The organism is Mycobacterium sp. E2479 (assembly GCF_001667925.1).
Lineage (GTDB): Bacteria > Actinomycetota > Actinomycetes > Mycobacteriales > Mycobacteriaceae > Mycobacterium.
The window spans coordinates 1-57671 of the sequence record NZ_LZJR01000086.1; the positions used below are offsets into that span (position 1 = coordinate 1).

At 65.9% G+C, this 57671-nt stretch carries 51 protein-coding genes, 1 tRNA gene and 1 pseudogene (1 of these 53 running past the window's edge); 20 read left to right on the top strand and 33 right to left on the bottom strand.

Translation table 11 applies throughout. From position 1 onward, the window contains the following. Positions 1 to 151: 151 nt before the first annotated feature. Together A5686_RS12270 and A5686_RS12275 are read left to right on the top strand one after the other, a co-directional pair. On the top strand, positions 152 to 1945 hold the full coding sequence (locus A5686_RS12270) for an ABC transporter ATP-binding protein (protein WP_067934703.1): 1794 nt from the start codon (positions 152 to 154) through the stop codon (positions 1943 to 1945). A 100-nt stretch (positions 1946 to 2045) separates the two neighbouring features. Next, positions 2046 to 3998, top strand: a complete 1953-nt coding sequence (locus A5686_RS12275; RefSeq protein ID WP_067934432.1) for an acyl-CoA dehydrogenase — start codon at positions 2046 to 2048, stop codon at positions 3996 to 3998. 54 nt (positions 3999 to 4052) lie between these two features. Here A5686_RS12275 and A5686_RS12280 read toward each other — a convergent pair whose 3' ends face one another. Continuing rightward, the gene (locus A5686_RS12280) at positions 4053 to 4520 is read right to left on the bottom strand and encodes an LppP/LprE family lipoprotein (RefSeq protein ID WP_067934704.1); all 468 of its coding nucleotides are present in this window, start codon (positions 4518 to 4520) and stop codon (positions 4053 to 4055) included. A gap of 329 nt (positions 4521 to 4849) precedes the next feature. Here A5686_RS12280 and A5686_RS12285 point away from each other — a divergent pair, with 329 nt between their 5' ends. The 4 genes from A5686_RS12285 (at position 4850) to A5686_RS12300 (ending at position 11793) form a co-directional block, all read left to right on the top strand. After that, positions 4850 to 9088: a bifunctional nitrate reductase/sulfite reductase flavoprotein subunit alpha gene (locus A5686_RS12285; protein WP_067934433.1), complete on the top strand. Its 4239-nt coding sequence runs from the start codon at positions 4850 to 4852 to the stop codon at positions 9086 to 9088. 155 nt (positions 9089 to 9243) lie between these two features. Then, positions 9244 to 9492 carry a hypothetical protein gene (locus tag A5686_RS12290; RefSeq protein ID WP_369829704.1) on the top strand — a complete coding sequence of 83 codons (249 nt, stop codon included), beginning with the start codon at positions 9244 to 9246 and terminating at the stop codon, positions 9490 to 9492. Between the two features lie 295 nt (positions 9493 to 9787). After that, positions 9788 to 11143 (top strand): rhodanese-like domain-containing protein, encoded by a 1356-nt coding sequence (locus A5686_RS12295; protein ID WP_067934708.1) that lies wholly within the window; start codon positions 9788 to 9790, stop codon positions 11141 to 11143. A gap of 68 nt (positions 11144 to 11211) precedes the next feature. Further along, positions 11212 to 11793: a rhodanese-like domain-containing protein gene (locus A5686_RS12300; RefSeq protein ID WP_067934436.1), complete on the top strand. Its 582-nt coding sequence runs from the start codon at positions 11212 to 11214 to the stop codon at positions 11791 to 11793. Positions 11794 to 11804: 11 nt separating this feature from the next. Here the strand turns inward: A5686_RS12300 and A5686_RS12305 are convergent, their stop codons facing one another. Genes A5686_RS12305 through A5686_RS12355 form a run of 11 tightly spaced genes read right to left on the bottom strand, consistent with a single transcriptional unit; the run spans position 11805 to position 22636 of the window. Continuing rightward, positions 11805 to 12311 carry a CAP domain-containing protein gene (locus A5686_RS12305; protein ID WP_067934438.1) on the bottom strand — a complete coding sequence of 169 codons (507 nt, stop codon included), beginning with the start codon at positions 12309 to 12311 and terminating at the stop codon, positions 11805 to 11807. A 14-nt stretch (positions 12312 to 12325) separates the two neighbouring features. Continuing rightward, entirely contained in the window at positions 12326 to 12949 is a 624-nt protein-coding gene (locus tag A5686_RS12310; RefSeq protein ID WP_231986366.1) for a hypothetical protein, read from the bottom strand. Further along, positions 12946 to 13614 carry an Mce protein gene (locus A5686_RS12315; protein WP_067934439.1) on the bottom strand — a complete coding sequence of 223 codons (669 nt, stop codon included), beginning with the start codon at positions 13612 to 13614 and terminating at the stop codon, positions 12946 to 12948. Before A5686_RS12315 ends, A5686_RS12310 begins: the two co-directional genes overlap by 4 nt. 17 nt (positions 13615 to 13631) lie before the next feature. Then, complete coding sequence (locus A5686_RS12320) at positions 13632 to 15116, bottom strand: MCE family protein (RefSeq protein WP_067934441.1); 1485 nt, start codon at positions 15114 to 15116, stop codon at positions 13632 to 13634. Next, on the bottom strand, positions 15117 to 16238 hold the full coding sequence (locus tag A5686_RS12325) for an MCE family protein (protein WP_067934443.1): 1122 nt from the start codon (positions 16236 to 16238) through the stop codon (positions 15117 to 15119). After that, on the bottom strand, positions 16235 to 17575 hold the full coding sequence (locus A5686_RS12330) for an MCE family protein (RefSeq protein ID WP_067934445.1): 1341 nt from the start codon (positions 17573 to 17575) through the stop codon (positions 16235 to 16237). Before A5686_RS12330 ends, A5686_RS12325 begins: the two co-directional genes overlap by 4 nt. Then, positions 17572 to 18756, bottom strand: a complete 1185-nt coding sequence (locus A5686_RS12335; RefSeq protein ID WP_156750050.1) for an MCE family protein — start codon at positions 18754 to 18756, stop codon at positions 17572 to 17574. Before A5686_RS12335 ends, A5686_RS12330 begins: the two co-directional genes overlap by 4 nt. Continuing rightward, the gene (locus A5686_RS12340; protein WP_067934447.1) at positions 18753 to 19781 is read right to left on the bottom strand and encodes an MCE family protein; all 1029 of its coding nucleotides are present in this window, start codon (positions 19779 to 19781) and stop codon (positions 18753 to 18755) included. The genes A5686_RS12335 and A5686_RS12340 overlap by 4 nt, the downstream gene beginning before the upstream one ends. Then, positions 19778 to 21046: an MCE family protein gene (locus tag A5686_RS12345; RefSeq protein WP_067934449.1), complete on the bottom strand. Its 1269-nt coding sequence runs from the start codon at positions 21044 to 21046 to the stop codon at positions 19778 to 19780. The genes A5686_RS12340 and A5686_RS12345 overlap by 4 nt, the downstream gene beginning before the upstream one ends. 4 nt (positions 21047 to 21050) lie before the next feature. Beyond that, positions 21051 to 21899 (bottom strand): ABC transporter permease, encoded by an 849-nt coding sequence (locus A5686_RS12350; protein ID WP_067934451.1) that lies wholly within the window; start codon positions 21897 to 21899, stop codon positions 21051 to 21053. Next, a complete protein-coding gene (locus A5686_RS12355) occupies positions 21896 to 22636 on the bottom strand; it encodes an MlaE family ABC transporter permease (protein ID WP_369829705.1) in 741 nt (246 codons plus the stop codon). The genes A5686_RS12350 and A5686_RS12355 overlap by 4 nt, the downstream gene beginning before the upstream one ends. Positions 22637 to 23286: 650 nt before the next feature. On the opposite strand from A5686_RS12355, the gene A5686_RS12360 reads away from it, so the two are divergent. The 6 genes from A5686_RS12360 to A5686_RS12385 all read left to right on the top strand — a co-directional run bounded on the left by A5686_RS12360 (position 23287) and on the right by A5686_RS12385 (position 30264). Next, on the top strand, positions 23287 to 24090 hold the full coding sequence (locus A5686_RS12360) for a Stf0 family sulfotransferase (protein ID WP_067934455.1): 804 nt from the start codon (positions 23287 to 23289) through the stop codon (positions 24088 to 24090). Between the two features lie 729 nt (positions 24091 to 24819). After that, entirely contained in the window at positions 24820 to 25752 is a 933-nt protein-coding gene (gene cysK / locus A5686_RS12365; RefSeq protein WP_067934457.1) for a cysteine synthase A, read from the top strand. 2 nt (positions 25753 to 25754) lie between these two features. Beyond that, positions 25755 to 26438, top strand: coding sequence for a serine O-acetyltransferase (gene cysE / locus A5686_RS12370; RefSeq protein ID WP_067934459.1), 684 nt, complete (start codon positions 25755 to 25757; stop codon positions 26436 to 26438). A gap of 219 nt (positions 26439 to 26657) precedes the next feature. Further along, on the top strand, positions 26658 to 27773 hold the full coding sequence (locus tag A5686_RS12375; RefSeq protein WP_067934460.1) for an LLM class flavin-dependent oxidoreductase: 1116 nt from the start codon (positions 26658 to 26660) through the stop codon (positions 27771 to 27773). After that, positions 27770 to 28891: an LLM class flavin-dependent oxidoreductase gene (locus tag A5686_RS12380; RefSeq protein ID WP_067934462.1), complete on the top strand. Its 1122-nt coding sequence runs from the start codon at positions 27770 to 27772 to the stop codon at positions 28889 to 28891. The genes A5686_RS12375 and A5686_RS12380 overlap by 4 nt, the downstream gene beginning before the upstream one ends. Continuing rightward, positions 28888 to 30264, top strand: a complete 1377-nt coding sequence (locus A5686_RS12385; RefSeq protein ID WP_067934463.1) for an NtaA/DmoA family FMN-dependent monooxygenase — start codon at positions 28888 to 28890, stop codon at positions 30262 to 30264. Before A5686_RS12380 ends, A5686_RS12385 begins: the two co-directional genes overlap by 4 nt. Positions 30265 to 30268: 4 nt before the next feature. Here A5686_RS12385 and A5686_RS12390 read toward each other — a convergent pair. Next, positions 30269 to 30341, bottom strand: a tRNA-Asn gene (locus A5686_RS12390). 140 nt (positions 30342 to 30481) lie between these two features. Here A5686_RS12390 and A5686_RS12395 point away from each other — a divergent pair. Further along, positions 30482 to 30760: a hypothetical protein gene (locus tag A5686_RS12395; protein ID WP_067934465.1), complete on the top strand. Its 279-nt coding sequence runs from the start codon at positions 30482 to 30484 to the stop codon at positions 30758 to 30760. Here the strand turns inward: A5686_RS12395 and dnaG are convergent. The 3 genes from dnaG to A5686_RS12410 all read right to left on the bottom strand — a co-directional run bounded on the left by dnaG (position 30744) and on the right by A5686_RS12410 (position 34679). After that, the gene (dnaG, locus tag A5686_RS12400) at positions 30744 to 32699 is read right to left on the bottom strand and encodes a DNA primase (protein WP_067934467.1); all 1956 of its coding nucleotides are present in this window, start codon (positions 32697 to 32699) and stop codon (positions 30744 to 30746) included. The genes A5686_RS12395 and dnaG overlap by 17 nt on opposite strands. A gap of 29 nt (positions 32700 to 32728) precedes the next feature. Then, entirely contained in the window at positions 32729 to 33346 is a 618-nt protein-coding gene (locus tag A5686_RS12405) for a superoxide dismutase family protein (protein ID WP_082947609.1), read from the bottom strand. Between the two features lie 67 nt (positions 33347 to 33413). Continuing rightward, the gene (locus A5686_RS12410) at positions 33414 to 34679 is read right to left on the bottom strand and encodes a deoxyguanosinetriphosphate triphosphohydrolase (protein WP_067934469.1); all 1266 of its coding nucleotides are present in this window, start codon (positions 34677 to 34679) and stop codon (positions 33414 to 33416) included. Positions 34680 to 34823: 144 nt separating this feature from the next. Between A5686_RS12410 and A5686_RS12415 the strand changes: the two genes are divergently transcribed. Continuing rightward, the gene (locus A5686_RS12415; protein ID WP_067934471.1) at positions 34824 to 36812 is read left to right on the top strand and encodes a TPM domain-containing protein; all 1989 of its coding nucleotides are present in this window, start codon (positions 34824 to 34826) and stop codon (positions 36810 to 36812) included. Between the two features lie 48 nt (positions 36813 to 36860). On the opposite strand, the gene A5686_RS28410 is transcribed toward A5686_RS12415, so the two are convergent. The 3 genes from A5686_RS28410 to A5686_RS12425 form a co-directional block, all read right to left on the bottom strand. Then, positions 36861 to 37082, bottom strand: coding sequence for a hypothetical protein (locus A5686_RS28410; RefSeq protein ID WP_082947610.1), 222 nt, complete (start codon positions 37080 to 37082; stop codon positions 36861 to 36863). A 575-nt stretch (positions 37083 to 37657) separates the two neighbouring features. Continuing rightward, complete coding sequence (locus A5686_RS12420) at positions 37658 to 38896, bottom strand: PPE family protein (protein ID WP_067934715.1); 1239 nt, start codon at positions 38894 to 38896, stop codon at positions 37658 to 37660. 225 nt (positions 38897 to 39121) lie between these two features. After that, positions 39122 to 40513, bottom strand: a complete 1392-nt coding sequence (locus A5686_RS12425; protein ID WP_067934716.1) for a glycine--tRNA ligase — start codon at positions 40511 to 40513, stop codon at positions 39122 to 39124. Positions 40514 to 40705: 192 nt separating this feature from the next. On the opposite strand from A5686_RS12425, the gene A5686_RS12430 reads away from it, so the two are divergent. Next, the gene (locus A5686_RS12430; protein ID WP_197520561.1) at positions 40706 to 41134 is read left to right on the top strand and encodes a helix-turn-helix transcriptional regulator; all 429 of its coding nucleotides are present in this window, start codon (positions 40706 to 40708) and stop codon (positions 41132 to 41134) included. After that, entirely contained in the window at positions 41131 to 41526 is a 396-nt protein-coding gene (locus A5686_RS12435; RefSeq protein WP_067934475.1) for a Fur family transcriptional regulator, read from the top strand. Before A5686_RS12430 ends, A5686_RS12435 begins: the two co-directional genes overlap by 4 nt. Positions 41527 to 41530: 4 nt before the next feature. On the opposite strand, the gene A5686_RS12440 is transcribed toward A5686_RS12435, so the two are convergent. Genes A5686_RS12440 through recO form a run of 3 tightly spaced genes read right to left on the bottom strand, consistent with a single transcriptional unit; the run spans position 41531 to position 43666 of the window. Further along, entirely contained in the window at positions 41531 to 41959 is a 429-nt protein-coding gene (locus tag A5686_RS12440) for a hypothetical protein (RefSeq protein ID WP_067934477.1), read from the bottom strand. Beyond that, positions 41959 to 42876, bottom strand: a complete 918-nt coding sequence (locus tag A5686_RS12445) for a decaprenyl diphosphate synthase (RefSeq protein ID WP_082947611.1) — start codon at positions 42874 to 42876, stop codon at positions 41959 to 41961. The genes A5686_RS12440 and A5686_RS12445 overlap by 1 nt, the downstream gene beginning before the upstream one ends. Next, the gene (gene recO, locus A5686_RS12450; protein ID WP_067934479.1) at positions 42869 to 43666 is read right to left on the bottom strand and encodes a DNA repair protein RecO; all 798 of its coding nucleotides are present in this window, start codon (positions 43664 to 43666) and stop codon (positions 42869 to 42871) included. The genes A5686_RS12445 and recO overlap by 8 nt, the downstream gene beginning before the upstream one ends. A 61-nt stretch (positions 43667 to 43727) precedes the next feature. Between recO and A5686_RS12455 the strand changes: the two genes are divergently transcribed. After that, entirely contained in the window at positions 43728 to 45200 is a 1473-nt protein-coding gene (locus tag A5686_RS12455; RefSeq protein ID WP_067934481.1) for an amidase, read from the top strand. Between the two features lie 464 nt (positions 45201 to 45664). Here the strand turns inward: A5686_RS12455 and era are convergent, their stop codons facing one another. The 8 genes and pseudogenes from era to hrcA form a co-directional block, all read right to left on the bottom strand. After that, the gene (gene era / locus A5686_RS12460; RefSeq protein ID WP_067934482.1) at positions 45665 to 46564 is read right to left on the bottom strand and encodes a GTPase Era; all 900 of its coding nucleotides are present in this window, start codon (positions 46562 to 46564) and stop codon (positions 45665 to 45667) included. After that, entirely contained in the window at positions 46557 to 47867 is a 1311-nt protein-coding gene (locus A5686_RS12465; RefSeq protein ID WP_067934484.1) for a hemolysin family protein, read from the bottom strand. The genes era and A5686_RS12465 overlap by 8 nt, the downstream gene beginning before the upstream one ends. Before the next feature lie 54 nt (positions 47868 to 47921). Then, the gene (locus tag A5686_RS12470) at positions 47922 to 49181 is read right to left on the bottom strand and encodes a hypothetical protein (protein ID WP_067934486.1); all 1260 of its coding nucleotides are present in this window, start codon (positions 49179 to 49181) and stop codon (positions 47922 to 47924) included. Further along, entirely contained in the window at positions 49178 to 49711 is a 534-nt protein-coding gene (ybeY, locus tag A5686_RS12475; RefSeq protein WP_067934488.1) for an rRNA maturation RNase YbeY, read from the bottom strand. The genes A5686_RS12470 and ybeY overlap by 4 nt, the downstream gene beginning before the upstream one ends. A gap of 20 nt (positions 49712 to 49731) precedes the next feature. Next, positions 49732 to 50790, bottom strand: a complete 1059-nt coding sequence (locus tag A5686_RS12480; RefSeq protein ID WP_067934489.1) for a PhoH family protein — start codon at positions 50788 to 50790, stop codon at positions 49732 to 49734. A gap of 85 nt (positions 50791 to 50875) precedes the next feature. Then, a pseudogene (locus A5686_RS12485) lies at positions 50876 to 51695 on the bottom strand (16S rRNA (uracil(1498)-N(3))-methyltransferase). 21 nt (positions 51696 to 51716) lie between these two features. Next, positions 51717 to 52865 (bottom strand): molecular chaperone DnaJ, encoded by a 1149-nt coding sequence (gene dnaJ / locus A5686_RS12490; RefSeq protein ID WP_067934493.1) that lies wholly within the window; start codon positions 52863 to 52865, stop codon positions 51717 to 51719. Positions 52866 to 52922: 57 nt separating this feature from the next. Continuing rightward, positions 52923 to 53954 carry a heat-inducible transcriptional repressor HrcA gene (gene hrcA / locus A5686_RS12495; protein ID WP_067934494.1) on the bottom strand — a complete coding sequence of 344 codons (1032 nt, stop codon included), beginning with the start codon at positions 53952 to 53954 and terminating at the stop codon, positions 52923 to 52925. Between the two features lie 246 nt (positions 53955 to 54200). On the opposite strand from hrcA, the gene A5686_RS12500 reads away from it, so the two are divergent. The 3 genes from A5686_RS12500 to A5686_RS12510 all read left to right on the top strand — a co-directional run bounded on the left by A5686_RS12500 (position 54201) and on the right by A5686_RS12510 (position 56083). Further along, a complete protein-coding gene (locus tag A5686_RS12500) occupies positions 54201 to 54515 on the top strand; it encodes a type II toxin-antitoxin system VapB family antitoxin (protein WP_067934496.1) in 315 nt (104 codons plus the stop codon). Between the two features lie 78 nt (positions 54516 to 54593). Next, on the top strand, positions 54594 to 55190 hold the full coding sequence (locus A5686_RS12505; protein ID WP_067934498.1) for a carboxymuconolactone decarboxylase family protein: 597 nt from the start codon (positions 54594 to 54596) through the stop codon (positions 55188 to 55190). After that, positions 55187 to 56083: a sigma-70 family RNA polymerase sigma factor gene (locus A5686_RS12510; protein WP_067934500.1), complete on the top strand. Its 897-nt coding sequence runs from the start codon at positions 55187 to 55189 to the stop codon at positions 56081 to 56083. Before A5686_RS12505 ends, A5686_RS12510 begins: the two co-directional genes overlap by 4 nt. On the opposite strand, the gene A5686_RS12515 is transcribed toward A5686_RS12510, so the two are convergent. The 3 genes from A5686_RS12515 to mbtG form a co-directional block, all read right to left on the bottom strand. Beyond that, entirely contained in the window at positions 56077 to 56601 is a 525-nt protein-coding gene (locus tag A5686_RS12515) for a hypothetical protein (protein ID WP_067934502.1), read from the bottom strand. The two genes, A5686_RS12510 and A5686_RS12515, sit on opposite strands and share 7 nt — an antisense overlap. Positions 56602 to 56912: 311 nt before the next feature. Beyond that, entirely contained in the window at positions 56913 to 57449 is a 537-nt protein-coding gene (locus A5686_RS12520; RefSeq protein WP_067934505.1) for a hypothetical protein, read from the bottom strand. Positions 57450 to 57670: 221 nt separating this feature from the next. Next, position 57671, bottom strand: partial view of an NADPH-dependent L-lysine N(6)-monooxygenase MbtG gene (gene mbtG / locus A5686_RS12525; protein WP_067934506.1) — a 1-nt sliver only. 1286 nt of this gene lie beyond the right edge of the window; just 1 of its 1287 coding nucleotides falls inside the window; its start codon lies beyond the right edge, outside the window; its stop codon straddles the right edge of the window (only 1 of its three bases is visible, at position 57671).

A 57671-nucleotide genomic window follows, 5' to 3' on the forward strand; every position in this document is an offset into this window, starting at 1 on the left:
GCGCCGACGGCCTCCGCGAGCTTCTGCTCCCCGACATGAACATCGTCGCTGTTCGCCGTGACGCGAAGCCCCGGCTCCGCCACCGGTTCCACCGATGGCCCCGCCCCCGGCGGCTTACGACCAGCAAAAGGGCCCGAGTCTGATCGAGCGCATGGTGACCAGCAAGCTGCGCGCGCAGCGCCCGTCGTTCCGCACCGCGCAACCCGACTCCACCCATCGCCTGCCGCTGCGGGCCGCGTCGCGCACCACGGGGATGACCGCATATCAGCTGGGCCTGAGGGCCGACGGGCACCAAATCCTGTCGGACATCTCCTTCATCGCGCGTCCCGGCGCCATGACCGCGGTAACCGGACCGTCGGCCGCACGTAATTCCGCGCTGCTCACGCTGCTGGCCGGCACCAGAGCACCCAGCTCCGGACGCGTCACCGTGGACGGACACGACGTCCACGCAGACCCGGAGTCCATGCGGGCCCACATCGGGTTGGTCCCCCGGGTCGATCGTCTGCATCCTCAGCTCACGGTCGCGCAGACCGTGAAGTATGCCGCCGAAATCCGGCTGCCCCCGGACACCTTGCCCGAGGAACGTGACCGCGAGGTCGGCCAGATTCTCGACGAACTCGAGCTGACACCGCACCAAGGCACCAGGATCCGCAAACTGGCACCCGACGTGCGCCGGTGCGTTGGCCTGGCGGTCGAGCTCGTCTCCCGGCCGAGTCTGCTCGTCGTGGACGAGCCAACCGCCGGACTCGACGGGGCTCAACAACGTCAGGTGATGGCGATCCTGCGGCACCAGGCCAACATTGGCTGTGCCGTCGTGGTCGCGATCTCGGCGCGCACGTCGCTCACCGACTTGAACGCGTGCGACCAGGTCTTGGTGCTCACCGCCGCGGGCACGATGGCCTACCTCGGAACGCCCTTGCAGATCGAATCCGCGATGGGCACCACCGACTGGTCGAGCGTGCTGTCACGGGTCGGCGCAGATCCCGACGGAGCCCACCGCGCCTTCCGCGCGAGGCAGCAGACGGCTGCCCCGACCACCCCTCCCGAAGTCGCTGCACCCGGTCCTCCGCAGCCCGGGCTGTCCAGGAACCGCCAGATCCGATGGGTGGCCCGACGCGAGGCTCACCTGCTTCTCGGCGATCGCGCCTACTTTGCGTTCCTGGCTATCCTGCCGTTCGTGTTGGCGGGGCTGGCGCTGCTGATTCCCGGTGATTCCGGCCTGATGAAGCCCGGTCCGGGCAGCACCAACGCCCATCAGGCCATCGAGATCCTGGCCGCCCTCAACGTCGCGGCGGTGATCATCGGCACGGCGCTGACGATCCGCGCGCTGGTTTGCGAACACAGAATCTTTCGGCGCGAGCAGGAGGTCGGTCTGTCCGCGCCGGCCTACCTGACCGCCAAGGTCATCGTGTACGGCCTGGCCGCGGCCGTCTGGACGGCCGTCGCGGTGGCCATCGTCATCGCGGTCAAGGGCGGCCCCGGGGGAAGCTCCGTCTTGCTGCACAACGCCACGGTCGAGCTGTACGTGAGCATGGCCGTCACCGCGATCGTGTCCGCCCTCGTCGGCCTCGCGCTGTCGTCGCTGGGGAAGTCGCTGCGGGAGGTTTTGCCGCTGATGGTGCCGGTGATCCTGGCGTCCGCGCTGTTCAACGGGAGTCTGGTGCAGCTGGTGAGTGTGTGGGGCCTGCAGCAGGTCAGCTGGTTCGTCCCGGCCCAATGGGGATTCGCGGCCGCGGCGTCCACCGCGAATCTGCGCAGGGTCGACTCGCTTGCCGCCGACGCCGTGACGTGGACCCACTACAGCGGTTGGTGGGTGTTCGACATGGGGATGCTCGTCCTGTTCGGGGTGATCGCGGCGGGGTTCACCCTCTATCGGCTGCGGTCGCCCCTCGGCGAGAGCCGCAACCCGCCGCCCGACCGCGAGCCGCAAAATCCTCAGCGCTGAGTACCGGCGCCGGGCGCCGACGGCCGTCGCAAGGTTCTGCTCCCCGACATGAACATCGTCGCTGTTCGCCGTGACGCGAACCGCCCATTACTGTCGTTTTATGGCGCCTGAACCCACTACCACTGCCGAATATCTGCGCAATGCCTTGGACGGGCGTTGGCGCGACGTCAGAAACCGGATGCGAGACACCCTCACCGAGGACCTGTTCCGCCCGCACTACACACCGAACACCGTGATCGCCCGCACCAAAGTGGCGGAGCAAATGAGAATTATGGCGGCGTTCGGCGCGGCTGCCGACAGTTTCAAGAAAGAACACGGCGGCACGGGCGACGTCGGTGCGGCGATCACGATGATCGAGATGCTGGCGATGTCGGATCTGTCGCTGATGGTGAAGGCCGGCGTGCAGTGGGGCCTGTTCGGCGGGGCGGTGGAGAACCTGGGGACAGAGCGCCATCACGAGCTCTACGTGCCCAAGATCATCAGTCTGGATCTGCGGGGTTGTTTCGCGATGACCGAGACCGGACATGGCAGCGACGTGCAGTCGCTAGAGACCACCGCGACCTACGACGCTGAGACGCAAGAGTTCGTCATCGACTCCCCCACCCCGTCAGCCCGTAAGGACTACATCGGCGGCGCCGCCGAAACCGCAACCATGGCAGCGGTTTTCGCGCAGCTGATCACAACCGAGGACGGCAAGCCGGTCAATCACGGTGTGCACTGCGTGCTGGTCCCGATCCGGGACGAGGACGGCAATGACCTGCCCGGGGTCACCACGTCGGACTGCGAATACAAGGGCGGACTGCCCGGCGTCGACAACGGGCGCATCGTGTTCGACCATGTCCGCGTCCCGCGGGTAAACCTGCTCAACAAATACGGTGACGTCGCGGCAGACGGCACGTACAGTTCGCCGATCGACAACCCGAACCGCCGGTTCTTCACCATGCTGGGCACCCTGGTCCGCGGCCGGATCACGGTGGGCGGCAGCGCGGGCGCCGCCGCCCGCGTGGCGCTGGATATCGCCACCCGGTATGCGTTGCAGCGCAGGCAGTTCACCGCACCTGGTGACGACTCCGAAGTGCTGATCATGGACTACCTGGTGCACCAGCGCCGACTGTTTCCGTTGATCGCGAAGTCCTACGCACTGCAGTTCGCGCAGAACGAATTGGTGGGCAAGTGTCACGACGTGCAGAGCGCTGACGCGCCCGACGCCGACGAGCAACGCGAACTCGAAGCGCGTGCCGCCGGGCTGAAGGCGGCCAACACCTGGCATGCGAGTCGGGCGATTCAGGAGTCCCGCGAGGCGTGTGGCGGCGCGGGTTACATGGCCGAGAACAGGCTGATCGGGCTTCGGGGCGACACAGACGTTTTCACCACCTTCGAGGGCGACAACCATGTGCTGACCCAATTGGTGGCCAAGGAACTGCTCACGGCCTACGCCGACGACATCAAAAGCATGAGTCCGGTCGAATGGGTGCGCTTCGCCGCCAGTACCGTGGGTGAACGCGTCGTCAAACGCACTGCGGCAGAGGCGATTATCCAAACGATCGTTGACGCCCGGCAAGACAGCGAGGAAGAGGGCAGCCTCTTCAACCGCGGCACGCAGATCACGATGTTCGAGGACCGCGAGGAGTATCTGCTGGCATCGGTGGCCCGTCGCCTGCAGGCCAAATCCAAAGAGATGTCGGCATTCGACGCGTTCAACTCGGTGCAGGACCACGTTTTGCACGCAGCCAGCGCGCACATCGATCGAGTCATCCTCGAGGCGTTCGTCGCCGGGATCGACGCGTGCCCTGACGAGCAGGCCCGCGAACTGCTGGGCATCTTGTGCGACCTTTACGCGCTATCAGTCATCGAGGTCGACAAGGCCTGGTACATCGAGCACCGCTATCTGTCCACCGAACGCGCCAAGGCGGTCACCCGGGGGATCAACGACCGATGTCGCGCGCTGCGCCCGCATGCCGAGACGCTGGTCGACGGCTTCGGCATCCCGGAACGGCTCCGTTACGTCGAAATGCTGCACCCGGAAAACCTGTCCGAGGCCGTCACCAGCTGACGGGCCGCTCAGCGGTCGTCAAGCCACCACGCGCCCGGCGCCTGGGCCAAAACACTATTGGTTCGGCACCTTGCCGAGGGTTTGCAGCTTGCCGTCTGGGCCGATCCGGAACTTGACCGTCCCGATCCCGGTGGGACAACACAGCTGATCGTTTCCCTTCTGCCATTGGTATTGAACGGTCACGGTGTCATCCGAGGGCGGCAGCACGGTGATGTACGGCTTCGGGTTCGAGGTGGGGCTACCGAGCGGCGTGTTGTGGTCGAAGAAGATCAGTTGTTGCGGGGTCGATTCGCTGGCGATCGTCGGGACGATCTGCACCCAGTACAACCGGCAGTTTCGCGTGTGGCCCCTGCCCATCTCGACCCAGATGGTGCCGGGGATGGTGATCGGAACCGCGGTGATGGCCCGGCGCACGGTGTCGCCCGTGGGTCCATCGGAGTCCTTGCAGGTGTCGGGCCGGGCCGGTGGTGGCGCGGCGGGCTTCCAGCCGCAACCGGAGGCCAGCAAAATCAGAACGATCACAATGAGCTGACGCACGCGGTGAGCTTAGCGAAGACTGTGAATGTCCCATCGGTTTGGTCAAAAACCCTGTTCTGAGCAGCGTTTCGACGGGCATGCTGAGTAGCCTCGAGCGGGACAGACGGTCAACGATGACCTGCGCTAACGCGATCCTTAGCCGTGTGTACCCCCGGCGAATTCACACCGGCGCGTTGGCGGTTGAGAGAAAGAAGTAAACCGGGGGAAATTCCGGGCAGCGATGCCGAAACATGCCTGCCCCACAATGAACTCACCCGATGCGGAGCTAACCCGTAGGCACTTGACGGAGGGACGTGAGCGTGGCCAGGGAGTCCATGGCGCGTGAGAACGCCGTGAACACCATGTGCGCTTACTGCGGCGTCGGTTGCGGCATGGTGTTGCAGATCACAACGGATCCGCGAACAGGCCGCGATCACGTCGCCAAGTCGGTTGGGAGCAAGGAACATCCGGCCAACTTCGGGCGGTTGTGCACCAAGGGCACCACCACCGCGGACATGCTGAAAGCGCCCGGCCGGATGGCCTCAGCGCATGTGCGGGCCGACCGCAGCGAACCACTCGAGCCCATTGACATGGACCGGGCGATCACCCAGTGCGCGAAGCGGTTACGCGCAATCGTCGATGAGCACGGCGCGGACTCCTTCGCTATGTACGTGTCCGGGCAGATGTCCATCGAAGCGCAGTACCTGGCGAACAAGCTGACCAAAGGCTTCATCGGCACCAACCAGATCGAGTCGAACTCGCGGCTGTGCATGGCCAGCGCGGGCTCTGGATACAAGCTCTCGCTGGGTGCGGACGGACCGCCCGGGTCGTACCAGGACTTCGAACGTGCCGACGTCTTTTTCGTCATCGGCGCCAACATGGCCGACTGCCACCCGATCCTGTTCTTGCGCATGATGGACCGGATCAAGGCGGGCGCGAAGCTGATCGTCGTCGACCCGCGCCGCACCGCGACCGCCGACAAGGCCGATCTTTTCCTGCAGATCGCTCCGGGAGCCGATCTGGCACTGCTCAACGGACTGCTGCATCTGATCGTCGAGAACGGCCACATCGACGCAGATTTCATCGCCGAATTCACCGAGGGCTGGGAGGTGATGGCCAGTTTCCTGGAGCAGTACACGCCCGACATGGTCAGCGCGGTGACCGGCATACCCGAACAGGACATCCGCAAAGCGGCTCAAATGATCGGTGAAGCGGAGAATTTCATCAGCTGCTGGACGATGGGCCTCAACCAGAGCACGCACGGCACCTGGAACACCAACGCCATCTGCAACCTGCACCTGGCTACCGGCGCCATCTGCAAGCCAGGAAGCGGGCCCTTCTCGCTCACCGGCCAACCCAACGCGATGGGCGGTCGCGAGATGGGTTACATGGGCCCGGGTTTGCCGGGTCAGCGTTCGGTGACATCGGACGACGATCGCGAGTTCGTCGAAAACCTATGGGGCATTCCCCACGGAACGCTGCGCACCCAGGTCGGCAGCGGCACCATCGACATGTTCTCCCGAATGGCCGACGGGAAGATCAAGGCGTGCTGGATCATCTGCACCAATCCCGTTGCCTCAGTGGCCAATCGAAAAACGGTACTGGCCGCACTGGAAAGCACCGAATTGGTGATCGCGCAGGACGCGTTCTTCGAGACCGAGACCAACGAATACGCCGACGTGTTGTTGCCGGCCGCCCTGTGGACGGAATCCGAAGGGGTCATGGTCAATTCCGAGCGCAACATGACCTTGTTCCAGCCGGCGATGCGGGCGCCCGGCCACGCTCTGCCCGACTGGCAGATCATCGCCCGGATCGCCTGCGAGATGGGATTTTCGGGGGCGTTCAGCTACGAATCCGCCGAGGAGGTCTTCGAGGAGATCAAGCGGTTCTCCAACCCGAAGACGGGCTATGACCTACGCGGCGCCAGCTATGAGCGACTGCGTAAGGGTCCGCTGCAGTGGCCGTGCGCTCCCGAAACCGAAGGCGACCGCAACCCAATGCGTTATGTCAACGACGGTGTCAGCCAGACGCAGTTGGTCCGCGCCGATGGCAGCGTGCCGCGGTTGGCCTTCCCGACGCCAACTGGTCGTGCGGTGTTCTTCGCCCGTCCGCACCTGCTGCCCGAGGAAATGCCCGACGACGACTACCCCTTCCTGCTCAACACCGGCCGCCTGCCGCACCAATGGCACACCATGACCAAGACCGGCAAGGTGGCGAAACTCAATAAACTCAATTCCGGACCGTTCGTCGAGGTCCACCCCGACGACGCCGCCCGCCTCCAGATCATCGACGGCGATCAGATCGAAATCGCCTCCCGCCGAGGGCGTGCCGTGCTGCCGGCCGTCATCAGCGACCGGGTGCGGCCCGCCAACTGCTTCGCCCCCTTCCACTGGAACGACGCCTTCGGCGAATATCTGTCGATCAACGCCGTCACCAACGATGCGGTCGACCCGATCTCGAACCAACCCGAATTCAAGGCGTGCGCCGTCACGTTGACAAAGGTCGCCGTCTCGCAACCTGTCTCGGGCACCGAAGCGCCGGCACCGCGCGACACACTACCACCCGCGCCCACGGAGGTACGAGAAATCAGCGTGTCACAAGTCGACGCCCTGGCCGAATTGCTGGGTGTGGCAACGCAACCCAAGCCGGAATTCAACGAGCTCGGTCGCTCGTATCTTGCCGGTATGCTGTCGGGGCTTCGCTCGGACGCGGGTCGGCGTGCCGGTGGGGTGCCCACTTTGCCGCTGAGCGCGCCGTTCGATTCCAGCACCCGGCTCTGGGTGGATGGCCTGCTGGCGGGGTTGTTCTCGCGCATCGACGGACCGGAGCCAGGGGCGCCGCCAGAGGGGGCCCGGTCGAACTCGCCGACCGCCCAGCAACCGCCCGCCGTGACCGCCGGCGCCAAACCCGCGGCCGAGCGCGCTCCCATCGTGGTGCTGTGGGCATCGCAGACCGGGAATGCCGAGGAACTCGCCGCCGAGATCGCGGCGCGGTTGGGCACCGCGGAGCTTCCCGTCGTGCTGCACAGCATGGATGACTTTCCGCAGGCCGAGTTGGCGACGACGCGGGAGCTGTTGCTCGTCACCAGCACCACCGGTGACGGCGAAGCGCCCGACAACGGCGCCGGCCTCTGGCGGGTGCTGACATCCGACAGCGCGCCGCGACTCACCGGCACCCGCTACGCGGTACTCGCGCTCGGTGATTCCAACTATGACGATTTCTGCGGTCACGGACGCAAGTTGGACGCGCGCCTCGCCGAGCTGGGAGCGGTGCGCATCGCCGACCGGGTGGATTGCGAACCCGACTACGACGACACCGCCGCGAAGTGGTTGAGCGACATCATCGAAGCCCTGACCCGGACGCCGACCTCCGTCGGCGGAGACGGTGCTACGCCGACGCCGGCCCGCGCTTCCGCGGTTGTGGCGCCATCCCGCCCGAGCACGCCCGCCGCCAGCACCTACAACAAGAAGCGCCCGCTGGTCACGGGCATGATGCGCAACACCGTGCTGAGCCAGCCGCAATCGACAAAAGACGTGCGCCACTTGGTTTTCGACATGCCGGAGGAATCCGTGACCTATGCGGCCGGTGACGCGCTGGGCGTGTGGCCGCGCAATAGCGACGAGTTGGTCGACCAATGGCTGTCGGTCACCGGACTGAATGGGCAGACCCCGGTCGAGGTCGGCGAGCACGGTCTGATGTCGTTGCGTTCCGCGATCACCGAGCGAATCGAGATCGCCCATATCAGCCGGGACCTGGTGCGGTTCGTGCAAGAGCGCACCGCTGACTCAACACTCGCGGAGCTGTTGAAACCGGAAAACAAGCGCGCACTGTCGGAGTGGGCGTGGGGACGCCAGTCCATCGACCTGCTGTCGAAGCTGCCGGTCTCCGCGTCGGCCCACGAGTGGCTGCGGGTCCTCAAACGCCTTCAGCCGCGGCTGTACTCGATTTCGTCCAGCCCGAAAGCTTTCCCGGGAGAGGTTCACCTGACGGTCTCCCCGGTGCGGTTCAACTTCCAGGGCGTGCCGCGCCGCGGGGTGTGTTCGACCTACTTGGCCGACCGCTCACCCGGCGACCGAGTGGCCGTCTATCTGCAGCCGTCGAGCAACTTCCGGCCTCCGAGTGAGTCGGACACGCCGATGATCATGATCGGTCCCGGGACCGGCATCGCGCCCTTCCGCGGTTTTCTGCAGGAACGACGGGCGCTCGGCCACACCGGACCCAACTGGCTGTTCTTCGGTGAGCAGCACGCCGCCACCGACTTCTATTACCGCGACGAACTCGAGCAGATGCGTGATGACGGGTTCCTCACCGAGTTGGACCTGGCGTTCTCACGCGACCAGCAGCAAAAGGTCTATGTGCAGCACCTGATGCGCAAGCGTGGAGCCCAGCTGTGGAGCTGGCTGCAGGACGGCGCCCAGCTGTACGTCTGCGGCACCGCCGATCCCATGGCCAAGGACGTGGACCGGACGCTCTGCGAGATCGCCGCCGAATTCGGCAACCTGGACCCGGACGCAGCAAAGGACTACGTCCGATCCCTGAGCGCCGACAAGCGCTACCACCGCGACGTCTACTAGCGTCGATCGGCCATTGCCGCCCCAAGCCGTAACACAGCGGAAACATCGCACACCCGCCGCCGAAACTTCCGCGTCGCACGATTGGCCTCATAAGGTCGCGCGCCTGAAGGAGTGACGACATGGTGGCTCGGGAGTGTGATGGACCCGATCGGGTCTTGAAGAACGGCTGCCCGCTGCAATGCCGGCTGCGATCCGCCGGCATGGCCGATGAATCCATCAGTGACCAGTGCGACTGGGCAGGGTTGCCGGTGAACCTGGATTTTGCGTTCTCGCGAGATCAACGCGACAAGGTTTACACGCAGCACCTGATGCGCAGGCGCGGCACGCGGTTCGGGCCATGGCGACGGGGTGGCCATGTCTGCGTCTGTGAGATCGCCGGGGACGAATCGCTCACCAGCGGCTAGCGACGCTGCTCGGATTCAACGGCGCGACTTTGCCTCGCAACGCGGCCGACGCAAAAAATCACCGAGGTTGAAATCCCCTGACGCTTCCACGCCGTAGCTTTTGCGGGCGTTGAGCTGCGCTGACCCGCCCACTGACCCGGCTCACACGTGCTCCGGCCGCGGTTGGCGCCCGCTCGACGGATGGCCAGTAATCCGCGTTCCGGGTACTAAAAAACATGCCGATTGCCATGAGCCGAAGACCCGCGCAAGCCTCCGCCACGCCGACGCCTGCCGATCAAGAGGTTTGAAAAGCATGGTGAGCGTGACGATCATCGAAACGTCGGGCTTGGGTGACCGCAGCTATCTCATCAGCGACGGTGAGGTTGCCGTCGCGGTGGATCCGCAACGAGACATCGATCGGGTGCTCGAGCTGACTAAAGACCTGCGCATCACCCACGTGCTGGAAACCCACATCCACAGCGACTACGTGACCGGCGGCCTGGCACTGGCCAGAGCGACCGGCGCCCAATACGTCGTTCCCGCAGGGGAAGAGGTCCATTTTGACCGCCGCGCGGTTGAGGATCGCGACCGGATCGACACCGGCGGAATACATCTGGAAGCGTTGTTCACCCCCGGACATACCCACCATCACGTCAGCTATGTGCTGCGCGAGGATTCCGGGGACACTATCGGCGTCTTCACGGGCGGGTCGCTGCTGTTTGGTAGCACCGGCAGAACGGACCTGGTCGGTGACGACCACACCGAGGAATTGGCCCGGCGGCAATACGATTCGGTCCGGCGCCTCGCCGATGAGCTGCCTTCGGAGACCGCGATCTACCCCACCCACGGATTCGGCAGTTTCTGTTCGGCGACCCCGCCCGACGGTGACGCCTCCACCATCGGCGAACAACGCCTCATCAATCCGGCGCTGACGAAGGACGAACAGGAATACGTCGACGAGCTTGTGGCCGGGCTTGCTGCGTATCCCGCCTACTACGCGCACATGGGCGTCATCAACAGGGCCGGCCCCGAAGCGGCGGACCTCTCCCCGCCCAAACCGGTGGACGCGCAGGAGCTTCGGCACCGGATCGACGCCGGCGAATGGGTGGTCGACCTTCGGAACCGAACGGCGTTCGCAGCAGGGCACCTGCGCGGCAGCTACGGATTCGAGCTGTCGGGGTCTTTCGTGAACTACCTCGGGTGGCTTTACAGCTGGGGCGCACCGCTGACGTTGATCGGTGAGGACACCGAGCAAGTCGCCGACGCTCAGCGCGAGCTCGCCCGCATCGGCGTCGATCGCCTCACCGGCAGCGCCACTGGCGACATACGCGCGCTGGCCGATGGTGCGACGCTGGGCAGTTACCGGGTCGCGTCGTTCAAGGACCTCGTCGACGCGCTCGACACCGGCACGGTCACCGTCGTCGATGTTCGTCAGTCAAACGAATTCGACAACGGCCACGTGCGTGATGCGGTCAACATCGCGCTGCACGAGCTGCCGGAGCGCCTCGTCGAACTACCCGAAGACCGCGAGCTTTGGATCCACTGCGCCAGCGGATACCGGGCGTCGATCGCCGCGGCTCTGCTCGACCGGCAGCAACGCCGCGTTGTGCTCATCGACGACGACTACGACAACGCCGAAAACCTGAGCATCACCGAGGTTCACGGTGATTGAAAATGCGTGCCGTCGCCGCGATCGCGCGTAGTGACTAAAGTGAGGCGCCCACAACGGGAGGAAACACCATGAGCGCACCGACCGCCGACGCCATCACGTCGGCCGAGCTGCACGAGCGGCTCGGATCTTCGACCGCTCTGCGCATCGTTGATGTTCGGACACCCGCGGAGTTCGAAACCTCACACATACCCGGGTCTCACAACGTGCCGCTGGACTTACTGGACGAACGCTCCCGCGAGATTGCCCAGCTTTTGGGCGGGGATCGGGAGACCGTCCTGGTATGCCGTTCGGGGCAACGCTCTACCAAGGCCCTAAAACTTTTGCGCAACGCGGGTTTGACCGGTAGTCGCGTGTTGGAGAACGGCATCCTCGACTGGGAGGGACAAGGCTTTTCGGTTGATCGCGGCGCCCAGCGATGGGACCTCGAGCGCCAGGTACGCCTCGTCGCGGGATCGGTCGTACTTTCGTCCGTCCTCGGAAGCGTCGTCGTCCCGCGACTCAAATGGCTGGCCGCCGGGATTGGAGGGGGCCTGACTTACGCCGCGCTATCCAACACCTGCGCGATGGCGACCGTGCTCTCCAAATTGCCGTACAACCGCGGTGCAACGTTGGATGCCGAGACGGTTCTGTCGCGACTGGACGGTCACTAGGCGGTCGCCGCTTAACGCTTCGCCAGGTCCGGCTGCCCGTACACCGCCACCACCACGGTGCGGTCCATACTGTTGTCCGACCACACCCCGATGGTGGTGTTGGCGCAGTCGCGGATGATCGCCATGTCGTCGGCGTTGTAGTACCACTGATTGACCAGTTCCAGGCTGCTGATGGCGATCGCCGGATTGATGGCCACCGTCTCAGCGGCCCTGCCGCGGAAGCCGGCGGCGTTGGCGCGGTCTTGTGGCGTGGATCCGTCGGAGCCGATGTCACCGTCGATGTTTCGGTTGTTCATCATGTCTTCGGCGTGCCATTCGGCGGCCAGGGTGAGCGCGTTGTTTCTGATGACGTCATTCGTGCAGCCCACCTGGTGCTGCAGGGTGTAGACGGCAGAGACGACCGCGCTGTTGAGCCGCTTATTGTCGGCCTGCGCGACCGGAGCCGCCAAAACGGCTGTGCCCAGCAAAACGACGCCGGTGGGCAGCACCCGGGCGCAACGGCGTACCGATAGTTCCATGGCCGTCCCTCGGATTATGTGGGCTCGAAACGCGACACCAGCCACCGGCCGTTGACCTTATCCAGGGTCACCCGCACTACGGGCTGGGTGTCGGTGGGAGCGCCCGCCCCGATGGTCACCGTCTGGTCGACATACACCAGGGCCACGGCGTGGTTCTCGGTCGCCGAAACAGAGGCCGCCGCAATCGCTTTGGCCACCGACGAGATGTGCTTCTCCTTGGCACCGGGCACGACGACCTGGCGGGTCAGCTCGCCGTAGGCATCCTTGAACTCACCGGTGAGCCGTTCGCGCGCCGCGGCGAGGTCGTTTTCCACCGTGTCGGCGTGATAAGTCAACAACGCGACCGTGTCGTCGCGGGCGGCCTGCACCGATTCGGTCCGGGCCTGTGCGAGATTGTCGGCGGCCCCCGCCGACCACTTCAGGTACCCCGCGCCAACCGCCAAAGCCAGTGCGAGCGCGGGCAATATCCCGTAGGCGAGCACCCGTGACCACCCGATGGGGCGCTTTGTCCGCTCGGCCGCCGGCTGCACGTCGGTGGACGATTTGGATGCGTCCGGTTCGTGTTGCGCGGCAGCTGTTGCCGAGTCCAGTTGCTCGTCGGCGGTATCGACTTTCACGTCTTCTTTCAACGTCGTCATGGCACGAACACCACGTTGGAGACCTTGGCGTCATCGCCGACAGATCGGACCTCGATTCGCATGCGCCACTCCCGCGGCGCCTCCTCGCCCCCGGCGGTGCGCGACTTCACCGCGACCGCAACCAAAACCTGGGCGGAGTCGCCGCGTTGTGATTCCAGTCCGGCGTCGGTGACCGTCCCTTCCGATTTCGACTGCGCCGCCTTGACAACCTCCTCGAACGGCTTGGCCCGCTGCTCGAAGTCATCCCGGAATGCGCCGGTGGCCAAATCGAGGATCCGCTGCACGTCGGTGTCGACCTGCGTGTAGTTGATCGTGGTGAGGTTCACCGCGCCCTGACGGGCAGTCGCGACGTACAAGTTCTGCCGGGCCTGGGCCTCGTGCTTCTGGTAGGCGCGGTAGCCGAGCCAGCCGCTCAGGCCGGCCAGCGTCGCCACGATGAGGCCGCTGGCCACCAACGCGGATCCGGTGCGCGAAAGCCGCCGCCCGCGGATGACCTCGCGCCACCGCGCGAGCCGCCCCAAGGTCCGACTCTCGCCATCCCCGTCCTCGGCGTAGATCTTTTCGGCCTCTTCGGACTCGGCTGCGTCGATGTCCTCGGCAACGTCGATTTCCGTTGGCTGGTCGACGGTTTCCTCCGCCTCGGGCGTATCAGGTTTGTCCGCCATGGTGCTCCTTCAGACTTTCAGGGTTGCGGGACGAGTAGTTGTTGCCAGCTCTTGGCACGCGGGTGGGCCAGGTCCGATTGGGTATAGCGGCGTCCGTCGGGCCCGAGATAGTCACCGGTGGCCGGGTCGTAGGACGCGACCGCGGGCGGCGGGGGCGACACGGGCGCGGGCGGTAGTGCGGTGCCCCGCGGCGGTGGTAGCCGCGGATCCTGGCCCGGCGGATATAGCGGGACGCCCTGGCCGCTGGTGGTGGCATTTGGATCGCCTTTCCAGTTGTAGCCGTCGTTGAGCGGCACGTACTCCTCATCGCTTTCGCACAGTTCGACGGTGGGCGCGCGCTTCCACGGCTTGCCCTCACACGGAATGTTGCGCACGCCACGGACATTGAACTCCGAGTCTTGCGGCACGCGGCAGAACAGGTCCGCGGCGGGCCGGTCCGGGGCGTCGACGCTGGCCGGTGAGCGGCGCTGCTGCGGCGGCAGGTAGCCGGTTGTGCAGGGCGGCGGCAAGTTGAGGTTGAGGTTGAAGTCCAATTGGGCGCCCCGGTACTCCTGCTTGGTGTTCGAGCTTGGCACGATGATCGCCGCCATGGCCGCGATGCCCTGCGGCAGCAGCACCAGGAGTTGTTCGATGTCGTGGCGGTAGACGACGGCGATATCGCCGAGGCTCACCAGATTGGCGAACAACACCGGTAACGCGGGCGCCACCCGATCCAGCATCGCGCGGCCTTCCTCGATACCGGATGTGCCCTGAGTCAACAGGTCTCGTACCGCGCCATCCTGCGCCTTCAACTGCGCCATGATGGCCGCGGTGCGGTCGGCCCACGTTGCAATGGCGTCGGATGTCTGCACCTGCGAGTTGAGTACCGCCGGCGACTGGTCGATGAGGGCGGCGAGCGGGTCGATGGTCCGGCCTCCTGCTACGGCCAGCGCGGTCGACCCGTCGACAATCCGGGACAGTTCCGGCCCGAGGCCGCCGACCGCCCGGTTGGTCTCGTCGATGACGGTCCGCAGGTTGTCGCGTGGGATCGCTTGCAGCGCACGGTTGGTCATGTCAAGCAGGTGGCCGATGTCGACGGGAACGTCGACATGCCCGGCGGTGATGACGTCGCCGTCACGCAGCATCCGGGAATGTTGGCCGTCCCTGCCGGGCTGCGGCGTCAGCTCGATGTACTGCTCACCGATCGCGGAGCGGCTGTGCACCGCCGCCTGCACCTCGGAGGGCACCTTGACTCCCGACCTCAAGGCCAGCACAGCGCGCACCCCGGTTGCGGTGACGCCGACCGACTTCACCTGTCCCACATCGGTGCCGCGGTAGGTGACCACCGACGTCTCGTAGAGCCCGCCCGATCGCGGCAGGTCAACCGTGACCTTATACTCCCCGATCCCGAACAACGTGGCGGGCAGCTTCATGAAGTTGAATGCCATTGCGCCACAGGAAACGACGGTCACCAGAGTCAGGATTGACAACTGGATCCACGTCCGGCGATTCAACCGAAGCATTCAGTATCCCCCGAAATGGTATGGATAGGTCAGCGGGTTGCCCCCGGTGACCGGGCTCGGCTGCATGCCGATGGTGCGGCCCCATTGCAGTTCGAGTTGGGTGAGGTTGCCTTCCCATCGCGAGCCGGTGAACAGTCCTTGGTCGATGCGACTCAACGTCAGGTCGACCACCAGCGTGAGGTTGGCGTAATCGCCGCGAAACCAGTTCCGCACGGTCGATGCCGGCCACGGGTAGGTCGCCAGCCCGTCCAGGCCCTTGGTGAGCGAGGGCCCGGCGTCGGCGAGCGACCGCAGGACGGGTGCGATGCTGCGCAGATTGTTGACCAGAGATTCCCTGCTCTGGTGGATGGTGTCGGCGGCGATCGCGCTGAACTTGCCGACCTGATCGATCGTGTCGGCGATTTTCGTCCGCTCCTTGGCCAACACGTCGAGCGCTTTGGGCACGGACGTCAGCGCCTTGTCGACGACCGTGTCGTTGGCGGCGACCTGCCCTGCTAACGCGTTGAGGTTCTCGGCGGCGGCAATGATGTCGTCGGTCTGATCGTTGGTGCGCGCGATGAATTCGTCGATCTGGCCGAGCAGGCTGCGCATGTCGTTCTCGCGGCCGGCGAACGCCTTGGCCACCGCCTGCGTGATCTCCTGCAGCTGGCCGATTCCCCCGCCGTTGAGCAGGATCGACACCGACGCCAGCGTCTGTTCGGTGGTGGGATACAGACTCGCGCGTGACAACGGGATGACCGACCCGGCTTTGAGTTGACCGACCGGCCGCTCGTCCTTGGGCGGCGCCAGCTCGATGTGCATCGAACCGAGCAGGCTGGTCTGCCCGAGCTTGGCGGTCGAGTTGGCCGGCAGCCGCACATCGCCATCGATGCGCATGGTCACCAGCGCGTGCCAATCTTGCAGCTCGATCTTGGTGACATTGCCGACGTTGACGTCGTCCACCCGGACACGGGTGTTCTCCTGGATGGTGACCACATCGGGCATCTGCGCCTGAATCGTGTAAGAGCCCGGTCCCCCGCCCGCGGTGCCGGGCAGCCTGAACGAATTCAGGCCGCGCCAGCCGCATGCCGGCAGGGAGGCAATGCATACCAGTCCGAGGACAACGGCCACCGCGCGTCTCATGACGGCCCCGTGGGAAGCATCAAGCTCTGCAGCACCTGGATCGAGTTGGACGTCGTGTTCGCGGGGGGCGCGTCGGCGGGCGGCGCGGCGTCGGCGGGCGCCGGCTGCTCGGGTGGCGGCGGGGCAACATCCGGCGGCGCGGGTGCGTCGGCCGGGGGCGTGTATCCGGGCCGCAGCCAGTCCTCGCTGTAGGTGATCTCGCTGGGCCGGGCCTGTGTCCCGACGAACGGGTTGATCCCCGCCGGAATGTAGTTGTAGATACGGTTTTTGATGATCGGGTTGAGATACTGCAGGCACAGTTTCGACACCCGGGCCAGGCGCGCCCGCGACGCGGCCTCGATCGAGCTGCAGATGAACTGCGGGATATCGGCGAAGTTGTTCAGCGCCAGGATGCCGGTCATCGCGCTCTGCGCCGGCTGGTAGATGTTCAGGAAATTCTGGAACACCGTCGGGGCGATGTGCAGGATCTGCTTGATATCGCCGCGGCTGTCGTTGAGCGCCGTCGTGATGGAACCCAGCCGGTCGAACGTGACACCCGCCGCTTCGCGGTTCTCGGCCAGGAAATCACGCACATCCGTGAGCGCCCCGTCCAGCGACTTCAGCGCGCTGCCCACTTCATTGGGCGTGTTCGACAGCAGCGTCGTCACGCTCGCCAGGTTCTGGTTAAACGAGCCCAGCAGGTCGCTGCTGGAATACAGCGCGGACACCAACAACTGCAGGTTGCGCACGGTGCTGAAGATGTCGTCGGCGTGATCACCGAGCGCCGAGATCGCCTCGGACAGCTTGATCACCGTGTCGCGTGCGGTGTCTCCCTGGCCGCGCACATTGTCGGCCGCCGAGTCGATGAACTCGCCGACGGAGTTGACGCCGCCCGGACTGGTGGGCTGCAGGGCATCGGTCAGCTTCTCCAGCTGCTTGCGGAAGTCATCCCACTCCACCGGAACCGCGGTGCGGCTCAGCGGAATCGAGGACCCGGCGCTCAACTTGGGACCGCCGGAGTACGCCGGGACCAGCTGAATTGCCCGCGATGTCACCAGCGACGGCGACAGGATGGCGGCGCGGGCATCGGCCGGAATCGAATACTGTTTGTCGACTGAGAACGTCACCTTGGAGCTGGCGGGCTGGGGCTCGATCTTGTCGACCACGCCGACGGCCACGCCGAGGATGCGAATCTCGTCACCGACGAACAAGCCGTTTGCCTCCGCGAAATACGCAGAGTACGTGTTCTTTTCGACGTCCTTCCACAGCTTGTTGCCGACCAGGAACGACGCCACGGCCAGCGTCAGGATCAAGCTCGCCGCCGTTGCTTTGCGAAGGGTGCCTCGACTGATATTCATGGCGCATCGAAATCGTGCGGCGAGGGCGGCGGAATGGTGCGGATGGGCGGCGTCGACGGCGGGGGCGACGGTGGCTGAGACCACAGCGGCACCGGCGCGTTCTCCGGCGGCACAGGCGGGGTGCCGGTGGGCGGGTCGACCGCCTCCGACGGGAGCTTCTGGTTGGGGTCCAAGAACCGGTCATACATGTCGGCATCCAGTACCGGCCCACCGATCTGGCCGGGAACCAGGTTGGCCACGTAGGCCTTGAAGAACGGTCCAGATCCCAAGCATTCGCCGAATGACATCGCATAGCGCTTGAACTTGGGCAGCGTCTTTTGAATGTCCTCCTTGCGGTTGTCGAGGATTTCGAGCACACCGTTGAGCTTGTCGAGGGCCGGCTTGAGCTGTGTCCGGTTGTCGTTGACCAGGCCGGAGATCTGGTGCGAAACCGCGGTCAGGTTGTTCATCAAGGCGTCCAGCGAATCTCGTTCGTCCAGCAGTGCGGCAAGCAGTGCGTTGGAATTCGCGACCAGTCCGGCGACCTGCTGGCTGCGCTTGCCCAGCACAGTCGAGACCTTGTTCGCGTTGCCCAGCAGGCTGCGCAGCTGTGCGTCCCGTCCGTTGAGGGTGTCGGAGAACCGAGCGACACCCTCCAGCGCCGGCCTCACATTGGACGGCGTCGCTTTGAGGGTGTTGGCCAATGTTGTGAGGGCCGTGGACAATTGGGCGGTGTCTAGGCCGCTGATCGTGGTCGTCAGATCGCCCAGAGCGTCGGGAAGCTCATACGGCGAAGTGGTGCGCTCCAGTGGGATGGTGCCCGACAACTTCCCGCTTCCGCGCGGCGTCAGCTCGAGCATCTTGGCGCCCAGTATGGTTTCGGTCTTGATGGCGGCCTCGGTGCGGTCGCCCAGATCGATGCCTTTGTGCACGGTGAAGCCGACCCGGACCTTGCTGCCCTCCAGCCGAAGGTCGGAAACGCGGCCCACGCCCATGCCCGAAACCCGTACGGTATTACCCGGTTTGATGCCCCCGGCTTCGGCGAAGTACGCCGCGTAGTCATCCGTGTTCTTGATGAACGGCAGCTTGTTGTACTGGAAAGCAACGATAGCCACACAGGCCAGGATGACGGTTCCCATCACGCCCAGCAGGAAAGGGTTTCGCCGGTCAGCCGGTTTGCCGGTGGGCAGTTTCAGCTTCATCGCGGTGTGCACCGCCCGCTGGGCTGGCCCAACAGTTTGACGAAGATCGGGTTGCCCCCTTTACCGTTCAGCTTGAGCAATACCTCGCAGAAGTAGAAGCCGAAATAGTCACCGTTGAGGCCCTGTCGGGCGAGTACCTGGTAGATGTCCGGAAGGTCCGTCAGCAGTTTGTCGACGTATTCTTTGTCGGACAGCACCTGCCCTGACACCCGATCCGTCTCGTGCACAACATCTTTGATCGGCTGGCGGGACTGGGCGAGCAGATCGGTGATCGAGCCCGCCGCCGCATCGATGTAGGCAAGGCCGGTGGAGATGTCGTTCCTACGCTGTGCCAGCCCGTCCACCAGCTGGGCCAGCTTGTCCACTCCATCAGAGAACTCATGGTCACGTGTGGCGAAGGTGTGCAGCACGGTGTTCAGGTTGGTGATCAGCTGGCCGATCAGCTCGCTGCGCCCGGCCAGGGTTGAGGTCAATATCGATGTTTGCGACAGCACCGAAGCCAGCGTTCCGCCCTGCCCCTGGAAGATCCGCAGCAGTTGACCGGATAAGGCGTTGACCTGATCCGGGTCCAGCGCGCGGAACAACGGGCGGAAACCACCGATCAGCGCGTCGAGATCGAGCGCGGGCGACGTCCGTGCCAGCGGAATGGTCGCCCCGGGCAGCAGCCGGCGCGGCGACCCCGGGGTCTCCTCGAGCGCGAGGTAGCGATCGCCGATCAGATTCTCGTAGCGCACGACGGCCTTGGTGCCCTCGCTGAGGCGCACGCCCTTGTCCACCGCGAAGTCGACTGTGACCGTGCCGTCGCGATGCAGATCGAGATCGCCGACCTTGCCGACTTCCACCCCGGCGATGCGCACGAAGTTGCCGGACTTCAGGCCGGAGATGTTGGTGAAGATCGCGCGGTAGCCCGTGCGGTCCTCGAACCGCAGCTGACCGAACACCGCGATCAGCGCGAAGGTGAACAGCAGGCAGACCGCGGTGAAGACCCCGACCCGCAGGATGATGCTGGATAGCTTCCTTCTCATGGCGGCGGCTGCCCCCCGCGCCAGAAGTAGCGTGGCGCTTCTGGAGGGTTCTTGGTAGTCGGAAACCAGTTGGCCCACCACGGATTACCCGCTGCCACGTTGGTGCGGATCTCGTTCGGGGCCGCCCCCCAGCCGGTATCGGTGACCAGCGCACGCACCGGGAAGTTCGCGCTGGGGTCGGGTAACGAACCGCAGCTGGGCTTGCCCCCCGGACCGCCGGTGGCGTTGACCTTGGGCAGGTGTTTCGGGAAGCGATATGGATCGTCGCCGAAAAGCAGTGCGGCGTCCAGGATCACGGAATAACCGTTGCCCCCCAGCGCGTCGCGACCACCGTGGTCGACGTACCACTGCGCCCCCTGGAAAAGGCATGTATAGGTCGGCGAGTATTTCTGCAGCAGCGCCATGGTCGGGTTGAGCAGGTTCATTGACCGCACGATGTTCGATTCGTTGCGGCCGATCACGTTGATGCCGGTCTGGCTGAAGCCGATCGCCGACAGCAATAGCGAATCCAGCGCGTGCTGGTCGTCTGTCATGGTGGCGCTGGTCGTCGTCGCCGAATCCAGGATGGACAGAATGTTCTGTGCGGCATCGGAATAGATGCCGGCGGTCTTGCCGAACAGCCGCCAGTCCCTGCCGACGGTATCCATGCGCGGGTTGACGGTGAGAAGCACGTTATTCGCGTCGCTGATCGCCTGCCCGATCCGATCGCCCTTACCGCGCACCGATTGTGCGAAGGCCGATAAGATCGAGTTCAGCTTTGCCGGGTCGAGCGCTTGGACTACCGACTGCAGATTCTCGAATACGGTGTTGACTTCGACGGTGACGTTGCGCGAGCGCAGCATCGCGCCGGGTTTCAGCGACGTGGCACTGGGATGATCCGGAACGATCAGATCGACATATTTGGAGCCGAACGCGGTGGTCGACTTGATCTCAGCCTCGAGGTTGCTGGGCAGATACTTGAAGGCGTCCGGTTGTATCTTCAGCTGCAGCCGGGCCGACTTCACGTCGGTGCCGATCGAAGCGACCTGGCCCACCTGGACCCCGCGCAGCTTGACCTTGGCGCCGTCTTCCATCACCAACCCGGCACGGTCCGACACCAGCGTGAGCGGCACGAAAGCCTGAAATTTGCCCGAGAACGAGGCCGCGGTCATGGCGATCAAACCGCCGATCAGGATGAACAGGGTGGGTGCCCACCAGATCGGGTCAATCTTGCTGTGGCGGGTCCTGTTTCGCTGGAATGCCCCGCCAGTCCGGTGATCACTCATCCGGTCATCCCGACAGGTTGAAGTTGCCGGACTGCCCGTAGACGGACAGTGAAATCATCAGGCACACGAACGCCGTCACGATCATGGATGACCGTACCGACCGCCCGACCGCTTCCCCGACCCCCGCCGGACCACCCGTGGCGGTGAAACCGTAATAGGTATGAACGACCATCACGCCGGCCGCCATGGTCAGCGCCGCCAAAAATGACCAGAACAGGTCGGTGGGCCGCAAAAAGGTTGCGAAGTAATGCTCGTAGACGCCTCGTGACTGTCCGTACACGTAGATCGTGAGGAACTTGGCAGCGATGAACGACATCAGAACCGCGACGGCGTAGAGCGGAATGACGACCAGGATCCCGGCGATGATCCGGGTGGACGCCAGGTAGGTGACCGCGCGGATGCCCATGACTTCCAGCGCGTCGATCTCCTCGTTGATGCGCATCGCGCCCAGCTGCGCCGTCGCTCCGGCACCGATCGTGGCGGCCAGCGCCAGGCCGGCGGTGCAGGGTGCGATCATCCGGACGTTCAAAAACGCCGAAAGGAATCCCGTCAGCGCTTCGACGCCGATGTTGGACAGCGTGTCGTATCCTTGCACCGCGACGAGGGCGCCGGTGGTCAGCGTGAGAAAGCCGATGATCCCGACCGTGCCTCCGATGACGGCCAACGCGCCTGTGCCCATACCCATCTCGGCGATCAGCCGCAGCAGTTCCCCCGGGTAACGCCGTATCGCATCGACGGTGGCCGTCAGGGATTGGCCGTAGAACACGGTCTGCTCGCCCAGCTTGCGGGTGGAATCCGTCAGCCGGGGGCCAAGGGTGACGAACCACGACGGCTCGCGCGCGGCATCGGTCATTTGGCCGTCACCTTCACCCCCAGCGCGGTGGTCAGGATGTTGATGAAGAACAGGGCCATGAACGAGAAGACCACGGTCTCGTTCACCGCGTTGCCGACGCCGGTCGGGCCACCGCCCACCGACAAGCCCTTGTAGCAGGCGATCAGGCCGGCCGACAGCCCGAACAGGGTCGCCTTGATCAGCGAGATCACCACCTGCGGCAGCCCCGTGACCAACGTCATTCCGGCGATGAACGCACCGGGTGTGACGTGCTGGACGAATACCACGAAGATGTAGCTGCCGGTCAGCCCGGTCACCGCCACGACGGAGTACAGCAGGACGGCGACGAACGTCGCGGCGATGATGCGCGGAACCACCAGCGCCTGAACCGGATTGACGCCGATCACCTTCATCGCGTCGATTTCCTCGCGGATGGTGCGCGCACCCAGATCCGCGCACATGGCCGTCGACCCGGCACCGGAGACGACCATCGCCGTGACAACCGGTCCGACCTGGGTCACCGAGGCCAGCCCCGCACCGGCACCCGAGAGATCACCCGCGCCGATCTCGACGAGCAAAATGTTGAGGACGAACACGATGAGCACCGTGTACGGAATCGACAACATGATGGTCGGAAAAATGGAAACCCGGGCGACAAACCAAATCTGCTCGAGAACTTCCCGCCACGCCCAGGGCCCGCGCACCGCCGCAACCAACGCCTCGGCGCTGAGCAGAAAGAACTGGCCCAGCGCGTTCATGGGCCGCGCGAGGGTCGCCGCGGTCACGCTGCCTGTCCAACTCAACGGCGGTCTTTGACTCAACCCGACCCCCATGTTCGTAACAGCGTTTATACGTTCGTAATTCGCTGGCCCTAAAGCAAACAGCACTGTTCACATGCGCCGCGTCTGTTTGAGCGCACTAGATGAGGGAATGTACGGGCAAAACAATGCCCGGCGTTAGGTTTGCGATCAACAAGAAGAAATGTGGGCGGCGTCCGTTGATGCTCAGCCAGACTTTCTATCGCCCAGAGCGATCGGCCAGGCAGTTCGCCTGCGAGATCAGTTGGTGCCGGGCCGGCCCCGCGGCCCGCGCAGTGGCGGCCGGCAGACGGACCGATGCCCGACCGGTGGCGCCCGCAGGCGGTGGGGCCGCCATTCAGAAGAATCGGGGTACCCACCCGAAAAACTGCGCGAAGCAGCGCTTTTACATGCAGCACAGCATGCGCCGCATGCGCGGCCTTCCGTCCCCTCCGAAACCAGATGAGCACCCACGGCCACCGTCCCGTTCGGCTGTCGTCGCCGATCGCCACGGTTCGGGTAAGTCCGCTTCGATGCAAGGGTTTGCTTCAGTCTGACCGTAATGGCGCTACCACGAATGAAGAATTGACGGTTCTGGATAGACTCTGCCGGTGACAAGTGGGCCGTCGTCATATCTGGTGTTGGCGTCGCAGCGCAGCGGCAGCACGCTGCTGGTCGAGTCGCTGCGCGCCACCGGCGTGGCCGGCGAGCCTCAGGAGTTTTTCCAATACCTCCCGACCACCAGCCAGTCGCCCCAGCCTCGGGAGTGGTTCGCCGGCGTCGACGACGAGTCGATCCTGGGCCTGCTCGACCCGCTGGACGTCGGGACACCGGACCTGGCGCCACCCGAGATCTGGCGTTCCTACATTCGTACGGTCGGACGCACGCCGAACGGGGTGTGGGGCGGCAAGCTGATGTGGAACCAGACGCCACTGCTGTTGGACCGTGCCAAAAACCTGCCCGACCGAAGTGGCGAGCGCCTGCTGGCGGCGATCACCGATGTCGTGGGCGAGCAGCCGCTGCTGATTCACGTCTACCGGCCCGATGTGATTTCCCAGGCGGTGTCGTTTTGGCGAGCGGTGCAGACTCGGGTCTGGCGAGGCAGGCCCGATCCGGTTCGCGACGCGCGCGCCACCTATCACGCCGGGGCGATCGCCCACGTAGTCAGCATGCTGCGCGCGCAAGAAGAGGGGTGGCGGAACTGGTTCGCCGAAGAAGACATCAAGCCCATGGACATCTCGTATCCGGTGTTGTGGCGCAACCTGACTCAGGTGGTGGGATCCATTCTCGAGGCCCTGGGGCTGGACCCGCAGCTGGCGCCCGAGCCGGTGCTGGAACGCCAGGCCGACCAGCGCTCCGACGAATGGGTGGACCGCTACCGCGTTGACGCCGAGAAGTACGGCCTGCCAACCTGATATACCGTGGTCGCTACCGTCGCGCTCGGCATCGTGTTGCTGACACCACCCGTATTCGGTTGGAGCGCACGACTCTAGGGTTCAGCACACCAACCGCGTCTTGCTATTCGCCCGGCTGGGCGGGCACTCGAATCTCAGTGCCCGGCGCGGCCGGCGCTCGGCACGGCGGCAGGCCTTACTCACCTCGAGCGGCTTGCGTCCGGCCTGGACAACCGACGACACGCCGGCTTTCCCTCGGCGGCACGCGCCCCCGGCGCACCCGCTTGGTCGGTGTGCCCCTTATTGCGACCGCCCCGCGTGACGCCGGCAAGCAGGTGGACGAGCTTTGTCCCACCGCAAGGGGGCCCGCTCGTTGAGCGGAGTAAGGAGTAAGTCCTGGCCAGAAGGCTGACGCCGGGCTGAGCCGAACGACCGACCACGTCCGATGGCTCACGTCCGATGGCTATAGTGGTGACATGCAACACCGCGTACAGCCGCGCTTTGTCCCGCCGCGCCGCCTCGCCGTGGACTGTTGTTGCTGTTGCTGTTGTTGTTGTTGATTCCCGGGCTCTTGGCGCCGCGAAACGGTCAGCGATCTGCACGGACGCCTGCTCACCAGGGATGGCGCTGGATGATGGGGCGCAACGCCGGACCCCGGTCGCGCTGGCCATCCCCACGGAGATGAACATAGAGTTCGGTATTAGCTGGCAGGCCGAGGCCTGGTCCTACGTCGTTGGAGACAATAGGTAGATGAGCATCGCGGAGAACGTCACGGAATTGATCGGTAACACCCCGCTGGTCCGGCTCAACCGGGTCACCGAAGGTGCGGTCGCCGACGTCGTCGCCAAGCTGGAATTCTTCAACCCAGGCAACAGTGTCAAGGACCGCATCGGAGTCGCGATGATCGACGCGGCCGAGCAGGCGGGCTTGATCAAACCTGACACCATCATTCTCGAGCCCACGAGCGGCAACACCGGCATCGCCCTGGCGTTGGTGGCCGCGGCCCGTGGGTACCGTTGCGTGCTGACGATGCCCGAGACCATGAGCGTGGAAAGACGAATGTTGTTGCGCGCCTTGGGCGCCGAGATTGTGTTGACGCCGGGCTCCGAAGGCATGCCGGGTGCTATCGCCAAGGCTGAGGAACTGGCCAAAAGCGACGACCGGTATTTCGTGCCACAGCAATTCGAGAACAAGGCGAACCCCGCGATCCACCGCGCCACTACCGCGGAGGAAGTGTGGCGCGACACCGACGGCAAAGTCGATATCTTCGTCGCCGGCGTCGGCACCGGCGGCACCATCACCGGTGTGGCGCAGGTGATCAAGGAACGCAAACCCTCAACACAATTCGTCGCAGTGGAGCCGGCCGGGTCGCCGGTGTTGTCCGGCGGGCAGAAAGGGCCGCACCCCATCCAGGGCCTCGGCGCCGGGTTCGTCCCGCCCGTGCTCGCGATGGATCTGGTCGACGAGGTGATCGCCGTCGGCAACGAGGAGTCCATCACCTTGGCCCGGCGATTGGCCGCAGAAGAGGGGCTGTTGGTCGGCATCTCTTCGGGCGCGGCGGTGGTGGCCGCGCTGCAGGTGGCTCGCCGGCCCGAGAATGCAGGAAAGCTTGTCGTCGTGGTCCTACCCGACTTCGGCGAGCGGTACCTCAGCACGCCATTGTTCGCCGACCTGGCCGATTAGCCGTGCTCGAAGCCATCCGACGTGACATCCGAGCGGCCAGGGAGCGCGATCCGGCCGTTCCGACCACGCTGCAGGTGATCTTTGCCTATCCAGGCGTGCACGCCATCTGGTGCCACCGCATCAACCACTGGCTGTGGCAGCGCGGCGCAAAGCTGGCCGCGCGCATCACCGCCGAAATCACCCGGATTCTGACCGGCGTCGAGATTCATCCAGGTGCCGTCTTGGGGCCCGGTCTTTTCATCGACCACGCGACCGGCGTGGTGATCGGTGAGACCGCCGAGGTGGGCGAGGACGTGACGCTCTACCACGGCGTCACCCTCGGGGGCAGCGGCAGGGACACCGGCAAACGACACCCCACCATCGGTGATCGGGTGACCATCGGGGCGGGAGCGAAGATTCTGGGCGCGATCAAAGTCGGTGACGACAGCCGCATCGGCGCCAACGCCGTGGTGGTCAAAGAGGTTCCGTCGAGTTCGGTGGTCGTCGGGGTGCCCGGGCAGGTCATCAGCCGCAGCCGTCCAGGCAGTCCGGACGACTGGATGATGCCCGACCTCGTCGGCGTCAGCCTGCAGTCGCTGCTGACCCGGGTGACCAGACTCGAAGCTCATGCGGACGGTGCTCAAACCAATCACGTCATCAGGCCGCCTGAAGCCGGTGTCTGGCACGGCGAGGATTTCTCCATCTGACCACAGATGTGAAAGATCGTGGAGCCCAGCTGAACACACGCTGATCGTCGGTATTCGCCACCCTGCACCGAACCCTGTGTACCGCGTTCCACGGGCTTGAGCTCGGCGAAGTATTACTCATCCTGAACATAACCCGGGCATGGAATGCATTGCCGCCCGCGGCGTTGCACAGTGAGTTATGACCACGACGCATGACCGCGCCAGCCTCGAGGACCGCTCATGACCGAGCTACATCTGGGGGTTGGGTTGGACGGCTATGGTTGGCATCCCCAAGCGTGGCGATACGCGTTCGCGCACGACGCGACGGGTGGCGGCCAACTCAGCGGGCGCTATTGGGCCGCACTGGCCGGCACCGCCGAGCGTGGGCTGCTGGACTTCCTGACGATCGACGACAGCCTGGACGCACAGCCCGGGCGTCGGGCCGAAATCTCCCCGCGGCGCCTAGCGGGACGCGCCGATGCCACGCTGGTGGCCGCCCGGATCGCCCCGGCCACTAGAAGCATCGGCTTGATTCCGGTTGCGACTGTCACGCATACCGAGCCGTTCCACGTGTCGAAAGCGATTGCAACACTCGACCACATCTCGCATGGCCGGGCTGGCTGGCAGGTGCGGGTGAGTCCGACGGCGCACGAAGCGGCGCTGTTGGGCCGGCGGGCCGCCCCCGAAAGCCACGCACTGTTCGACGAAGCGGCCGACGCCGTCGAGGCGGTGCGTCGCCTCTGGGACAGCTGGGAGGACGACGCCGTCATCCGCGACGTCGCGACCGGTCGCTACATCGACCGCAACAAGCTGCATTACATCGACTTCGCCGGAGAGTACTTCTCGGTCAAGGGGCCCTCGATCACCCCACGGCCGCCCCAGGGCCAGCCGGTGGTGACGGCGCTGGCACACACCAACTACGAATTCGCCGCAGCCAACGCCGACCTGGTGTTCGTCACTCCGCACGACGAGGCCTCGGTGCGAGCGATCCTGGCCGAGGTCAGCAGCGCGCAGCGCGCTGCTGGACGCGAGATCGGTGTCTATGCGGACCTGGTCGTGTCGCTCGCCGACGATCCCTTGGCGCCGGCGCAGGCCATCTCGTCCGACGCACACGTATTCATCGGCACCACAAGCGATTTGGCGGAGCTTTTGCTCTCCTGGCAGGACGCCGGGGTCGACGGGGTGCGGCTACGGCCCGCGATCAACGCCATCGACCTGCCCGCCATCGTCGACGACCTGGTGCCGCGGCTGCAGCGCGCCGGGCGATTCCGCACCGGGTACCGCGACGGCGAGACCCTGCGCGCACGGCTGGGTCTGGCGCCCGCACCGAACCGCTACGCGACGGTGCCCTCATGACCGTCGCTCCCCTGTCGATCCTCGACCTCTCACCCATCAGCGCCGGCAGCGACGCGGCGACGGCACTGCGCAACAGCATCGACCTGGCCCAGCACGCCGAACGCTGGGGCTATCGGCGCTACTGGCTCGCCGAGCACCACTTCGTCGCGGTGGCCAGTTCGTCACCCGTGACATTGATCGGCCAAATCGCCGCGGCCACAGAACGAATCCACGTCGGCTCGGCCGCGGTGCAGGTCGGCCACACGACGGCGCTTGCCGTGGTGGAAAGCTTCGGAATCCTCGATGCGCTCTACCCGGGTCGCATCGACATGGGGCTGGGTCGATCCGGGCAGCGGCGCCAAGAGGCGGCGACGTCGTCAACGGCCACATCCGAACCTGCGCCCGCGCCCTGGCGTGAGGTATCCGGCGTTGTTATCCCCACGCCCTTCGACCAGACGCCACTGATGAAAAGCGGCCGGATCCGGGCCCAGGCGTCGGTGCTCGCCCAACCGTGCGCGCGACCCCCGGACTTCGCCGAACAGCTAGCCGACATACAAGCACTGCTGGACGGCAGCTACACCGTCAATGGCCATGAACTGCACGCGGTTCCGGGCGAGCACGCCCAGCTGACGCCGTGGATCTTCGGCAGCACTAAGGGCCAAAGCGCCGAGGTGGCCGGTGCCCGGGGGCTTCCGTTTGTCGCGAGCTACCACATCACCCCCGGCACTGCGATCGACGCGATCACCGCGTACCGCAACGCATTCCGCCCCTCAGCCCGGCTGTCCGAGCCATATGTGGTGGTGTCGGCCGACGTCGTGGTCGCCGAGGACAGCGCGACCGCACGCCACCTCGCAGCCGGTTACGGCCGCTGGGTGCATTCCATCCGCAGCGGCCAGGGTGCCATCCCCTACCCCGATCCGGACTTCTGCCAGCCGTTGACCGAGGACGAGCAGGCGCTGGTAGCCGACCGCACCGCAACACAATTCGTCGGCAACCCCGACGAGGTCGCCGACCGGCTCGAGCTGCTGCGCCGGGTCACCGAGGCCGACGAATTGGTGATCACCTCCGTGACGCATCGACACGTCGACCGGCTGCACTCGCACGAACTGATCGCCAAACGATGGGGATTGACTGGATGATCATTCGAGAAGCAAGCCGCCGCAAGCAGATACATCTGGGTGCACACTTCCCCGGGGTGAACAACACCACGGTGTGGTCCGATCCGAGCGCAGGCAGCCAGATCGCATTCGAATCCTTTGTGCACCTGGCTAAGTCAGCCGAACGGGGACTGTTCGACTTCTTCTTCCTGGCCGAAGGACTGCGGCTGCGTGAGCATCGCGGCAAGATTCACGACCTCGACGTGGTCGGCAGGCCCGACACCTTCACGGTGCTGGCCGCGCTCGCCGCGGTCACCAGCAACCTGGGCCTCGCCGGTACCATCAACACCACATTCAACGAACCCTACGAGGTGGCAAGGCAATTCGCGACGCTGGATCACCTCTCCGACGGGCGGGCGGCCTGGAACATGGTCACCTCCTCGGATGCGTTCACCGGGGAGAACTTCCGCCGTGGCGGATTTCTCGCCCATGCCGACCGGTACCGCAGGGCCGAGGAATTCATCACCGTGGCGCGGCGGTTCTGGGACAGCTGGGCACCCGGTGCGGTGGTCGCCGACGTCGATGCCGGAGTCTATGCCGATCCGTCCCGCATCGAAAGCGTCGACCACAAGGGTCCGCAATTCGACGTCCACGGCCTAGCCTCGCTGCCCGCTGGGCCGCAAGGCCATCCGGTGCTGCTGCAAGCCGGTGACTCCGACGATGGCCGCGACTTCGGCGCCAAGCATGCCGATGCCCTGTTCACGTTGCACGGGTCGCTTGAAGCGGGCCAGCGCTACTACGCCGACGTGAAAAGCCGCGCCGCAGCCCACGGGCGAGACCCCGACCAGCTCAAGGTTCTGCCCGGCGCGACATTCGCGCTCGGCGACACCCCCGCGGAGGCGCAGGAGAACGCCCGCTATATCCGCGAGCAGCAGGTGAGCGGCCCGACCGCGATCGCGTTCCTCGAGCAGGTGTGGGGACGCGACCTTTCGGCCTACGACCCCGACGGGCCGCTTCCCGACGTCGAGCCCGTCGAGAACCCGAATATCACCCGAGGGCGGGTCCGGCACGGCGATCCGAAGACTGTCGCCGAAACGTGGCGCGCGCGAGCGACGGCCGAAGGCCTGTCGATCCGTCAGCTGATCATCGAAGTGACCAGCCGCCAGCAGTTCGTCGGGACTCCGCGGCAGGTGGCCGACGAGATCGATCGCTACGTGCAGTCGGATGCCTGCGACGGCTTCATCCTGGTGCCGCACCTGACGCCGCACGGCCTCGACGAGTTCGTCGACAAGGTGGTGCCGCTATTACAGGAGCGCGGTAGCTTTCGCACCGAATACCGCGGCCACACGTTGCGCGAGCATCTGGGCTTGGTGCCCACGCCGGGGCGGGCGGAACATCGGGCCGCGGTCGGCTGAGTTGCTCCCCCGCCTGGACTCGAACCAGGAACCCTTCGGTTAACAGCCGAATGCTCTGCCAATTGAGCTACAGGGGACTAACCCGATCGCGGGACGACTCTAGCGTACTGGCACGAGCGCACCCAACTACCGGGGACCGGCCCCGGACGCGAGCGCGGCGCAGCGGGTCGCCGGCCGGTGAGGCAGGATGGAGCCATCGATCGTCGGGAGGAACGTTTTGATCCGGTATGTCGTGGTGCTTGGACTGGGTTACGTGCTGGGCTCGAAGGCCGGGCGTCGGCGGTACGAGCAGCTCGTCGGCACGTATCGCGCGCTGACCAGCAGTCCAATGGCCAAGTCAATGATCGAAGGGGGACGCCGTAAGGTCGCCAATCGAATCTCCCCGGACACCGGTTTTGTCACGCTGACGGAGATCGACGACCAGACGGCCGTCGTGGAACGCGACGTCGACGCCGCGGCCGAGGACGCGCTGGCTCCGTCTAATCGCCGCCGCTAGCCTGCTCCAACAGGCTGCGCCGGTAGGACTCCATCGCCACCAGGTCGCCGAACAGGGCGTGGTACTCGTCGCCCTGCTCGATCGGCGACATGCGCTGCAGCTTCGACTTCACCTCGGCGATCTGCCGGCCCATCCACACCTCTTGCAGGCGGGCCAGCACGCCGCCGATGTATCGCGGCAGCTTCTCCTCGTCGACCTGGATGGCCTCCACGCCCAGCTCGCTGGCCAGGCCGGCCGTCAGGGGCGACGAGGCATGCTCACGCACCGCCTCGATCCACTGCCCGCCCGAAATCCCGCTCGACGTACCGCCCGCGGTCGCGATGGCCGCGCGGATGGCGGCGTAGCCGGGATGCGTGAAGCTTTCCACGGTCAGCGAGTCGAACACCGGCCCCGCGAACGCCGGGTACTGCAGGGCCGCCTTCAGCGCCTCCCGTTGGGGCCACAGCGTGGGGTCACGTGGGTCCGGACGGCCGACGGCTGCCTGCGCCGCGGCGGGCGCCGACTCGGCGGCGCGGCGGGAAGCTCTGGGCGCCGAACCGCCGCGGGCTTGCGCGTTGGTGGTTTTGGCCTGGCTGCGCACCCGGTCGATGACCTGGGCGACATCGTCCCAGCCGACCCATCCCGCAAGCTGGCGGGCGTACTCGTCGCGCAGCGTCGAGTCCTTGATCTGGCCCACCATCGGCACACAGCGGCGCAGCGCGGCAACCCGGCCCTCGGCGCTGTCCAGATCCATCTCGGCGATCGCTGAACGGATCGCGAATTCGAACAGCGGCGTCCGCCGCGCGACGAGATCGCGTAGCGCGCCGTCGCCGGATTTCAGCCGCAGATCGCAGGGATCCATGCCGTCCGGCGCGACGGCCACAAACGACTGTCCCGCCAGGTTCTGCTCGCCGCCGAACGCCTTGAGCGCGGCGGCCCGTCCGGCCGCGTCGCCGTCGAAAACGTAGATCAGTTCGCCGCGAAAGAAGCTGTCGTCCATCATCAGTCGGCGCAGCATCGACAGATGCTCGTCGCCGAACGCGGTCCCGCACGAGGCGACCGCGGTGGTGACGCCGCTCAAATGCATCGCCATCACGTCGGTGTAACCCTCGACGACGACGGCCTGGTGTCCCTTGGCAATGTCGCGTTTGGCCAAGTCGAGGCCGAACATCACGTTCGACTTCTTGTACAGCAGCGTCTCGGGGGTGTTGATGTACTTGGCTTCCATCGGATCGTCGTCGAACAGCCGCCGGGCCCCGAAACCGATCACCTCGCCGGCCGAACTCCGGATGGGCCACAACAACCGGCGGTGGAAGCGGTCCATCGGTCCGCGGCGTCCCTGCCTAGACAGGCCGGCCGCTTCCAGTTCTTTGAACTCAAAACCCTTGCGCACCAGATGCTTCGTCAACGAATCCCAGCCCGACGGCGCGAAGCCGCAACCGAAGTGACGGGCCGCGTCGGCGTCGAAGTTCCGCTCTGTCAGGTACTGGCGGGCGGGTGCGGCCTCGTCGGATTCCAGGGCCGCCGCATAGAACTCCGCCGCCGCCGCGTTGGCCGCGACGAGCCGGCTGCGGCTACCGCGGTCGCGCTGGACGCTGGTGGCCGAGCCGGAGTAATTGATGGTGTGGCCGATCCGGTCGGCCAGCAGTTCTACGGCCTCGACAAAACTGACGTGTTCGATCTTCTGGATGAACGCGTACACGTCGCCACCCTCGCCACAGCCGAAGCAGTGGAAGTGGCCGTGGTTGGGGCGGACGTGAAAGGACGGCGACTTCTCGTCGTGGAACGGGCACAGGCCCTTGAGCGAATCGGCGCCGGCACGCCGCAATTGGACGTAATCGCCGATGACTTCATCGATGCGCACCCGTTCGCGGATGGCCGCGATATCGCGGTCGGGAATCCGGCCGCGACCCCGGGCACGGCCATCGCCCTCCGCGCGTGAACCTACCGGGCTCGACATCGGCTCAGTCTAAGGCGCGACGGCGAAAGCTAGCCGGTACCGATGACACCGCAGGCGACGCGATCCATCGCGTTCTCGGTGTCCTGGGCGCCGTGCAGCATCAGCGCGGTCTTGTTGCCCGCCAGCAGATCGTCCCGGTTGAACGAATCGGTGGTCGTCACCAGGTACGCCGAGCCGTCCTGACGCACCTCGAGCGACGCCAGATCGCCGCTTTCCGGCTTACCGGTGTGGCCGGGGGCCTGGTAGTGACCGCCGGCGGACAAGAAGTTCCCGGGCGCACCACCGGTGGGAGCCACCGAGTTCGGCTCGCACTTGCCGATCTCGTGCACGTGCAGGCCATGGATGCCGGGCGTCAAGATGCCCGGCGCCACCGACTTCACGGTGACGGTCACATAGCCGCCGGTGAAGTCGAAGGTCGCGGTGGCCGCCGAGCGACCATCGGGCGTCTTCAGTTCCGCGCTGAGCGACCCGCCTGCGGGGGCCGGGGTCGTGGTCTCACCGGACGACGTCGGGCCGGCACTCTTCACCGGAGGGGTGGTGCCCGGCTGGGTGCTCGCATGCTGCGGTGAACTGCAGGCTGTCATGGCGACGACGGGAAGTCCCATCACGAAGGAGGCCACAAAGGACGAGCCGCTGAATGTCTTCATGCCGGCGAGCCTAACTCGCGGCGGCTCCGCTTTTTCCCGGACCGGACGACTTGGAGCGCGCCGGTGGCTAGCGCCCGGCTTGGCGCACGTCGATCCGTTCGAGCCGACCCTCGGTGTACGACGCGATCTGGTCGACGATGACCCGCCAGCGGCCGCCGTCATCGGCAGCGGTGTTAAAGGCCGCAGCAAAGACCGGATCGAGCGTTCGGGGCGCCCCCGCATACAGCCAGTGCGCCACCCGGTGGATACGCTCACGCTGTCCGGCTTGGGTTTCCTGATGCCGCGGATCGGACATGATGAATTGCAGGGCCAAGATTTTCAGCAAGGCGACCTCGGCACGCACCAGGTCGGGAACCCGCAGTTCGGCCTGATAGCGCACGAGCGGTCCGGGACCGGCCGCCGCGCGGGTGGTGGAGATGGCGGCCGAGGCGAACCTGCCGACCAACTCACTGGTCAACCGTTTCAGCGCGACCGAAGCCGCGAGCGTGGCGTCGTACTTGCCGACGGCCGCGACCACCGGCAATGCGGAAAGCCGCCGCGCGGCCGCCATGAAGTCATCGGCACGTACCCGGGAGAATTCGGTCTCGCCCAACTCGGCCAAGGCGGCGGCCTCGTCATCGTCGCCGAGCACCCGCAGGTCGATGCGTTGAGACACCACACCGTCCTCGACGTCGTGCACCGAGTACGCCACGTCGTCGGCCCAGTCCATGACCTGCGCTTCCAGGCACATGCGGCCCTCCGGAGCACCCGCTCTAACCCAGGTGGCCGGCTCGCGATCGTCATCGTAAAACCCGAACTTGCGTTGTCCTTCGCCGCGGGGCCACGGATACTTGGTGACCGCGTCCAGCGATGCCCGAGTCAGATTAAGCCCCGCGCTATTGCCTTGCGCATCAAGAACTTTGGGCTCAAGGCTGGTCAAAATTCGGAAGTTCTGGGCGTTGCCCTCGAAGCCCCCGTAATCCGCTGCGACCTCATCGAGGGCGCGTTCACCGTTGTGGCCGTAGGGCGGGTGGCCGATGTCGTGGGCCAGCCCCGCCAGCTCGACCAGGTCGAGGTCGCAGCCCAGGCCGATCGCCATCCCCCGCCCGATCTGGGCCACCTCGAGCGAGTGAGTCAGCCGAGTGCGCGGTGTATCACCTTCTCGCGGCCCGACCACCTGAGTCTTATCGGCCAGTCGGCGCAACGCGGCGCTGTGCAGAACCCGCGCGCGATCGCGGGCGAAGTCGGTGCGGTGCTGACCCTCGGTGCCCGGCAGACCCGCAGTCTTCGGCGCTTCGGCCACCCGTCGCTGCCGGTCGAAGTCGTCGTATGGGTCGTGCTGGTTTCCGGTCACCGACGCACAGTCTGCCAGGGAATGCCCGCCGGAGTCCGACTCGACTCAGGCCTAATGGGATGCGTTGCGGCGGGGTCGTGCCCAACCACTGCGCTTGGCATCGGGTCCTATTGGCCTGCATCGCGGCGGGGCTAGATTGGCCCTATGCGCACCGCTCGCCTGATCGCCGCGATCGCGACGATCCTCACGGTCGGCCTCACCGGGGGGTTGCTGCTGGCCCCGTCAGCAGGCGCGCAACCACCATTCCGGTTGGCCGACTACGTCACTGACAACGCCGGAGCGCTGTCGGATTCCGGGCGCAGCGCGGTCAACGCCGCCCTGAACAAGCTGTACACCGACCGCCACATCCGGCTGTGGGTGGTTTACGTCGACAACTTCTCCGGCCACCCCGCGGCCGGATGGGCACAACGCACCATGAGCAGCAGCGACCTGGGCGACTACGACGCGCTGCTGGCCGTCGGCACCGTCAGTCATGACTATGCGTTCCTGGTGCCGTCCACGATCAAAAGCATCAACGCAAATCAAGTCGATAAGTTGCGGCGCAACAGGATCGAGCCCGCCCTGCACAACGGCGACTGGAGCGGCGCCGCGGTGGCGGCGGCCAACGGGCTGGACACCTCGCCAAGCTCGTGGGGCCGCGTGGCCATGCTGGCCGTATTGGCGGGCATCCTCATCGCGCTGGCGATCCTGTTATTGGCCATGCATTATCGCGGCAGGCGCCGTCGCGCCGCGGCGCTGGCCGCGGCACGCCGAGTCGATCCCACCGACGCGAACGCGCTGGCGGAGGTTCCGCCGCAGGCACTCGACGACCTCTCCCGCGAACTGGTGGTGGACGTCGACAATGCGATCCGCACCAGCGCGAATGAATTGGACCTGGCCGTCACCGAATTCGGCGAGCACCGCACCCAGCCATTCACGCAGGCCGTGACGAACGCCAAAGCGGCTCTGTCCCAGGCATTCACGATCCGGCAGCAACTTGACGACGCGATACCCGAGACACCGGCGCAGCGCCGCGACCTGCTGACCCGGCTGATCGTCTCGGCGGCGCGCGCCGACCGCGAACTGGAGTCGCAAACCGAGGCCTTCGACAAGTTGCGCGATTTGGTGATCAACGCCCCCACCCGCCTGGACTCGCTGACGCAGCAGTACGTGGAACTCACCACCCGCATCGCGCCGGCCGAACAACGACTTGCCGCTCTGCACAAGGACTTCAGTGCCGCCGCGTTGACTTCGGTGTCCGGCAACGTCACGACGGCCAAGGAGCGGCTGGTGTTCGCCGACCGCAACATCGGCACCGCCCGTGAGCTTGCCGCCCAAGCCGTCAGCGGAGAGCAGGCCCGTCTGGTCGATGCCGTCCGGGCCGCCGAGTCAGCGCTGGGCCAAGCGCGCTCGCTGCTCGACGCAATCGACCACGCGGCCGGCGACATTGCGCACGCCATCGACCGGCTGCCGTCGGCGATGACCGACATTCAGAACGACATCACGCGCGCAGACGAGCTGCTGCAGCAGACGGCGAAACTCAAAACCGCCCACACCAGTGATCTGGTCGCGGCGCGCGACGCCGCCATCAGGGCCGTCGAAAGCGCACGAGCCGGTGCTTCCGACGATCCGCTGAGCGAGTTCGCGCAGCTGACGAAGGCTGATGCCGCCCTCAACGGCCTGCTGGCCACGCTGGCCCAGGAGCAGGCCGCGGCCGAACAGCTGAACCGGTCATTGGAGCAGGCGGTGTTCACCGCGCAGTCGCGGGTGCGCGCGGTGTCGGACTACGTCGATACACGTCGGGGCAGCATCGGCCCCGAAGCTCGCACCCGGCTGGCCGAAGCCAAACGGCATCTGGAAGCCGCGCAGGACAAGCGATCGACCCTCCCCTCCGAGGCGATCGCGCACGCCAATGCGGCATCGACGCTGGCTGCCACGGCGCAGTCCCTGGCCAACGACGACGTGCAGCGGGCGCAGCGCGCCTACATGGGTCGCGGCGGCAGCGACATGGGTGCGATGCTCGGCGGGATCATCATCGGCAACGTCCTCAGCGGGGGCATGCGAGGCGGATTCGGCGGTTGGAGCCCGACCTCGTTCGGCGGCAGCCCGAGTTCGTCCGGCGGCGGTTTCATGGGTGGCGGCGGCCGATTCTGAGCAGCGCGTAACCCCGGCGATCGCAGCGGCTTTGGGTTTTCTGCGGTCTCAACCAGCTGCCGGGGAATGCGGTATCACGCCTGGGGTCCTTGGCGTCGTCTCGCCTTCGCGCCCACTTCGCGCACCATCCGCGGCCTGCGTCGGGCGGGGCTCGTCGGCCGTCTGCTCGGGAGCTTGGGCGCCGACGTCCGAGTTCGGCGCCCAATGGTCATAGTCATCTGGCGGAACGACCACGCCCCACTTGAGGGGAACCGACAGCCCACCGAGCACGCCGGACTCACCTCGAACCGCAGACACCGTGTCATCCGGCAACGGCGAACGGAGAGGCAAAAGCACGTCTGCCCCCTTCCACAGCCGACGAAAGCGTTCGGATGCTGTGGCGAATCGAATTCACGCCTACCGATTCACATCGTAAGACAAACTGAAGAAAATATGCGGGAATCGCCGAAGATACTTTTATCGAGCACATGCTCAACGGTGCGCAACCCTGCTGTCAGCTTCGCGAGGACAGCAGCCGAGCGCCGCCATGCACATGGCGACGCCAGGCGTCCGACACTGCTATGCAGTGGGGAGCCGATCCCAGACCCGTTGGTATCCAAGGCTTTAGGACCGTAATCGAGGAAGTCTCCGAATAGCAGAACCAGGCCGTCCATAGCGACCTGGTAGTCGGTTCTGGCTCTGGTCGACCGGTGAACCAGTGGACCGGCGGCGGGTTTTTACGACACCTATTAGATGAATTCGTGCGTCGTCATACAACGGTTGTTGCCGCGCATGTACGTATATCCGAAAGCGTTAATTCGGTTGTTTTGCACAATATGCACGTCTACACCAGCAGCCCCGCCCCACTATCCCGGCCGGTTGCGTGGAACCACCTTGGGACGAGACCTCACCACCTGTGCCCTGGTCCCGCGGTCCTCCCCCTCGGGACTCTTCTCGTCCACCGGCATCGCCGCCATCGGTGCGCCATTACCGGACTCGGTTGCTGCCGCCGCAGCCGACGCCTCAGCGTCCACACCGGTCAATGCCGGAGCGGTGAGGTAAGCGGGCATCGACCCTTGCCACGCGGGGGGCACCGACATCGACCCGACGAACCGCGCGCTGCCCAGTCCGGCCGTCGCAACGCCCAGGGTGCCCAACCCCCCACCAGCCAACGGCGGCAGGTCAGATAGCGCGCTACCCGCGCTTTGGGGCGCACTGGGTTGCGCGCCGGCAGCGCCGACCAAATCCGGTGCCGCCGGGGGCGCCAATGCGGGGGCCGCCGCGGGTGGCGCCGGGCCCGCACTCTGGGCAAGCGTCATCATCGGCGTCATCAACGCGGTTGCCGGGTAGGCTCCGGCCTGCGCGACGGTCGACAATGCGGCCGCCGGCGTCGACGAGAGCACTGACGTCAACGACGAGACGGCCGGCGAGAGCGCAGAAAACGCCGACTGCAACTGGGCGGCGAAAGCGGTTCCCAGCGACGACAACCCCTGGAAGAACTGCGACGCAAAACTCAAGGGTGTGGTCGCCAATGCGCCCAGGTCCGCCAGATCCGCAGACTGCGCGCTACCTCCCAGGGCCGCCGGTGGCGCGCCGAAATTCGGCAATGCCTGCGCCATCGATTGAGCCCCGGCCTGATAGCCCAGCATCGCGGCCACGTCTTGCGCCCACATCTCGACATACTCGAGCTCGGTTTGCGCGATCGCCGCCGTGTTCACGCCGAAAAAGTTCGTCGCGATCAAGACGAGCAGCCGGGCCCGATTCGCCAGCACCTCCGGCAGCGGCACCGTCGCCACCAGCGCCTCCTCGAAAGCCAGGGCCGCCATCCGGGCCTGCAAGGCCGCCACCTCAGCCTGTGCCGCAGCAATGAGCAGCCATTCCACGTAGGGCGCCGCGGCCGTGGTCATCGATACCGACGAGGGCCCGAGCCAGGGGCCACTGGCCAAATCCGAAACCACCGTGTCGAAAGACGATGCCGAGGATGACAGATCGACTGCCAGCCCATCCCAGGCCGCGGCCGCCTCGAACAGAGGTCCGGACCCGGGGCCGCCAAATATCAGGGCCGAGTTGATCTCAGGAGGAAAGAACACAAATGCGGGAATCAATCGCAACCCCAACCGACCGAGTCAACGGCTCCTGCCCCGGACGGCTCAACGTTCACCCGAGGCGTTAGTCACCTACTTATACCGCAGTCGGGATCTTAAGGCACCCGCACGCGATAGGCCGAATTCTGTGACGACGTATCGCCACATGCGCGACGAAGAGCTGCGGCCCTACAGCGGCGCAGAAAATCTTCCACGACGCCTGGAAGGACCCCGGGAAGTACGCGATCAACAGCCCTTGAGGCGCGCCGCCAGATAATCGGAGACGGCATTCATCGGGACCCGTTCCTGGGACATGTCGTCGCGCTGGCGTACCGTAACGGCGTCGTCCTCGAGTGAGTCGAAATCCACCGTCACGCAAAACGGTGTTCCAATCTCATCCTGGCGCCGATATCGCCGTCCGATGGCACCGGCGTCATCAAAATCGATATTCCAGAAATTGCGTAATTCGGCGGCCAAGTCTCGCGCTTTGGGACTCAAGTCGGCGTGGCGGGACAGCGGAAGCACCGCAGCCTTGACCGGAGACAGGCGCGGGTCGAGACGCAGAACAGTGCGTTTCTCCATTTTGCCCTTGGCGTTCGGGGCTTCGTCCTCCACATAGGCGTCGATCAAGAACGCCATGAACGACCGCGTCAGGCCGGCGGCCGGCTCGATCACATACGGCGTGTATCGGGTGTCGGTGACCTGGTCGTAGAACGACAGGTCGACGCCGGAATGCTTGGCGTGCGTCGACAAGTCGAAATCGGTCCGGTTGGCGACACCTTCGAGCTCACCCCACGGGTTACCGGCGAAACCGAACTTGTACTCGATATCGACGGTGCGGTCGGAATAGTGCGACAACTTGTCGGCCGGATGTTCAAACAACCGCAAGTTCTCGGGGTTGATACCAAGCTCGACATACCACTGCAACCGGGTGTCGATCCAGTACTGATGCCATTCCTTCGCCGTCGACGGCTCGACGAAGAACTCCATTTCCATCTGTTCGAACTCGCGGGTCCGAAAAATGAAGTTGCCCGGGGTGATCTCGTTGCGAAAACTCTTGCCTATCTGGCCGATGCCGAAAGGCGGCTTCTTGCGGGCCGTCGTCACCACGTTGGCGAAGTTGACGAAGATGCCCTGCGCGGTCTCCGGGCGCAGATAGTGCAGGCCCTCCTCGGTCTCGATCGGACCCAGGTAGGTCTTGAGCATCATGTTGAACTCGCGCGGCTCGGTCCACTGGCCCGGCTCGCCGGTCTCTGGGTCGCGGATGTCGGCCAGGCCGTTGGGCGGCGGATGCCCGTGTTTGGCTTCGTAGGCCTCGATGAGATGGTCGGCGCGATAGCGCTTGTGGGTGATCAACGACTCGACCAGCGGGTCATGGAAGACCTCGACATGCCCGGAGGCAACCCACACTTGCCGCGGCAAGATGATCGATGAATCCAGGCCCACGACGTCCTCGCGTCCGGTGACCACCGAGCGCCACCACTGCCGTTTGATGTTCTCCTTGAACTCCACGCCCAGCGGGCCGTAATCCCACGCCGATCGCGTGCCGCCGTAGATCTCGCCGGAGGGAAAGACGAAGCCGCGCCGTTTGGCGAGGTTCACTACGGTGTCGATGACAAACGCCACGGGGTGGTGCACTCCCTCTCCGGGTTTGGGCGGGCACGCGCGGCGGTAGACCGCGGTGCGCAGAGCATCAGTCATGGTAGCGATCGACGCCGGGGTCTTTGACATGCGTCATCATGCATGTGACAGTGGATGGCAGCCGATAACGACATTCAATGGCGGATACTTTTCCCACTACCTGGCACTTCTCGAGGTGATGCCGCTCCGATGATGACGTCCCCGTCACCTTCTGCCTCGATGCCCGCCGCCGACGACGGCGACTCGGACCTGGGCGTGGTCGCCCACGACCACGAACCGCTCGGCGCCGGCGGGCGTTCCGGCCTAACCGCCTATCCCGTGCCGCCGCCGCGGGACATCCTCGATGCCGCCGGTGAGTTGTTGCGCGCGCTGGCCGCGCCCGTGCGAATCGCGATCGTGTTGCAGTTGCGCGAGTCCCATCGCTGCGTGCACGAGCTGGTGGACGCGCTCGGCGTGCCCCAGCCGCTGGTCAGCCAGCACCTGAAGATTCTCAAGGCGGCCGGGGTCGTCACCGGGGAGCGATCCGGTCGCGAAGTGCTGTATCGGCTCGCCGACCATCACCTCGCGCACATCGTGGTGGACGCCGTCGCGCACGCCGGTGAGGAGCCGCGCCAATGACCGGGACCAGCGTCCGCTCCACCCGGCAGCGTGCCGCGATCTCCACCTTGCTGGAGACGCTCGATGAATTTCGCTCGGCCCAAGAGCTGCATGACGAGCTGCGCCGGCGCGGCGAGAACATCGGCCTGACAACTGTTTACCGGACGCTGCAGTCGATGGCCGCGGCCGGGATGATCGACACGCTGCGCACCGACACCGGCGAGTCGGTCTACCGCAGGTGTTCCGAGCACCATCATCACCACCTGGTCTGCCGCGGCTGCGGCGCCACCATCGAGGTGGGTGATCACGAGGTCGAGCAGTGGGCCGCGGAAGTGGCCGCCAAGCATGGCTTCTCGGATGTCAGCCACACCATCGAAATCTTCGGTACCTGTTCGGATTGCAACGGCCGATAGCCGATTACGCCGTCAGCGTCCGACGTATCCCCGCTCCGGTGTCCAGCACCAACAGGATCAGCGTCCTCAAGGCTTCGTCGGTCAGGCCGCCGCCGGGGAAGTTGTAGCGCAGCATCACGTCGGCGGTTTTCGACGCGCCCTTGCCCGAATTACGTTGCACGGCCTTCTCATTGATCTTCTCTATCAGGTTTACGCTGCCGAAATTGCTGTCGCGGGCCTGCGCGGCGACTTGTTCGCTGACCTTCTTGGTCAGCGGCAGATCCCACGCCAAGATCTGGGTGAGCGACACCAGGTCGAGGCCCTCGGCGATGGTCACCACGCGCAGCGAGGCGATAGTGCCGTCGTGGCGCACGGTGACCGCGCCGTCGGGCTCCTCCTCAAGCGAAAGGACGTCGCCGAGTATCGACGCCAGGCGTTTCTGTAGCGACGGCACTATGCACTCCCGAATCTGCGGTTGCGAGAAGCGTATTCCTCACACGCCGCCCATAGGTCGCGGCGGTCGTAGTCGGGCCACAGCTTGTCCTGAAAGACGTACTCGGCGTACGCCGCCTGCCACAACATGAAATTGCTGGACCGATGCTCCCCCGAGGTCCGCAGGAACAAATCCACATCGGGAATGTCGGGCCGCTGCAGGTGATGCGTCACCGTCGACTCGCTGATACGCTCCGGATTCAGCCGGCCGGCGGCGGCCAAGCGCGCGATTTCCTTTGTAGCCTCGGCGATTTCGGCGCGGCCGCCGTAGTTGACGCAGTAGTTCACGGTGATCACGTCGTTGTCCTTGGTCATGTCCTCCGCGATCGCCAATTCATTGATCACGCTACGCCACAAGCGTGGCCGCGAGCCCACCCACCGGATCTTGACCCCGATTGTCTTCAGGTTCACCCGACGCATGCGCACCACATCGCGGTTGAACCCCATCAGGAAGCGGACCTCCTCGGGGGAACGCTTCCAGTTTTCTGTGGAGAATGCGTAAAGGCTGAGCCATTTGATGCCGATTTCGATTGCGCCGCAGACGATGTCGATCACCACCGCCTCGCCCGCCTTATGGCCGTCGGTGCGGGTCAGCCCCTGTTGGGTCGCCCAGCGGCCGTTACCGTCCATCACGATGGCCACATGATTGGGCAGTCGGGCGGCCTCGATTCTGGGCGGGGCCGCCTTGGAGATGTGCTGTGGTGGCCGGCACGGCCCCCCGTCGGCGGACGGCGGCAGCTCCGGAAAGACGACCGGCCAGGTCGACTTGTCGGGAAACACCGGATAGTCGTCGGGTGCGGGGGGCAGCTGCGGGAAATCGGCTGACGCCCTTGCGGGCTCGGCCTTTCGGCCAGAGCCGCCGGCCCAGAGTTTAGCCACAGTCCATATCCTGCCCGATCAGCGCCGCGCGCTGTTCGGCAATGGTGCGATCGACGTGATACGTCCGTTCCACGAGCGGCAACGTTTTGAGCTGCCGCTCCAAATGCCACTGCAGGTGCGCGGCCACCAGACCGCTGACGTAGTTGCGGTGCGATTGCGGCGTTTTTTCGGCGAAGTCCCAATCGCCGTCGTGGAGCGCGGACATCAGGTCCAGCACTCCCGGTGGTGGCGTCGTCGAACCGGCCGGGCGGCAGTGTGTGCAGACGCTGCCGCCCGCACCGACGTGGAATGCCCGATGGGGACCGGGAGTGGCGCAACGGGCGCACTCTCCCAGCGCCGGCGCCCATCCGGCGATGCCCATTGCGCGCAGCAGGTAGGCGTCGAGCAAAAGGCCCCGGGACCGCCGGCCGTCGGCCACCGCCCGCAACGCACTCACCGTGAGCCCGTGCAGGGCCGGGGCGGGCGCCCGCTCCTCGCCGGCGAGGCGCTCGGCGGTTTCCAGCATGGCGCAGCCGCAGGTGTAACGGCCGTAGTCATTGACGATGTCGGTGGCGAACGCGTCAATGGAGACGACCTGGGTGACGATGTCGAGGTTGCGGCCGGGATGCAGCTGCACGTCGATGTGTGCAAACGGCTCCAGCCGCGCACCGAATTTGCTGCGAGTGCGGCGCACGCCCTTGGCGACCGCACGGACCAGCCCGTGATCGCGAGTAAGCAAGGTGACGATCCGGTCGGCTTCGCCGAGCTTGTGCTGGCGCAACACAACAGCTCGGTCTCGGTATAGCCGCATCACAACAGTTTTGCACCCCGCCGCGACATTATGGGTATCCGCGCCGTTAGTCTCGTACCCCGTGATTGGCGCTTCTGGGTCGGGTCCTGGGTCCATTGCAGGATCCGGCCACCGGCGCCTGCCCACGCTGACTGACCTGCTCTATCAGCTGGCCAGCCGGTCGGTGACGTCCACCACATTGGTGGGCCGCTCCCTGCACGCCATCCACGCCAGCCAGCCCACACTGAACGCCTTCCGGGTGGTGCTCACCGAATCAGCGCTGGCCGACGCGGCGGAGGCCGACCGGCGACGCGCGGCCGGGGACACCGCCCCTCTGCTGGGGATCCCGATCGCCGTGAAAGACGACGTCGACGTTGCCGGGGTGCCCACCGCCTTCGGGACCGAGGGGTCGGTCCCGCCGGCCACGCACGACGCTGAGGTGGTGCGTCGCCTGAAGGCCGCCGGCGCCGTCATCGTCGGCAAGACGAACACCTGTGAACTCGGCCAATGGCCGTTCACCAGCGGACCCGGCTTCGGCCATACCCGCAACCCCTGGTCGCGCCGGCACACCCCGGGTGGATCGTCCGGCGGCAGCGCGGCGGCGGTCGCGGCCGGCCTGGTCACCGCCGCGATCGGCTCCGACGGCGCCGGCAGTATCCGCATCCCCGCGGCGTGGACGCACCTGGTGGGCATCAAACCGCAGCGTGGCCGCATCTCGACCTGGCCGTTGCCGGAGGCGTTCAACGGCATCACGGTCAACGGTGTGCTGGCCCGGACCGTGGCTGATGCGGCGTTGGTGCTCGATGCCGCATCAGGCAACGTCGAGGGCGATCGGCACCAGCCGCCCCCGATTACCGCGTCCGACTATGTGGGGAAAGCCCCGGGCCCGCTGAACATCGCGCTGTCCACCCGGTTCCCGTACACCGGCTTCCGGCCGAAGCTGCACCCGGAAATCCTGGCCGCGACGCGAGCCGTCGGCAAGCAACTCGAATTGCTCGGCCACACCGTGGTGCCGGGCAACCCCGATTACGGCATGCGGCTGTCCTGGGACTTCCTCGCCCGGTCCACCTCGGGCCTACGGGAGTGGGAGGAGCGACTGGGCGACGGCGTGGTGCTGGACCCCCGCACCCTGTCCAACCTGCGCATCGGCGCGTTATTGGGGCAAGCCATCCTGCGCACCGCCCGCCGCCACGAAGCGGACGACCAACGCCGGGTGGGCTCGATATTCGACATCGTCGATGTCGTGTTAGCTCCGACCACCGCCCAACCGCCGCCGCTGGCGCGTGCCTTCGACCGGTTGAGTGGCTTCGGCACCGACCGCGCCATGATCGCGGCGTGCCCCCTGACGTTCCCGTGGAACGTCCTGGGCTGGCCGTCGATCAACGTTCCGGCCGGCTTCACCTCCGACGGTTTGCCGATCGGTGTGCAGCTGATGGGTCCGGCACACAGCGAGGGCCTGCTGATTTCGCTCGCCGCCGAACTGGAAGCCGTCTGCGGATGGGCCAGCGAACAGCCGCAGTCGTGGTGGGACCAGACCACCGATGCTCCCGGCTGACGTCTTAACCACCAGCAAGCGTTTCCGCAGGTATTAAGGAGAATCAGCCGCTGACAACCCGGGTACTCGTTGGCGATGGACCAATCGACCGCTCCCCTGCTCGAGGCGCTGCCGATTATCGGGACAAGAACCGCTACGGATTCACGCCACCGGGCATTCCCACGGTCGTCCCCGGTGAGCGCCTCAATGATGCGGTGCTGGCGTGTTTGCGCTCGGGCGCCAACGCCGGCATGAATCTTCCCGACGCGGCCGATCCGTCGTTGGAGACCATCGGGGTGCTGGTCTGACGTGGCGATCCTCCGCATCAATGTTCACATCAGCCACACGCGTAGCCGGTGGGTGGCATATGGTCTTTTCCAAATGCGCTAGCAGCGGCGCTAGCACGCATGAAACTCGCCTATTGGTCGGCAGCGCGCCGGTGAGTGCCGCGCGCGCCGGTCGCCAGCGCGGCACGGCTGTGACCGTTAAAAGCCCAGTCGGCCAAGCTGTTTGGGGTCGCTCTGCCAATTTTTGGCGACCTTGACGCGCAGGTCGAGGTACACCTTCGTGCCCAGCAACTTCTCGATCTGGGCGCGCGCGGCGGTACCGACCTCTCGCAGCCGGGCGCCGCCCTTGCCGATGACGATGCCCTTCTGGCTGTCGCGTTCGACGTAAAGCAGGGCATGGACGTCGATCAGGTCGTCACGATCCGGCCGCGGGTTGACTTCGTCGATGACCACCGCCAACGAATGCGGCAGCTCGTCACGAACGCCCTCGAGGGCGGCCTCCCGAATGAATTCGGCCATCAGAACCTCTTCGGGCTCGTCGGTCAGCTCACCGTCGGGGTAATACGCCGGCCCAGGCGGCAGCGCGGCGGCCAGCACGTCGATCAAGATGTCCATTTGAGCGCCGGTCACCGCCGACACCGGAACGATCTCGGCAGAGTCACCGACCAGCTCGCTGACCGCCACCAACTGCGCGGCTACCCGATCTTTGGGCGCCTTGTCGATCTTGGTGACGATCGCGACCAGAGTCGTCTTCGGCGCGGTCGAACGGATTTGTTCGACGATCCACCGGTCTCCCGGACCGATCGCTTCGTCGGCGGGAATGCACAGCCCGATCACGTCGACTTCGGAATAGGTATCGCGCACAAGGTCGTTGAGGCGCTTGCCCAGCAAGGTGCGCGGTCGGTGCAGGCCTGGCGTGTCGACCAGGATGATCTGGAAGTCGTCTCGATGCACGATGCCGCGGATGGTGTGCCGGGTGGTCTGTGGCCGCATCGAGGTGATCGCGACCTTGGTCCCGACGAGCGCATTGGTCAGTGTCGATTTCCCAGTGTTGGGGCGACCGACCAAACATACGAAGCCGGAACGAAATTCAGTCATGCGGCCCGGGCTCCTCGCCATCGGGCGAATCGTCGGATTCGACCGGGCTGAGCAAAACGGTGTTAATCCGTACCCGGCCCCGGTGATCGGTGCCGCCTTCGGCCCGCAGCCGCAGACCGTGCGAAACCACCTCGGCGCCCGGCAGCGGCACCCGGCCCAATTCCAGGGCGAGCAGGCCGCCGACGGTGTCGACGTCGAGGTCGTCGTCGAACTCCACGTCGTATAGCTCGCCCAGGTCTTCTATCGGTAGCCGCGCCGACACCCGGAAGTGCTTGTCGCCCAAGTCTTCGATCGGCGCCGTCTCCGCCTGGTCGTACTCGTCGGCGATCTCGCCGACGATCTCTTCCAGCACATCTTCGATGCTGACCAAGCCGGCGATCGCGCCGTACTCGTCGACGAGAAGAGCCATGTGGTTGCGGTCGCGCTGCATTTCCCGCAGCAGAGAGTCCAGAGGTTTGGAATCCGGCACGAAGACCGCGGGGCGCATCACCGTCGACACCGGAGGGGTCCGCCCGCCGTCGCCGGACAAAACCGTCTGCTGAACAAGGTCTTTCAGATACACGACCCCGACGACGTCGTCGACGTTCTCGCCGATCACCGGGATGCGGGAATGCCCGCTGCGCACCGCCAAGTTGATGGCCTGGCTGGCGGACTTGTCGCTTTCGATCCAGATCATCTCGGTGCGCGGGACCATCACCTCGCGGGCCGGGGTGTCACCGAGTTCGAAGACCGACTGGATCATCTTGCGCTCTTCGGCCGCGACCACGCCGCGCTGCTGAGCCAGGTCGACGACTTCGCGCAATTCGATCTCGGAGGCGAACGGCCCGTTCCGCAGCCCGCGGCCGGGGGTCACCGCGTTACCCAGCACCACCAGCAACCGGCTGATCGGCATCAACAGCCACGAGATCGCTTGCAGCGGAAGCACCGTCGTCAGCGCAATGGAGTAGGCGTTCTGACGACCGAGGGTGCGTGGGCCCACCCCCATGACGACGAAGCTGGTCACCACCATGATGGCGGCCGCGCCGAACAATCCCCATCTCAGCCCGAAGTTGTCATAGAGAAACACCACCAGCAGTACGGTCGCCGTGATCTCGCAGGCGATCCGCAGCAGCACCACCAGGTTGATGTAGCGCGGCCGTTCCGACATCACCTTGGACAACGCCACCGCCCCGGGCCGCTCGTCGCGCACCAACTCCTGAACCCGGGCCAGCGACACCGTGCTGATTGCCGCATCGATCGCCGCGAACAGCCCGCCCAGCGCGATCAGCGCGACTGCACCGAACAGCTCAGACCAGCCCGTCAATTGTCGACATACCTTGACTCGGTCACTGACTCCCCTGTGGCTTTGGCCTGCAGCTTAGGTGTCAGCCTGCTGCTCCCCGCTCCGATTCCGGCGGTTGAGCAACCAGGCGATCAGACCCACCACTACCGCAAACCCCCCGAAGCGCAACGGCAGCGTCCACCCTGATTGTTGGGGCTGACCGGGCTCCTGGTGGTGAACGGCCAGTAGCACCAAGAAACTGCCGTCGTCCGTCGGCCCGACGCCCGGTGTCGGCTGGGTCTTGATCACCCTGATCTGGGCGGGGGCGCTGCTGGAATTGTCGATCTGCCCCCACGCCAGCGTGGAGTCGTCGAGCAGGAAGGTATCCTGGCCGCCCGCCGGTTGGCCGCCGTCGTGACCCACCACCGCAACGTGGCCCACTTCGACGGTCTCGCCTTTGGCGGGAACGAACACCGTGACATTCTCGTACAGCTTCGGCGGAACCGGCGGCTTGTAGTCCGGTGGCGGCGCGCCGTTGTTCGGCGGCGGTATTGAGCCCCCGCCGTAAAAGCTGCCGGCCGCCACATAGCTGTCGCTGACCGCGGTGAACGGGACGACGCCGACGCTGGTCGCGTCGAGCACCATCCGCGCTCCGCGCGGCAGGTACGCCTGCTGGTAGGCGCCGTTGTAGAAGTAGTGCAGCGTAACCGGCTGATTGAGCGGGTTGTAGATCGTCGGGCGACGATAGGCGTCGTCGTAGTCGAGGTACTCCCAGTGGCGCGGTCGGACGAACTTCTGATCGTCAATCTTGAGGATGTCGACGTTGTCGCGGTGAGAACTCACGACGTTCTGCACCTGCTGGTTGGGATCAACCTGGGTGGGCGGCTTCGGTGGGTTGGCGGGGTCGACGCGCGTCAGCGGTGCGGCCTTGGCCGCCGCGATCGCCAACGACGGCGCATCCAGGCCACGCGGCGGTGCCACCACCGGGGCGTTCCGTGGTGCGTCCGGCCCCGGCGGACTGATCTCCTGCACCGGAAGCAAACCGGAGTTGGGCGGCGGAAGTATCAGCGGACCCTCCACCGGCGACGGGAGCGGGGGCGGCTCGTACACCGGAATGGGAATTGGCGGAATTGGCTTGGGCGCGGTGCTCGGGGGTCCTTGGACGCCATGGCGGTCCTCGTTGCATACGTTCGCCGTGTGATAGGCGTTCACGTAGAACATGCAGTGCTCGCAGGCGACCGGGTTCGATCCCGCGCCGGCACACGGGGCCGCCAGCGCTTGAGTGTCGGTAATGACCCACACCGGCAAGGGCGCGAACGCGATGGTAGCTGCCGCCAGAATGTTGAACGGCCTCAATTGTCGAAATACCTTGACTTGTCGAGCAATCGACGGTCCCGTTCCTGCTGGCGGTCCTGGTGGTAGGCCTCGACCTGGTCGGCGACCCATTCTTCGAGCAACCGGTCCTGCAGGGCGAACATCTCCTTCTCCTCGTCCGGCTCGGCGTGGTCGTAACCGATCAGATGAAGCACGCCGTGGATGGCCAGCAGCGCCAGCTCGTGCCCCAGACTGTGGCCCGCCGAGGCGGCCTGACCGGCGGCGAATTCCGGGCACAGCACGATGTCGCCCAGCATGGAGGGTCCCGGCTCGGGGGCGTCCGGGCGTCCACCCGGCTCGAGCTCGTCCATCGGAAAGCTCATCACGTCGGTCGGGCCGGGCAGGTCCATCCAGCGCATGTGCAGGTCGGCCATCGCGGCGGTGTCCAGGAGCACCATCGACAGCTCGGCAGCCGGATTGACGTCCATCTTGGCGATGACGAACCGCGCGACGCTGATCAGTTCGGCTTCGGAGACGTCAATACCCGATTCGTTGGATACCTCAATGCTCATAGAACCCACTCACCGCACCATCATCGGCGACCGTGCGAGCCCGTCGCCCGCCGCGACGCCCGGTTCATCGCCAGACCAGGCTCTTCGAATTTCGCATAAGCGTCGACGATCTCCGAGACCAGCCGGTGGCGGACCACGTCCACACTGGTCAGCTCGGCGATGTGGATGTCATCCACGCTGTCCAGGATTTCCATCGCCGAGCGTAGGCCGGATTTCGCGCCGCCCGGAAGGTCGACCTGCGTGATGTCGCCGGTGACCACGATCTTCGATCCGAAGCCCAGTCTGGTGAGGAACATCTTCATCTGCTCGGCGGTGGTGTTCTGCGCCTCGTCGAGGACGATGAACGCGGAGTTCAACGTGCGGCCGCGCATATACGCCAGCGGAGCCACCTCGATGACTCCGGCGGTCATCAGTTTGGGGATCAGCTCGGGATCCATCATGTCGTACAGTGCGTCATACAACGGCCGCAGATAGGGATCGATCTTCTCGCTGAGTGTGCCGGGCAAAAAGCCAAGCCGCTCACCGGCTTCCACGGCCGGGCGGGTCAAGATGATGCGGTTTACCTGTTTGGTCTGCAACGCGTTGACCGCCTTGGCCATCGCCAGATACGTCTTGCCGGTGCCGGCCGGGCCGACCCCGAAGACGATGGTGTTGGCGTCGATGGCGTCGACGTAGCGCTTCTGATTGAGCGTCTTGGGCCGGATCGTCTTGCCGCGCCGCGACAAGATGTCCAGGGTCAGCACTTCGGCCGGGGACTCGTTGTCGGTGCCGGCCAGCATGGCGACGCTGTGGCGAACCACCTCCGGGGTCAACGGCTGGCCACCGGCAACGATCGCGACCAGTTCGGAGATCGCCCGCTCGGCGAGCGCGACGTCGGCGGGCTCACCCGCGAGGGAGACCGCATTGCCACGCACATGCAAGTCGGCGTTCAAGCTGCGCTCCAGGGCCCGCAGGTTCTGGTCCGCCGAACCCAACAAGCCCATCACGACATCGGGCGGAACATCGATGCTGCTACGAACCTGAGCAGAGGCCGGCACGGCTCCGGCAGCGTCAGCGGCGCTGGTCTCGCGGGGTGTCACGTGGCTCTCGATGCCTGCTTTCTCGGCTTGTCGGTGGGTTGCTGGGCCGTCTCAGTCTACGCCGAGGGCTCCGGTTGGTCAGTGTTCAGCAACGTACTCGACGCCGCGTCGCCGTCGCGACCCGGCGGCGCAACGTCGTTTGCCGGCACGTCCCCGCGCTGGTCCCAGCGCGGGGTCAGCACCCCGAGCGCGCCCAGGGCCACAGCCGCGGCCGTCGACGTCCGCAGCACCTGGGGACCGAGCCGCACCGCCGCCGCGCCGGCGTCGCACAGCGCCGCCATCTCGTCCTCTGCGATCCCGCCTTCTGGACCGACCAGCAGCAGCAGTGAATTCGCTTGTGCCAGATCGATATCGGCGAGTCGGTCGGTGGCCGACTCGTGCAAGGCCAACGCCGTTGCGCCGGCGCCCACCTCCGCGCGAATCCGCTGTGTCAGCTCCGTGGGGGACAACACGCCGTCGACCGGGGGGATGTACGCCCGACGGGACTGCCGGGCCGCCGACCGGACGACGGCACGCCATCGGCGCAACCCCTTGTTGACCCGATTGCCCTGCCAGTTAGCCACGCAGCGCGCGGCGTGCCACGCGACGAACGCGTCGGCGCCGGCCTCGGTGGCCAGCTCGACGGCCAGCTCCGAACGCTCCGACTTGGGCAGCGCCTGCACGATGGTCACGGACGGGGACCCCGGCGCCACACTCCAGCGCTCGAGGACCCGTGCGCGCAACCCGTCGCGCCCGGCGTGCTCCACCTCGCAATGGGCCAGGGTTCCGGCGCCGTCGCCGAGGACGAGTCGCTCGCCGGGACGGATTCGCCGCACGGAGGCGGCGTGAAAACCCTCGTCGCCGCCCAGCACGGCGAGCGAGCCGGGCTCGGGCAGCTTGTCGAGGTAGAACAGGGTCGCGACCATGGCGCGCCTCCGGGCGCCAGACTAGCGACCGGTGAAGGTTTCGCGGAGCCGGCTGAACAAGCCTCCGCCGGCGTGAGTCGAGCGGACCTCGGGCACATCGCGGCTGCGGTGAGTCTTGAACTCGCGCAGCAGTTCGGTGTCGCGGTGGTCCAGCCGGGCGGGAACCACCACCTCGACGTGGACATGCAGGTCACCTCGGGTGCCGGACCGCAGATGCGGCATGCCGTGACCACGCAGCGTGATGACCGAGCCCGGTTGCGTCCCCGGCGGAATGGTGATCTCGCTGACGCCGTCCAAAATCGCGTCGATGGTGATGGTGGCGCCCAGCGCGGCGTCAACCATCGGCACCGAAACCGTGCAGTGCAGGTCGTCGCCTTCGCGGACGAAGACGTCGTGGGCCTGTTCGTGCACCTCGACGTACAGGTCACCGGCCGGCCCGCCACCGGGCCCGACCTCGCCCTGCGCGGCGAGCCGCACGCGCATGCCGTCGCCAACGCCGGCCGGGATCTTGACGCTGATCTCGCGCCGGGCGCGCACCCGGCCGTCGCCCATGCACTGGTGGCACGGATCGGGGATGACGACGCCGACGCCACGGCACGTCGGACACGGCCGCGACGTCATCACCTGCCCCAGCAGCGAGCGCTGCACCGTCTGCACCTCGCCGCGGCCACCGCAGGTGTCGCAGGGCACCGGTACCGAATCACCGTTGGTGCCCTTACCCTGGCATCGGTCACACAGGACCGCGGTGTCCACGGTGACCTGCTTGGTCACGCCCGTGGCGCACTCTTCGAGGTCAAGCCGCATCCGCAGCAGCGAGTCGGAGCCCGGCCGCACCCGCCCGATCGGACCGCGGGAGGTCGCGCCGCCGCTGAAGCCGCCGCCGAAGAAGGCCTCGAACACGTCGCCCAGGCCGCCACCGAAGCCGCCGAAACCGCCGCCCGCCGCGGCCGCGTTCTCCAGTGGGTCCCCGCCCAGGTCGACGACCCGCCGCTTCTCGGGATCGCTCAACACCTCGTATGCGACGCTGATCTCCTTGAATTTCGCCTGCGCGGCCTCGTCGGGGTTGACGTCCGGATGCAGTTCGCGCGCCAGCTTGCGGTACGCGCGCTTGATCTCCGCGTCGCTGGCGTTTCTGCTCACGCCGAGCAGCCCGTAGTAATCGCGTGCCACGCTTGACTCTCCTATACCTGGTTTTTTCCCGCGCCTACCCATCCTGCGGGTGCGCGTTCATCGAGCACCCAGGACTTCGCCGATATAACGAGCAACCGCAGCAACGCTGGCGATAGTTCCCGGATAGTCCATCCGGGTGGGCCCCAGCACACCCATTCCCCCGTAGACGGTGTCGGGGGTGCCGTAGGCGGTGGTCACCACGGAGGTGCCCAATATCTGCTCGGCGGCCGTCTCGTGGCCGATGCGCACCGTCACTTTACCGGCTTCCTGCTGGACGGCCAGCAAGCGAAGCACCACCACCTGCTCCTCCAGCGCTTCCAGTATGGAGCGCAACGAGTCACCGAAATCGGCCGCGTTACGGGTCAGGTTGGCGGTGCCGCCCAGCAACAGGCGCTCTTCGGTGTGCTCGACGAGCGATTCCAGCAACACCGTTGCCGACCGGCCAACGGCGTCACCCAAACCTTCTGGGCTGGTCAGCTGTCCCGCGAGGTCGGCGACCGCCACCGACGCGGCGGACAGCTTCTTGCCCACCAGCGCCTGGGCGAGCATCTCGCGCAGCTGAGAAAGTTCGTGATCGTCGATGACGTCACCGAGTTCGACTACCCGCTGGTCGACACGGCCGGAGTCGGTGATGACGACCATCAGCAGCCGGGCCGGGGTCAGGGCGATCACTTCGAGGTGACGCACCGTGGACGACGACAGCGTGGGGTACTGCACCACGGCCACCTGTCGAGTCAGTTGCGAGAGCAGCCGAACCGCCCGCCGCAGGACGTCATCGAGATCGACACCGGACTCGAGGAAGCTCTGAATCGCGCGCCGTTCGGCCGAGGACAGGGGCTTGACTTCGTCGAGCCGGTCGACGAATTCGCGGTAACCCTTCTCGGTCGGCACCCGGCCGGAACTGGTATGCGGCTGGGTGATGTAGCCCTCGGCCTCGAGTACCGCCATGTCGTTACGGACCGTGGCGGACGAGACGCCCAAGTTGTGGCGGTCCACCAACGCCTTGGAACCGATCGGCTCTTTGGTGGCGACGAAGTCGGCGACGATGGCGCGCAGCACCTCGAACCGACGGTCATCGGCACTTCCCACCGGCCGCCACCTCCTTCGATACCGCCTTGACCGGATTCATTTTACGGACACGGGCGGCGCCGACGGTTATCCGCGGCGGTTCGGCGGAGCCGGTGACCGCAGGGATCACCGCCAGTCGTCGCCGTCACACCGGCGGTGCTGTCGAAAATTTTCTTCGAACGCATCGGTGCTGACGGACATCAGTCCGGCTAGCCTTTCCAGAATGAACCGGTCGTGCCATAGCAATGAGTCGGGAGCGGTCGGCCGATGATTTTCAAGGGCGTGCGCGACGGCAAGCCGTATCCCGAGCACAATCTGTCCTATCGGGATTGGTCCCAGATACCGCCGCAACAGATCCGGCTCGACGAATTGGTCACCACGACAACGGTGCTCGCGCTGGACCGGTTGCTCTCCGAGGACTCCACCTTCTACGGCGACCTCTTCCCCCACGCGGTGCGGTGGAGGGGCATCACCTACCTCGAAGACGGCCTGCATCGTGCGGTGCGGGCCGCTCTGCGGAACCGCACCGTGCTGCACGCTCGGGTGTACGACATGGATGTGCCGCTGGGCTCGCCCGCGTAAGCGTCACACTCGAGGCTCCCCGCGTGTCGACCTAGTAAGGACGTTGGTTTCTGACCACAACTTGCCAGGAGGATCGCCATGTCACGGCTGCAAGGAGTCTCCGACCGCGACGCCGGCCTCGGCGCCAAAATCGCCTTCTTCTTCACCAAACGCAAGCTAGCGCAGATGGCCGGGCTCGAAACCGCGGGAATGTTGGAGCCGCTGCGGATGTATGCGCATATCCCTCGATTGCTCAGCGCCTACGGCAAGTTGGAGCAAGCCGAGTCGAAACTTGACATTCTCAGCCCCCGTCACCGTGCGCTGGCGGAGCTCAAGGCAGCGACGACGGTGCGCTGCGAGTACTGCATCGACCTCGGCTCACAGATCGCCCGGAAGTGGGGCATCACCGACGAAGAGCTGCTGGCGATGGCCAACTATCGCAACGCCGTCTGTTTCTCCGACGTCGACAAGCTGATCCTCGAGTACGCCACCGCGATGAGTCGCACCCCGGTCGAGGTGACCGATGAACTTTTCGATGCGCTGCGTGCCCACTTCGACACGCCGCAGCTCGTCGGCCTGACCCACGTCATCAACCTGGGCAACATGCGCGCCCGGTTCAACATCGCCCTCGGTATCGGGTCGTCGGGCTTTTCGGCTGACCGAGTGTGCGCATTACCCGAGACCGATCGGCCATGACGGCGGATCCGTCATTGGCGGCTCGCTTCGAGGCGGCCCGACCGCAGCTGGGCGCCATCGCCTACCGCATGCTGGGCTCGCTCGAGGACGCTCAGGATGCGGTGCAGGAGGCGTGGCTGCGGCTGAGCCGTAGCGCCGAGTCGGACGGGATGAACCGCATCGCCAACCTGGACGCCTGGCTGACCACCGTGGTGGCGCGCATCTGCCTGAACGTGTTGCGCGACCGCCGCACTCACGGCGGCGAGGAACTTTCCGGTCACCTGCCGGATCCGATCGTGGAGGCCGTAGGTGAATTCGACCCCGAGCACCGCGCGATGCTGGCCGACGCGGTGGGGCTGGCGCTGTTCGTTGTGCTGGACACGCTGCCGCCGGCCGAGCGGCTGGCGTTCGTGCTGCACGACGTGTTCACCGTGCCGTTCGACCAGATCGCGGCCATCGTCGATCGAACGCCGGAAGCGGCCCGCAAGCTGGCCAGCCGGGCCCGACGCCGGATCGAGCAGGCCGACCCGGCTCCCGACGGCACCTTGGTCGCGCAACGGGAGGTGGTCGACGCCTTCTTCGCGGCGGGGCGCAGCGGCGACTTCGACCGCCTGGTGGCGGTGCTCCATCCCGACGTGGTGTTGCGTGGTGATTTCGGCGCCGACACGGCCGTCTTCCGCGCCGAGGGGGCATCCTCGGTGGCTCAGCTGGCCCGCAGTTACGCCGGTCCGGAACGCGAAGTGCGCGCCGCGACGGTGAACGGTGCCGCCGGAGCGGTTATTTTTATCGCCGGCCGTGCGGCGTCCATCATGGGTTTCGTGGTGCGCGGCCACAGAATCCGCGCCATCGACGTACTGGCGGATCCGGCGCGCATCGCCAGATTGGACCTGCGCGCATTACACGCCGATCACTGACCGGCGGCCTCCAGCAACTCCATCGCCGACGCCCGCGACAGCACCCAGCCGCCGCCCTGGTTGACGAAAGTGACGTTCTGCGTGACCGGCGACGTCAGTTTGGGGCCGGAGACCGCGACGTCGGCGGTCGCCGAACCGTCCGCGGCCGGCTGGACGTTGGTGACACCGAACGACAGCGGCAGGTCGCCGTTCTTGGCCGCCTTCTGCAGCTTCTTGTCGGCAACGTGCGCGGCCATTCCGCTGATGCCGCCCTGCACGAGGTTGCTCTTGTTGGAGAAGGCGACTTTGGGGTCGGCGAGGGTGGTGAGCACGCCGGTCAGCTGATCGGAAGTGGGCACACTGGCATTCATAAGCGGCTGCGCCGGCGGCGGATCCTGCAAAAGCGGCGCACCGACGGTGGTAAGCCGCACTCCGGCGGCAAGCTCACTCGGCGTCGCGGCCGAGGCCACGCCCGCGGCCACCCCCCCGACGATGGCCAGCGCTGCCACCCCGGTGGCAATGGTCTTGACGATTCCCATGGTCCCCCCTCCAGACGAGCACGAATCTCGACGCATGACCAGCGATCCGCATCGCCCATTGGTGGCGGCGTGGATGGTGTCAGCGTGCCCTTTGCGTCCGGTATTTCGCGGCTGGGCACCGATACGTTACGACATTCCGATATGGAAGAAACGTGACCGAACTCCTGCGCCCGCTGTGCGAAGACACGCGCCGATGCCGCCGGGCCGACCGATCGGTGCGTACCGGGCTTCAACGCCAATCCCCATGCGCCGCCGTGCGGGGCGCATGGGGATTGGTTTGAAGCGTCGGTATTACTCGACGCCGAATTGTCTTAGTTGGTCGCCGTCGCCGCCTGCAGCAGCGCAAGCGCCGCGTCGTGTTGCAAGACCCAGTTTCCGTTCTGGTTGACGAACACCAGGTGCTTGTTGACCGGCCCGGCGAACTTCGGCCCCGTGATGCCCACGTCGGCCTGGGCCATGTTCGGACCCGCCGGCGCGATGTTGGTCACGTTGAACTGCTCGGGGAAGTTTCCGTTGCGATACGCCTTGCGCAGGTCGTGATCAGCGACCATGCCCTCGTTTTGAGGAATGCCGTTCTCGACGAGGTTGGTCTTGTCCCTGTAGTTGACCCCAGGGTCGGTTACCTGGGTGCAGAGATTGGCCAGTTGGTCAGCCGTCGGCAACTGCCCCGGCACTCCCGGCGGCGCGGGCGGAGGCGGCGGCGGGTCCTGCGGCAGTGGCGCGCCGACCGCGGCAAGTTTCACCTGATCGAGGCCGATCGGTGCGGCAATGGAAGCCACGCCGGCGGCGGCGCCGCCAATGGCGGTCAAGGCCGCCACGCCCGTGGCAACGGACTTCACGGATTTCACAGGTCCCCCTTCGATACACATGAACCGTGGCGGATATCTGCCGATGTCCGCACGCGGTCACACGTCTCCAATGGATGAAGATGGTGTAAGTGTGCACCGTGACTTCGGATTTTGTGTCTCAGGTGGGTCACGTTACGACGACGCTACGATCGCGACATGCGAAAATACGCAGAATATTCTGTGCCCCAAGCAGGTGGCGGCGGTAAATTCGACCGCTGTCGT

What these genes read in the sequence shown, in the direction of transcription:
- A5686_RS12270 (WP_067934703.1), top strand. Translation starts at nt 152, where the DNA reads ATGGTGACCAGCAAGCTGCGCGCGCAGCGCCCGTCGTTCCGCACCGCG.
- A5686_RS12275 (WP_067934432.1), top strand. Translation starts at nt 2,046, where the DNA reads ATGGCGCCTGAACCCACTACCACTGCCGAATATCTGCGCAATGCCTTG.
- A5686_RS12285 (WP_067934433.1), top strand. Translation starts at nt 4,850, where the DNA reads ATGGCGCGTGAGAACGCCGTGAACACCATGTGCGCTTACTGCGGCGTC.
- A5686_RS12300 (WP_067934436.1), top strand. Translation starts at nt 11,212, where the DNA reads ATGAGCGCACCGACCGCCGACGCCATCACGTCGGCCGAGCTGCACGAG.
- A5686_RS12305 (WP_067934438.1), bottom strand. Translation starts at nt 12,311, where the DNA reads ATGGAACTATCGGTACGCCGTTGCGCCCGGGTGCTGCCCACCGGCGTC.
- A5686_RS12310 (WP_231986366.1), bottom strand. Translation starts at nt 12,949, where the DNA reads ATGACGACGTTGAAAGAAGACGTGAAAGTCGATACCGCCGACGAGCAA.
- A5686_RS12315 (WP_067934439.1), bottom strand. Translation starts at nt 13,614, where the DNA reads ATGGCGGACAAACCTGATACGCCCGAGGCGGAGGAAACCGTCGACCAG.
- A5686_RS12320 (WP_067934441.1), bottom strand. Translation starts at nt 15,116, where the DNA reads ATGCTTCGGTTGAATCGCCGGACGTGGATCCAGTTGTCAATCCTGACT.
- A5686_RS12325 (WP_067934443.1), bottom strand. Translation starts at nt 16,238, where the DNA reads ATGAGACGCGCGGTGGCCGTTGTCCTCGGACTGGTATGCATTGCCTCC.
- A5686_RS12330 (WP_067934445.1), bottom strand. Translation starts at nt 17,575, where the DNA reads ATGAATATCAGTCGAGGCACCCTTCGCAAAGCAACGGCGGCGAGCTTG.
- A5686_RS12335 (WP_156750050.1), bottom strand. Translation starts at nt 18,756, where the DNA reads ATGAAGCTGAAACTGCCCACCGGCAAACCGGCTGACCGGCGAAACCCT.
- A5686_RS12340 (WP_067934447.1), bottom strand. Translation starts at nt 19,781, where the DNA reads ATGAGAAGGAAGCTATCCAGCATCATCCTGCGGGTCGGGGTCTTCACC.
- A5686_RS12345 (WP_067934449.1), bottom strand. Translation starts at nt 21,046, where the DNA reads ATGAGTGATCACCGGACTGGCGGGGCATTCCAGCGAAACAGGACCCGC.
- A5686_RS12350 (WP_067934451.1), bottom strand. Translation starts at nt 21,899, where the DNA reads ATGACCGATGCCGCGCGCGAGCCGTCGTGGTTCGTCACCCTTGGCCCC.
- A5686_RS12355 (WP_369829705.1), bottom strand. Translation starts at nt 22,636, where the DNA reads ATGAACGCGCTGGGCCAGTTCTTTCTGCTCAGCGCCGAGGCGTTGGTT.
- cysK (WP_067934457.1), top strand. Translation starts at nt 24,820, where the DNA reads ATGAGCATCGCGGAGAACGTCACGGAATTGATCGGTAACACCCCGCTG.
- A5686_RS12375 (WP_067934460.1), top strand. Translation starts at nt 26,658, where the DNA reads ATGACCGAGCTACATCTGGGGGTTGGGTTGGACGGCTATGGTTGGCAT.
- A5686_RS12380 (WP_067934462.1), top strand. Translation starts at nt 27,770, where the DNA reads ATGACCGTCGCTCCCCTGTCGATCCTCGACCTCTCACCCATCAGCGCC.
- A5686_RS12385 (WP_067934463.1), top strand. Translation starts at nt 28,888, where the DNA reads ATGATCATTCGAGAAGCAAGCCGCCGCAAGCAGATACATCTGGGTGCA.
- dnaG (WP_067934467.1), bottom strand. Translation starts at nt 32,699, where the DNA reads ATGTCGAGCCCGGTAGGTTCACGCGCGGAGGGCGATGGCCGTGCCCGG.
- A5686_RS12405 (WP_082947609.1), bottom strand. Translation starts at nt 33,346, where the DNA reads ATGAAGACATTCAGCGGCTCGTCCTTTGTGGCCTCCTTCGTGATGGGA.
- A5686_RS12415 (WP_067934471.1), top strand. Translation starts at nt 34,824, where the DNA reads ATGCGCACCGCTCGCCTGATCGCCGCGATCGCGACGATCCTCACGGTC.
- A5686_RS12430 (WP_197520561.1), top strand. Translation starts at nt 40,706, where the DNA reads ATGATGACGTCCCCGTCACCTTCTGCCTCGATGCCCGCCGCCGACGAC.
- A5686_RS12435 (WP_067934475.1), top strand. Translation starts at nt 41,131, where the DNA reads ATGACCGGGACCAGCGTCCGCTCCACCCGGCAGCGTGCCGCGATCTCC.
- recO (WP_067934479.1), bottom strand. Translation starts at nt 43,666, where the DNA reads ATGCGGCTATACCGAGACCGAGCTGTTGTGTTGCGCCAGCACAAGCTC.
- era (WP_067934482.1), bottom strand. Translation starts at nt 46,564, where the DNA reads ATGACTGAATTTCGTTCCGGCTTCGTATGTTTGGTCGGTCGCCCCAAC.
- ybeY (WP_067934488.1), bottom strand. Translation starts at nt 49,711, where the DNA reads ATGAGCATTGAGGTATCCAACGAATCGGGTATTGACGTCTCCGAAGCC.
- A5686_RS12500 (WP_067934496.1), top strand. Translation starts at nt 54,201, where the DNA reads ATGATTTTCAAGGGCGTGCGCGACGGCAAGCCGTATCCCGAGCACAAT.
- A5686_RS12505 (WP_067934498.1), top strand. Translation starts at nt 54,594, where the DNA reads ATGTCACGGCTGCAAGGAGTCTCCGACCGCGACGCCGGCCTCGGCGCC.
- A5686_RS12510 (WP_067934500.1), top strand. Translation starts at nt 55,187, where the DNA reads ATGACGGCGGATCCGTCATTGGCGGCTCGCTTCGAGGCGGCCCGACCG.
- A5686_RS12515 (WP_067934502.1), bottom strand. Translation starts at nt 56,601, where the DNA reads ATGGGAATCGTCAAGACCATTGCCACCGGGGTGGCAGCGCTGGCCATC.